At 58.2% G+C, this 57,671-nt stretch carries 39 protein-coding genes and 1 pseudogene (2 of these 40 running past the window's edge); 16 read left to right on the top strand and 24 right to left on the bottom strand.

The features are described from left to right. The 4 genes in view from M2497_RS16590 to M2497_RS16575 are tightly spaced (at most 44 nt apart) and all read right to left on the bottom strand, a layout consistent with a single transcriptional unit that may run on beyond the window. Nucleotides 1-97, bottom strand: partial view of an ABC transporter permease gene (locus tag M2497_RS16590; RefSeq protein ID WP_248481686.1) — the 5' portion only. It extends 803 nt beyond the left edge of the window; 97 of the gene's 900 nt are visible here — the first part of the coding sequence; its start codon is at nt 95-97; its stop codon lies off the left edge, out of view. Between the two features lie 3 nt (nt 98-100). Next, nucleotides 101-1,051 (bottom strand): ABC transporter permease, encoded by a 951-nt coding sequence (locus M2497_RS16585; RefSeq protein ID WP_248481685.1) that lies wholly within the window; start codon nt 1,049-1,051, stop codon nt 101-103. Further along, entirely contained in the window at nt 1,048-2,658 is a 1,611-nt protein-coding gene (locus M2497_RS16580; protein ID WP_248488218.1) for an ABC transporter substrate-binding protein, read from the bottom strand. Before M2497_RS16580 ends, M2497_RS16585 begins: the two co-directional genes overlap by 4 nt. Before the next feature lie 44 nt (nt 2,659-2,702). Further along, the gene (locus tag M2497_RS16575; protein WP_248481684.1) at nt 2,703-5,123 is read right to left on the bottom strand and encodes a TonB-dependent receptor; all 2,421 of its coding nucleotides are present in this window, start codon (nt 5,121-5,123) and stop codon (nt 2,703-2,705) included. A 210-nt stretch (nt 5,124-5,333) separates the two neighbouring features. Here M2497_RS16575 and M2497_RS16570 point away from each other — a divergent pair. Continuing rightward, nucleotides 5,334-5,423 (top strand): annotated as a pseudogene (locus M2497_RS16570) (hypothetical protein); the annotation flags it as partial. A gap of 112 nt (nt 5,424-5,535) precedes the next feature. Here M2497_RS16570 and M2497_RS16565 read toward each other — a convergent pair. After that, the gene (locus M2497_RS16565; protein ID WP_248481683.1) at nt 5,536-5,952 is read right to left on the bottom strand and encodes a VOC family protein; all 417 of its coding nucleotides are present in this window, start codon (nt 5,950-5,952) and stop codon (nt 5,536-5,538) included. Nucleotides 5,953-6,084: 132 nt separating this feature from the next. Between M2497_RS16565 and M2497_RS16560 the strand changes: the two genes are divergently transcribed. Then, nucleotides 6,085-6,570: a hypothetical protein gene (locus tag M2497_RS16560; protein WP_248481682.1), complete on the top strand. Its 486-nt coding sequence runs from the start codon at nt 6,085-6,087 to the stop codon at nt 6,568-6,570. A 183-nt stretch (nt 6,571-6,753) separates the two neighbouring features. Continuing rightward, nucleotides 6,754-7,614, top strand: a complete 861-nt coding sequence (locus tag M2497_RS16555; RefSeq protein ID WP_248481681.1) for a LysR family transcriptional regulator — start codon at nt 6,754-6,756, stop codon at nt 7,612-7,614. 1 nt (nt 7,615) lies between these two features. Here M2497_RS16555 and M2497_RS16550 read toward each other — a convergent pair whose 3' ends face one another. Beyond that, the gene (locus M2497_RS16550; protein ID WP_248481680.1) at nt 7,616-9,127 is read right to left on the bottom strand and encodes an MFS transporter; all 1,512 of its coding nucleotides are present in this window, start codon (nt 9,125-9,127) and stop codon (nt 7,616-7,618) included. Nucleotides 9,128-9,295: 168 nt separating this feature from the next. Here M2497_RS16550 and M2497_RS16545 point away from each other — a divergent pair, with 168 nt between their 5' ends. Then, entirely contained in the window at nt 9,296-10,054 is a 759-nt protein-coding gene (locus tag M2497_RS16545; RefSeq protein ID WP_248481679.1) for an SDR family oxidoreductase, read from the top strand. Nucleotides 10,055-10,189: 135 nt separating this feature from the next. On the opposite strand, the gene M2497_RS16540 is transcribed toward M2497_RS16545, so the two are convergent. The 7 genes from M2497_RS16540 to gcvA form a co-directional block, all read right to left on the bottom strand. Beyond that, nucleotides 10,190-11,173 carry an MDR family oxidoreductase gene (locus tag M2497_RS16540; protein WP_248481678.1) on the bottom strand — a complete coding sequence of 328 codons (984 nt, stop codon included), beginning with the start codon at nt 11,171-11,173 and terminating at the stop codon, nt 10,190-10,192. A 46-nt stretch (nt 11,174-11,219) separates the two neighbouring features. Then, the gene (locus tag M2497_RS16535; RefSeq protein WP_248481677.1) at nt 11,220-11,852 is read right to left on the bottom strand and encodes a TetR/AcrR family transcriptional regulator; all 633 of its coding nucleotides are present in this window, start codon (nt 11,850-11,852) and stop codon (nt 11,220-11,222) included. 174 nt (nt 11,853-12,026) lie between these two features. After that, the gene (locus tag M2497_RS16530; protein WP_248481676.1) at nt 12,027-12,875 is read right to left on the bottom strand and encodes an ABC transporter permease; all 849 of its coding nucleotides are present in this window, start codon (nt 12,873-12,875) and stop codon (nt 12,027-12,029) included. 5 nt (nt 12,876-12,880) lie between these two features. Further along, entirely contained in the window at nt 12,881-14,155 is a 1,275-nt protein-coding gene (locus M2497_RS16525; protein ID WP_248481673.1) for an ABC transporter permease, read from the bottom strand. A 39-nt stretch (nt 14,156-14,194) separates the two neighbouring features. Further along, nucleotides 14,195-15,277, bottom strand: a complete 1,083-nt coding sequence (locus tag M2497_RS16520; RefSeq protein WP_248481670.1) for an ABC transporter ATP-binding protein — start codon at nt 15,275-15,277, stop codon at nt 14,195-14,197. Between the two features lie 113 nt (nt 15,278-15,390). Continuing rightward, nucleotides 15,391-16,446, bottom strand: coding sequence for an ABC transporter substrate-binding protein (locus tag M2497_RS16515; protein WP_248481668.1), 1,056 nt, complete (start codon nt 16,444-16,446; stop codon nt 15,391-15,393). Nucleotides 16,447-16,677: 231 nt separating this feature from the next. Further along, a complete protein-coding gene (gcvA, locus tag M2497_RS16510; protein WP_248481666.1) occupies nt 16,678-17,577 on the bottom strand; it encodes a transcriptional regulator GcvA in 900 nt (299 codons plus the stop codon). Nucleotides 17,578-17,858: 281 nt separating this feature from the next. Between gcvA and M2497_RS16505 the strand changes: the two genes are divergently transcribed. From M2497_RS16505 to M2497_RS16480, 6 genes are all read left to right on the top strand, one after another. Then, nucleotides 17,859-20,357 carry a CoA transferase gene (locus tag M2497_RS16505; RefSeq protein ID WP_248481663.1) on the top strand — a complete coding sequence of 833 codons (2,499 nt, stop codon included), beginning with the start codon at nt 17,859-17,861 and terminating at the stop codon, nt 20,355-20,357. 132 nt (nt 20,358-20,489) lie between these two features. Further along, nucleotides 20,490-21,647, top strand: coding sequence for an iron-containing alcohol dehydrogenase (locus tag M2497_RS16500; RefSeq protein ID WP_041983780.1), 1,158 nt, complete (start codon nt 20,490-20,492; stop codon nt 21,645-21,647). 71 nt (nt 21,648-21,718) lie between these two features. Beyond that, nucleotides 21,719-23,215 carry a CoA-acylating methylmalonate-semialdehyde dehydrogenase gene (locus M2497_RS16495; RefSeq protein ID WP_248481661.1) on the top strand — a complete coding sequence of 499 codons (1,497 nt, stop codon included), beginning with the start codon at nt 21,719-21,721 and terminating at the stop codon, nt 23,213-23,215. A 631-nt stretch (nt 23,216-23,846) separates the two neighbouring features. Beyond that, nucleotides 23,847-25,568: a ShlB/FhaC/HecB family hemolysin secretion/activation protein gene (locus M2497_RS16490; protein ID WP_282578166.1), complete on the top strand. Its 1,722-nt coding sequence runs from the start codon at nt 23,847-23,849 to the stop codon at nt 25,566-25,568. Nucleotides 25,569-25,601: 33 nt separating this feature from the next. After that, nucleotides 25,602-37,919 (top strand): filamentous hemagglutinin N-terminal domain-containing protein, encoded by a 12,318-nt coding sequence (locus M2497_RS16485; RefSeq protein ID WP_248481657.1) that lies wholly within the window; start codon nt 25,602-25,604, stop codon nt 37,917-37,919. Further along, nucleotides 37,916-38,389: a hypothetical protein gene (locus M2497_RS16480; protein WP_248481654.1), complete on the top strand. Its 474-nt coding sequence runs from the start codon at nt 37,916-37,918 to the stop codon at nt 38,387-38,389. The genes M2497_RS16485 and M2497_RS16480 overlap by 4 nt, the downstream gene beginning before the upstream one ends. Before the next feature lie 270 nt (nt 38,390-38,659). On the opposite strand, the gene M2497_RS16475 is transcribed toward M2497_RS16480, so the two are convergent. The 3 genes from M2497_RS16475 to M2497_RS16465 all read right to left on the bottom strand — a co-directional run bounded on the left by M2497_RS16475 (nt 38,660) and on the right by M2497_RS16465 (nt 40,571). Further along, nucleotides 38,660-39,073 (bottom strand): hypothetical protein, encoded by a 414-nt coding sequence (locus tag M2497_RS16475; RefSeq protein WP_248481652.1) that lies wholly within the window; start codon nt 39,071-39,073, stop codon nt 38,660-38,662. An 848-nt stretch (nt 39,074-39,921) separates the two neighbouring features. Further along, the gene (locus M2497_RS16470) at nt 39,922-40,278 is read right to left on the bottom strand and encodes a type II toxin-antitoxin system RelE/ParE family toxin (protein ID WP_248481650.1); all 357 of its coding nucleotides are present in this window, start codon (nt 40,276-40,278) and stop codon (nt 39,922-39,924) included. Nucleotides 40,279-40,280: 2 nt separating this feature from the next. Next, nucleotides 40,281-40,571, bottom strand: coding sequence for a type II toxin-antitoxin system ParD family antitoxin (locus M2497_RS16465; protein ID WP_248481648.1), 291 nt, complete (start codon nt 40,569-40,571; stop codon nt 40,281-40,283). Nucleotides 40,572-40,851: 280 nt separating this feature from the next. Here M2497_RS16465 and M2497_RS16460 point away from each other — a divergent pair, with 280 nt between their 5' ends. Beyond that, on the top strand, nt 40,852-41,835 hold the full coding sequence (locus M2497_RS16460) for a 5'-nucleotidase (RefSeq protein ID WP_248488217.1): 984 nt from the start codon (nt 40,852-40,854) through the stop codon (nt 41,833-41,835). 74 nt (nt 41,836-41,909) lie between these two features. Here M2497_RS16460 and M2497_RS16455 read toward each other — a convergent pair whose 3' ends face one another. From M2497_RS16455 to M2497_RS16430, 6 genes are all read right to left on the bottom strand, one after another. After that, nucleotides 41,910-42,587: a DUF5710 domain-containing protein gene (locus M2497_RS16455; RefSeq protein ID WP_248481645.1), complete on the bottom strand. Its 678-nt coding sequence runs from the start codon at nt 42,585-42,587 to the stop codon at nt 41,910-41,912. A 53-nt stretch (nt 42,588-42,640) separates the two neighbouring features. Beyond that, complete coding sequence (gene hxsA / locus M2497_RS16450) at nt 42,641-43,249, bottom strand: His-Xaa-Ser repeat protein HxsA (RefSeq protein ID WP_069023878.1); 609 nt, start codon at nt 43,247-43,249, stop codon at nt 42,641-42,643. Then, nucleotides 43,246-44,481 carry a His-Xaa-Ser system radical SAM maturase HxsC gene (gene hxsC, locus M2497_RS16445; protein ID WP_248481643.1) on the bottom strand — a complete coding sequence of 412 codons (1,236 nt, stop codon included), beginning with the start codon at nt 44,479-44,481 and terminating at the stop codon, nt 43,246-43,248. Before hxsC ends, hxsA begins: the two co-directional genes overlap by 4 nt. Beyond that, the gene (gene hxsB, locus M2497_RS16440) at nt 44,481-45,968 is read right to left on the bottom strand and encodes a His-Xaa-Ser system radical SAM maturase HxsB (RefSeq protein ID WP_248481640.1); all 1,488 of its coding nucleotides are present in this window, start codon (nt 45,966-45,968) and stop codon (nt 44,481-44,483) included. Before hxsB ends, hxsC begins: the two co-directional genes overlap by 1 nt. Then, nucleotides 45,965-46,264 carry a His-Xaa-Ser system protein HxsD gene (gene hxsD, locus M2497_RS16435; RefSeq protein ID WP_212802460.1) on the bottom strand — a complete coding sequence of 100 codons (300 nt, stop codon included), beginning with the start codon at nt 46,262-46,264 and terminating at the stop codon, nt 45,965-45,967. Before hxsD ends, hxsB begins: the two co-directional genes overlap by 4 nt. 346 nt (nt 46,265-46,610) lie before the next feature. Further along, nucleotides 46,611-47,525 (bottom strand): LysR substrate-binding domain-containing protein, encoded by a 915-nt coding sequence (locus tag M2497_RS16430; RefSeq protein ID WP_003230110.1) that lies wholly within the window; start codon nt 47,523-47,525, stop codon nt 46,611-46,613. Between the two features lie 247 nt (nt 47,526-47,772). Here M2497_RS16430 and M2497_RS16425 point away from each other — a divergent pair, with 247 nt between their 5' ends. The 4 genes from M2497_RS16425 (at nt 47,773) to pgm (ending at nt 54,077) form a co-directional block, all read left to right on the top strand. Continuing rightward, nucleotides 47,773-48,795, top strand: a complete 1,023-nt coding sequence (locus M2497_RS16425; protein WP_071495692.1) for a zinc-dependent alcohol dehydrogenase family protein — start codon at nt 47,773-47,775, stop codon at nt 48,793-48,795. A 704-nt stretch (nt 48,796-49,499) separates the two neighbouring features. Then, complete coding sequence (locus M2497_RS16420; RefSeq protein WP_248481638.1) at nt 49,500-50,924, top strand: hypothetical protein; 1,425 nt, start codon at nt 49,500-49,502, stop codon at nt 50,922-50,924. Beyond that, the gene (locus M2497_RS16415; RefSeq protein WP_248481636.1) at nt 50,921-52,327 is read left to right on the top strand and encodes a PLP-dependent aminotransferase family protein; all 1,407 of its coding nucleotides are present in this window, start codon (nt 50,921-50,923) and stop codon (nt 52,325-52,327) included. Before M2497_RS16420 ends, M2497_RS16415 begins: the two co-directional genes overlap by 4 nt. A gap of 106 nt (nt 52,328-52,433) precedes the next feature. Then, nucleotides 52,434-54,077: a phosphoglucomutase (alpha-D-glucose-1,6-bisphosphate-dependent) gene (gene pgm / locus M2497_RS16410; protein ID WP_248481633.1), complete on the top strand. Its 1,644-nt coding sequence runs from the start codon at nt 52,434-52,436 to the stop codon at nt 54,075-54,077. A 114-nt stretch (nt 54,078-54,191) separates the two neighbouring features. Here pgm and M2497_RS16405 read toward each other — a convergent pair whose 3' ends face one another. Further along, nucleotides 54,192-54,887 carry a pirin family protein gene (locus tag M2497_RS16405; protein WP_071495688.1) on the bottom strand — a complete coding sequence of 232 codons (696 nt, stop codon included), beginning with the start codon at nt 54,885-54,887 and terminating at the stop codon, nt 54,192-54,194. Nucleotides 54,888-55,105: 218 nt separating this feature from the next. Between M2497_RS16405 and M2497_RS16400 the strand changes: the two genes are divergently transcribed. After that, entirely contained in the window at nt 55,106-57,553 is a 2,448-nt protein-coding gene (locus M2497_RS16400) for a UvrD-helicase domain-containing protein (RefSeq protein ID WP_248481631.1), read from the top strand. Between the two features lie 12 nt (nt 57,554-57,565). Here M2497_RS16400 and M2497_RS16395 read toward each other — a convergent pair whose 3' ends face one another. Next, nucleotides 57,566-57,671, bottom strand: the 3' portion of a protein-coding gene (locus M2497_RS16395; RefSeq protein WP_058425948.1) for a DUF1652 domain-containing protein. 167 nt of this gene lie beyond the right edge of the window; 106 of the gene's 273 nt are visible here — the last part of the coding sequence; the start codon falls outside the window, past its right edge; it ends in the stop codon at nt 57,566-57,568.

The raw sequence follows: 57,671 nt of genomic DNA, 5'->3' as shown, positions 1-57,671 counted from the left end.
CTGTCGCCGTCACGCGTTGCAGGCGGCTGCGGCGGCGCCACAGCGCAGGGCTGGCCGGGAGGGTATTGCGGCCCAGGTTCTGCTCAAGAACGGTCATGGTCTAGGACACCTTTGGCGTGTGGGAGATGCGCGGGTCGAACCACGGGTACAACAGGTCGACCAGCAGGTTCACCAATACAAATGCCGCCGCCGACACCGAAACGATGGCGAGCACCACTGGAATGTCCTGGCGCAGCACTGCTTCTTGGGCCAGCCGGCCAATGCCGGAGCGGGCAAAGATGGTTTCCACCAACACCGCGCCCGACACCGTATTGCCCACCTGCAAGCCGATCAGGGTGAGGATCGGCAGCGCGGCATTCTTGAAGCCATGGCGTGCCTGCACCTGGCCACGGCTCAGGCCCTTGGCGTACGCAGTGGTGATATAGGACTCTGTCCAGACCCCCTGGAAACTGCGTTGCAGCACCTGGGCGTACACCGCTGCACTCGGAATCGCCAAGGTCACGGCGGGCAACACCAGGCTTTCCAGGCCCCGGCTGCCGGTGGCCGGGAACCAGCCGAGGCCGAAGGCAAACACCTGGATCAGCAGCAGCCCCATCCAGAACACCGGCACCGAAAAGCCCAGCGACGGCAGTCGCGCCAAGGCTTTCTTCAGCGGTTGCCAACGGATGTAGGCGGTCAGGTAGGCCAGGCCGATTCCGCCAAGCAGTGACAACACGATGGCCAGCCCCGCCAGGGACAGGGTCTGCGGCAGGCGTTCGGCAAGCAGTTCGGCCACTGGGCGATTCAGTGAAAGCGACTGCCCGAAATCCCCCCGTAGCGCTCCCAGCAGCAGGTCGAAATACTGCTCGAACAGGCCTTTATCCAGGCCGTAGTAGGCCCGTGCCTTGGCCAGGTCCTCCGCGGACAGCGCGTCGGCCTCCATGCCTGACGCGCTGAGCATGATCGACAAGGTGTCGCCCGGCAGCAGATACAGAATGAAATACGTGATGCTGTACGCCCCCCACAGCACCAGCAGTGCCTGGCCGATACGGCCGATCAGATAACGGCTCATGGCGTGCCGATCTCAATATCACCCAGCAGCGCAAAACCCTCGGCGGTCCAGCGGAAGTTTTTTACCTTGGGCGAGGTCGCCGCCTGCCACACACGCTCATACACCGGGAACGCGGAGCTTTCATCGATAAGTAAATCCTGCAGGCTGCCATAGGCGGCAGCGCGTTGCGGGGCTTGAGTGGCCGTGATGCCGGCATCGAACAAGCCCTTGGCCTGTTCCAGCACCGCCGGTTCATAGGTGTTGGTGGCCAGCGTGGAACTGTTGGCGCTGCGCGGATCGAGGATGGTCTGCAGGATGATCGGGTCGGCGCGGGTCATGTAGTTGATGGTCAGGTCATAGTTGCCCGCCGAGTTGTTGGCGACCCATTCGGCGCGGGTCACTACGCTGAGTTTCAACTCGATGCCGACCTTGCGCAGTTGGTCCTGGATCAGCACATCGCCGGCGGTCTCGGCCGGGGTGATGTTGTAGCTCAGGCTCAGGCGCTTGCCGTTCTTCTGCCGGTAACCGTCCGCACCCTTGGCCCAGCCGGCTTGATCCAACAACCGCTCGGCGTCCGCCGGGTCATAGGCCAGCTTGGCGCCCTGGCTTTTGAAGTACGGCGTGGTCACATCGAAGATGCCGTCCACCACCGGGAACTCGGCGTTGTACACGGTGCTGGCGTAGCTCTTGCGGTCCAGGGCCTTTTGCAGCGCCAGGCGTACTTGCCGATCGGCCAGGATCCGCTCGCCACGGGTGTTGGGGTACAGGTTCAGCGCCGGTCCCGGCAGCGAGCGGCTTTGAATGGTCGCGCCCTTGGACTGGAACAGCTTCAGGTCGACTTCCGAGAACGGGTTGCGCGGCCACAGGATGTCGGCCTTGCCTTGCAGGAACAGGCCGTTGCGCACGCTTTCTTCGGGGATGTAGCTGATGTCCACCGCGTCCAGGTGCGCTTCACCCTGGTTTTTCATATTGGCCGAGGCCCAGGCGTAGCCCTTGCGCTTGGTCAGGTGCGCACCGACTTCCGGCGTGTAGCTGGCCAGTACGAACGGCCCGGTGCCGATGATCTTGCCCAGGGAGCGCTCCTTCACGCTCAGCGCGTAGGAGGCCGGCGCGAGGATCGCCAGGTTGGTGGTGGAGGTGGCTTGCAGGAAGCCCGCGTTGGGCTTGGCCAGTACCAGCTTGACGGTGAAGTCGTCGACCACTTCGGCGTGGTCATAACCCGCCAGGTAGGTGGCGCCGAAGGTGGCCGGCAGTTCGGTGGCCAGTGCCTTGTCGCTGTCAAACGCGGTTTTCACCGCCTTGGCATCGAAGCGTTCGCCGTTGCTGAAGGTCACGTCCTCCCGCAGGTGGAAGGTATAGGTCAGCGCGTCGTCACTGACTTCCCAGCGTTTGGCCAGCCAGGGAATGATCTTGCCGGTGTCCGGGTCCTGGTCGGTCAGGGACTCGGCGACGTTGCGCAGCAGCACGCGGTGCTCCAGCCAATAGACCTGGAACGGGTCGACGCTGACCAGGGTGGTGTTATCGCCGAAAAATGCGATGTTCAGGGTCTTGCCCGCCTGGGGGTCATGCCCGGGCGAGCAGGCGGCGAGGCTCAGCGCCAGGGCGCAGGGGGCCAGCAGACGGCTCATCAAGTTGGCGGTATTCAATGGGGTGCCCTCATGTGGCGTGTGGATCAGAAGTCGTAGGCGAGCTTGGTGTACCAGTAGCCGCCGCCCGGGTAGAACGGCGGGTTGCCGTAGGCGGCCAGGCCGAGGTTGCTGTACACCGCGTGTTTGTCGGGGCGCACGTCGAAGATATTGGTGCCGCCGATGCTGACGGTGAGGCTGTCGACGAAGGTGTAGCTGACGTCCAGGTCGGTGATCCATTTGGCGCCGAAGCTGCGGTCGCCGGAGGGGTTGACGGCCAGGGTCTTGACCGCGCCGTAGCGCGCGGTTTGCAGGTTGACGGCCAGGTCCTCGACCTTCCAGTTGGCGCCCAGGATCCACTTGGTCTTGGGTGACGCGTCGGTCAGGTCGCCTTCGCGGTCGCGGCCGACCAGGGTCACGCCGGAACCGGCCAGTGCCGCCGGTGTGTCGCGTGTGCCTTCAATCGTGGTCTTGTTCCAGTTGAAGCCCAGGCTCCAGCGCACATCGCCCCAGGCCTCCAGCGGTGTGGTGTGGTCGGCGACCACGTCCAGGCCCTTGGTGCGCGTGTCGAAGGCGTTGGTGTAGTAGTTGACCCAGGTGCCGGTCGGTACACCCTGGGCGGCGAGAATGGCGTTGATCGCGCCGTTGCCACGGTCGTAGATATTGCTGGTGAGGGCGATGCGGTCATCGATGTCGATCAGGTAGGCATCCGCGGTGATGCTGGTGCGCGGCGCCGGTTGCCAGGTCAGGCCCAGCCCCAGGTTGCGCGATTTTTCCGGTTTTAGGTCATCGCCGCCCAGCGCCTTGGCCAGGTTGCTGCCGGACGGCGTCAGGCGCGTCACGGCCGGCACCACGTTGCCGTTCACATCGACGGCCACGCGGTTGTCGGCCACGGTGTAGCCGATCTGGGTCAGGGAAGGCGCGCGGAAACCGGTGCCCAGGGTACCGCGCACGGCTACGGTGTCGGTGAGTTCGTAGCGTGAGTTCACTTTCAGGCCGAAGGTGTTGCCCGAATCATCGTCGTAGTGCTCGACCCGCCCGGCGACGTCGAGAAACCAGCGGTCCGTCAGGTCGAAACCCAGGTCCAGGTAGCCGGCGTAGTTATTGCGGATCAGGCTGACTTCATCTTCCGGACGAATCGTCACCGCCGCCTGTGCGCCGGACGCGGCAGGGTAGGTACCGGTGATATAGGCCTCGCGCTCGCCGGCGAACGTACTGAAATGCTCCCAGCGATGTTCCAGGCCTGCGGATACCTGCACCGGCGACGTCAGGTTGAACAGGCTGTCGTAGTGGCGGGTGAAGTCGAGGTTGTTGACCCACTGCTCGAAGCGGAAGGTCGCCAGGTTATCGAACCTGGTCGGCGACGCGGTGCCCAGCGACGGGTTGATATTCAGGTCGCTGGAGTGGTGCACGTTGTTGCGCCCGTAGGTGGTGCTCAGGTCCCAGTTCCAGTCGGCCACCAGGCCCTTGCCGCCGAACAGCAACTGGTAGTCGCGGTCCTTGATGTTGTTGAGTGGGAAGTAACCGTCGGGAAACACCTCGGGCACTGCCGCCGTGCCCGTGGGCAGGCGGAAGTAGTTGGCCGCCTCGGCATCCCGTTCGCCATAGGTGGAGAACGAGTACAGCGTCAGGTCTTCCAGCGGCAGTTCGGCGTTGTAGGCCAGGTTGAAGGCCTTGAGGTCAGGATCGCCGTTCTTGATCGCCACGCGGTCCCAGGCCGCTTCCTTGGCTGGGTCAGCGAACGCTCGCACGCTGCTGTCGGCCTTGTCGTTCCACGACGCGCTGCCACGTTTGCGCGCATCGGCCGAGAAGTGAAAGAAGCCGCCCTGGCCGAGTTCAAAGCCCTGGTCACCCGCGACCTTGATGGTCTCGCCCTGGCCGGAATACAACTGACCGTAGCTGGTCTCCAGGTGGCCGCCGCTTTTCCCGGACTTGAGGATGATGTTGATCACGCCTGCGACTGCATCGGAACCGTACTGTGCAGCCGCGCTGTCTTTGAGCACCTCGATATGGTCCACCGCGCTGACCGGGATCAGGTCGATGTCCACCGCATTCGCACCGCTGTTATCGATGGAACCGCGCTGGCCGGTGGCGCCGTTATGCCGGCGTTTACCGTTGACCAGCACCAGGGTGTAGGCCGGTCCCAGGCTGCGGTTGCTCAGCGGGCGCGTCACCGAGTTGTAGCCGGCGATGTTGGTGCCGAAGTTGAAAGAAGGCAGCAGCTTGGCAATCGCCTCGGACAACTCGGCGCGCCCGGTCTTGAGCAATTGGTCGCTGTTGATCACATCGATCGGCGCCGGGCTGTCGGCCACTGTGCGTTGCTGGCCACGCAGGCCGGTGGAAATCACGGTGACGGTGTCGAGCTTGGCATCGTCGGCGAAGGCGGGCGCAGCGGCCAGGAGCAGGGAGCCGGTCAGCAGCGAAAGAGGCAACTTCTTGAGGGACGTGGGGAGTGCGATGTCTGGCATGGAGATAACCTGGAGGGTGGGGGTGCGTCCTCCGCCAGGTATGGGGTCGGTCTGTGAAGTGAAGATATCTCTATAAAAAACGGTCGTGAAAGTCTTTTTTGGAATAAGCTAATTATCAGTTAATATTATTTATATCCAAAATAAGATTACCTATTTTTATTATGTGAAAAACAGGCGTGCGGCTTATCGCCAATGTCGACTACATTCCAAGGGGTGCTTGGCGGCTATCGCGACTATTGGACTCCAGGCCCATCACTGCCGCCTGGCATACAGAAGAATTTGGCGCGAGGCAAACCTCTACCTCATTTATGAGGTGCTCGAGGGGGCTTTCGATTAGGGCGCCGAAGCCTGACGGTGGGGGCACCGCACCGGCGCACTCGGATGATGACTCAGGCTCGACGCTTTCCAGCCATCAAGCCTGCACCGCAGGGCCTTTCAACTCGATCTGATTATCATCAGGGTCATTGAGATACATCGACAACCCGGTTCCCTCCGCGCCATACCGCATCACGGCCGCTTCAGCGGATACCCCGGCTGCCGCCAAATGCTGGAGTATGGCCTGTTCATCGAACGGCTCGACCCGCAGGCAAACGTGATCGACATTGTGTCTTTGCTCGCCCGCCGGCTGCCCACCCTGACGCCCGATCGGCCCGTTCACATCAACCAGGTCAATCATGGATGTGCCAGCGCTCAGGTGAATCAAGCCGAGGTCGTCACGGCGTTTTTTGACATCACACCCCAGCACGGATGTGTAGAACGCCAGGCTGCGCTCAATGTCCTTGACCCGCAAAACAACGTGATCGATACGTTGAAGGGTAAAACTGCGCATTTCCACCACTCCTGATTCTTGCCGTTGTTGAATGGGACATTGTTCAGGGTAGCCGCAGTTTGAGTGCACTCAAGGCTGGCAGGGTCGAAGGCCGGATATTCAAATGGCCGCAATAGGCTAGAGGCAGATAACATGAAAGAGTGGTCGTCGCTGTGCAAGTCGAAGGTGGGGGGTGTCGTTGATCTACGGGAACAACGCGTGCTCGCCATGGACGACGGCGCGTACAAGATTTCAGATAATCAATATTTTTTAGCTGACGCCTGTTCTGTTGAGGGAGAGGAAAAACTGAGTTTGCTATCCCTCTACTGGGCCAGCAGTGAGGCTGCATTTCGAAGGGCCTACTACAGGGATGTTGAAAATGATGACCTGGCTGTATGCCAACCGCCGGCTGAATTACTTCCAGCTGGGGCGGGTGCGACCTACCGTCAGATAAAAGAGGCGCTTGGCGCTCTTGGTTCTGACAGGTTAATGGAGTACGCCTCTTATCGTGTTATGTCTGACGGTGCATTTGTTCATAAGGGCTTGGAAAGCGCATCGGCTGTTTATTATTTTCGGTCGCATGACATTGCTCATGATGAGATGCCTTACGCGATACTGTGGAAGCTTTTCAGTGTTTGATTAATGACCGTCAGGGTCCTGCGGTCAGGTTGAAGTGGTCGTACGCGACTCCCGAAAGTCGACATTTGCAGTCCCCGGTTGGTGTTTCAACGAAGGTGTATGCAGAGCAGTATGTCGGCCCTGGGATTGCTACGGCAGTGCCATTGCTGCACTCTCACTGCTCATTTTTGTACGGGGTAACGCATGGACTGGAGTGATGTGCGGGTCTTTCTTGCGATTGCCCGTAGCGGGTCGTTGGGCGCTGCCGCCAAGCAGTTGGGTGTCAGCCATCCGACCGTGGGGCGACGCTTGCAGGTGCTTGAGCAGTCCAGTGGCCAGCCCATTTTCCTGCGTACCACCCAAGGCCTGGTCCTGACCGACAGCGGGGAAAAGCTGCTCAGTCTGGCGCAGGAAATGGAACAAAGTGCCTTGGCAATCGAAAGGCGCCTTGCGGGGGACAGCGCACAGCCAGAAGGTGTGTTGCGCATTTCTTGCGCCGACTGGTTCGCCTGTTATGTGCTGGCCCCGGTCCTGAACGAACTGGGGCGACGTTATCCGCTGATCGTGCCCGAGGTCATCGCAGGGCATCGATTGTTTGACCTGGCTCGTCGCGACGCCGACATTGCCTTTCGGATCGTTCCTTTCACCGAATCCGATATTGTCCACCGCAAACTGACTACCTTGAGCTACGGGTTATACGCGGCCGTCGGATCCGCTGACCCCGAGCCGCAGGGCGACGGGGTGGGTTTGATCACCATGAGTGTTGCCCAGTCTCACTATCCCGATGTGCAATGGCTGCAGCAGCGTTACCCTCTGGCCCGTAAGGTGTTCACCAGTAGCAGCCGCACAGCCCAGGCGCACATGTGCGCGCAAGGGCAGGGTGTCGCCGTATTGCCCCGCGTCCTGGGCGACCAGTTGACAGCGCTGCGGCTGATTGATCCGCATGAACCGCCACCGGGTCGCGACATCTGGATGGGTTACCACCAGGACATGCGGCAGATGGACAGTCTTCGTGCCCTTGCCGACCTTGCCTCGGGCATGATCGGCTCGCAGCAGGGCCGATGATTCACTCTACTGGGCGCAGGGCTGCCGTTTGCAATTGCACAGCCGGTTGGCGCGCCAGGCTTAGGCTGAGTCCCGCGCCCAAGGCCAGGCATGCCGCGATGCAGAGTATGGAAACGGTGAAGGCGTGAGTGATGGCGGCCGCGTCCGTATCCGTGCCCAGAAGGGTGTAGAAAATGCCGCCTATTATCGCCACGCTGAGTGATGTGCTGATTTGCAGGGTAGAACTGGCAATGCCCGCAATCATGCCGGAATACGCGGGCGCCACGCGTCCTGTGATCATTCGTATCAATGTCGGCAGGGCCAGTCCTTGTCCGAAACCGATCAGAAACAGAATGACGGCGAGGGGCTGCGCAGGGGGCGTGACGGCCATCGGTGTGTGCGCCACGAGCCAGGCCAGGAGCACGAACCCCAGCACCTCAAGCCCCATTCCGACGGGGTTTACGTAAGCCCCCAGGAAACGCCTGAATTGAGGGGTGGAAAGCGGGCCCAGCAAAAATCCCGCGCCAAAAGGAAGGAAGATCAGGCCTGCATTGAGTGGGCTCGTATGCAGCGCTCCCTGTAAATATATGGAAAACAGCAGGAAAAACACGCCGATCGCGTAGAAGGTCAGGGCAACGAGCAGTGCCCGGCCCAACCCAGGCGTGCGCAGCGCGGCAGGATCAAGCAACGGTGCGCCTTGCGCCTGGTGCAAACGGGCTTCGTAGCGCCAGAACAGCCAGCCCAGCAGCGGTACTGCCGCAAGCGACAGCCAGGCCCACAAGGGCCAGCCGGCTTCACGCCCTTCGATCAATGGAACGATCAGCGCCCCAAGGGTCGCCATGGACAGGACGGTTCCACCCAGATCCAGCTTGCTTGTCTGTTGCGCGCGGGTTTCCCTGACCACGGCAATGGCGATCAGAATGACCAGCAACGCAATCGGTAGATTAACCAGAAATATCGCCCGCCACCCCAAGCCCATCAAGTCGAGCGATATCAATATCCCGCCAAGTGCCTGGCCGGCTACCGACGCCAGTCCAAAGACCGCGCCATAGAGACTCAGCGCCAAGGGCTTTTCGGACTCGGGAAATATAGCCTGCGCAGAAGCGAGTGCCTGGGGCGCCATGACGGCTGCCGTCACGCCTTGCAGCGAACGTCCGGCGATCAACACCCAAGGTGACTCGGCGACGCCGCAGATCAGTGAGGCAACTGCGAAACCAACCAGCCCAAGGAAAAACATTCTCATGCGACCGTAGATATCACCCAGCCGTCCGCCGGTAATCAGTGTCACGGCATAAAGCGCCGCGTACGAGGAAATGATCAACTGTTCGGCGGAGGAGGCCGTGCCGAGCGATTGCTGGATCGAGGGCAGCGCCACGTTCACGATGAAAAAATCCAGCGGCGGTAAAAACGCACCGACCAATAAGATGGCGAACATCAACCAGCGCCGCGGTTCCGGTAGGACGTTTTTTGTCTGTGGCATAAGGTCTCCTGCCTGGAACCCTTCGGTTCCAGAATATTCACGATGGCGGGTCATGCTCCGAATCAATGGGGCCCAATCTAAACGATCAAACTTGGGCTGACGCCTCACAAAATTGAACGCCCAGCGTTCATTTATGGCAGTGCCGTCGAGTGCCTGATTCCTCTCAAAATGGCCGCACTGTGGTTCCAGTCGGTCCACACAAACGAGACTGAGGAGTCAGATATGTCAGGTAAATTCGCTGGTCAGGTGGCAGTGGTCACCGGCGCATCCACCGGGATCGGGTATGCGATTGCGCAGGGTTTGATTGCAGAGGGCGCCAGGCGTGTTTACATCACTGGGCGTTCTGCAGCCTCGCTGGAGGCTGCGGTGGCCAGGCTTGGCGATAGAGCGATCGCGGTTATTTCCGATGTCGCGCGCCAGGCTGATCTCGATCAGCTCAAGGCGACGATTGAGGCCCGCAACGATCAGTTGGACGCAGTGTTCGCCAACGCGGGTATTTGCGAAAAGAACCCGCTGGGCGAGACCACCGAGGCGGCGTACTTCAACCTCTTCGACATTAACGTGAAGGGCGTGTTTTTTACTGTGCAGACGTTGATGCCTTTGTTGAAAAACGGCGCTTCGATTGTGCTGACGGCTTCTATCTGCTCCAGCAATGGGATGGAAGGACTGAGCCTCTACAACGCATCCAAGGCTGCAGTGCGGTCCTTCGCCAGGACCTGGGCCAACGAACTCAAAGGCCGCAAGATCCGAACGAATGTCCTGAGCCCTGGCTTCACCCGCACCCCTTTGATGGACAACGGCTTGAAGATGAGCGAAAGCGACATTGCCGCGCTGCGCCACCATGTCGAGCAGATCACTCCGCTGGGGTACATGGCCCAACCTGAAGAAATCGCCTCGTCAGCGCTGTTCCTCGCATCCGCCGATGCGAAATATGTCAACGGGGTGGAACTGATGGTCGACGGCGGGCTGTCGCAGATCTGACCTCCCGATCGAACCTGGTGCAACCCTTGCAGAGGGTTGCTTTTGTCGCTTTTGCGAAGCCCCCGCAGGACACCTCAACATGAACAGTGAATCGCCCCGGGTTTCGTAGACACCTTATTGCCTGAAACAATGCTGTCAATTATTGACGTTAACCACAACTCGTCCGCGTACTTCGCCTGCGAGCAGTTGCTTTGCCGTCTGAACAACCGCGTCCAAACCAATCTCTCGCGTTACTTCTTTTAAGATAGAGATATCAAGATCTCTTACCAGACGATCCCAAGCTGCGATCCGATCTCTTCGCGGACGCATCACGCTGTCGATACCAGCCAGTGTCACCCCACGCAAAATGAAGGGGGCAACGCTGGCAGGTAAGTCCATCCCTTGCGCGAGTCCGCATGCCGCAACGGTACCTCCATAACGGGTGCTGGCACAGACGTTGGCCAGCGTATGACTACCAACCGAATCAATCGCGCCTGCCCATCGTTCTTTGGCAAGTGGGCGACCTGGCCCGCTTAATACTGAGCGATCAATGATCTCCGAGGCGCCAAGCCTCTTCAGGTAATTAGATTCTTCAAGACGACCAGTTGAAGCCACCACGGTGTAGCCCAAGCCAGCGAGGAGGGCGATAGCGAAACTGCCAACGCCACCATTGGCTCCTGTCACCAATACTTCGCCCGCATCCGGTGTCACGCCGTTACGCTCCAAAGCGAGCACCGAGAGCATCGCCGTATAACCTGCTGTGCCAATTGCCATGGTTTGTTGCGCGGTGAACCCGCGAGGCAGTGGAATAAGCCAGTCACCATTGACTCTAGCTTTTTGAGCCAGGCCACCCCAGTGCGCTTCACCCACGCCCCATCCATTAAGCAGCACATTGTCACCGACCTTGAAGTCAGGATGGCTACTTTCCTCAACCGTCCCCACAAGGTCGATACCAGGCACCATCGGAAACTTGCGTACCACCGGGCCTTGTCCCGTTATCGCCAGTGCGTCTTTGTAGTTGAGGGTGCTATAAGCAACACGAACCGTCACATTACCGTCAGGCAGTTGTGCTTCGTCCAAGCTGGCTAATTTTACGAGACTGCTGGTGTCATTTTTTTCAATCAGAATGCCATGGAACATAAGGTTTTCCTCAATTAGACCGATCGTCTATAAAAGGCCAAAAAAATTAACGCGGTAATCCGGCCATGAATCCGTTGATGAACGTATTTAAAGGGGCTGTGCTTTTCACCAGCCGTGCTCTGAGCACCGCACCTTCCCAACCAATCCAAAAGTACGCAGCGAGTTCTGCGCAATCAACATGTCTGGCAAGTTCGCCAGCGTCCTGTGCCTCTCTTAGACAGGTGGCCAATTGTTGCTGCCAACCGAATAGGGTGGCATCCAGATGCTCACGGAAACCTGCGGGAAGAATGGTTACTTCCTGGCTAAGGTTACCTACCAGGCAGCCGCGTCTGAACTGGTATTTCTCCATCCCTCCTTTCGCGTCCTCGACGAAGGCTAGAACACGCTGCAGAGGAGTCATTGAGTCATCGAGAAACCAGCGTTTGAGCTTGTTGGCGAAGTAAGCTGCGTAGTTGTCCATCACGGCCCGTCCAAAATCTTCCTTGCTATCGAAGTAGTGGTAGAAGGAGCCTTTTGGAACACCGACCGTTTTCAATACGCCGTCGATGCCGGTGGCCATGAAGCCCTGCTCAGTTAGAATTTCTGTCCCGCAGCGAATTAGTGCGTCACGGGTATCCGGATTCTGTCGGGATACCTTGGGCGGACGGCCACGGCGAGGAGTTTGCGAGGAGTTGATCATGGCTAAGGATATTAGACTGATCGTCTACAAAGTCAATTTCATAACTGCCATGACGGTTGCCTAGGCGGTTGGAGTAGATAAACCGAAACAGAGATTGCCTAACCTCTGCCCGGTTTCTTTTTTGACGCATCTTTATAAAAGTGAGCGTCTCACGGGCCTCAGGAACTACGCTCGTTACTCTTTGATGCCTCGTAGGCGCAACGAGCGTCGACGCATGAGTTCAACAGCGACCAGCAATGCCACCGAGCCGAGAATCAGTAACGTGGCCGCCGCCAGTATGGTTGGGCTGATCTGTTCGCGCATACCTGACCACATCTGGCGCGGTATGGTGCGTTGCTCAACCCCGCCAAGAAATTGCACCAGCACCGCCTCATCGAATGAGGTCACCATCGCAAAGAGCGCGCCGGACATGATCCCAGGACGAATAATGGGGAAGGTCACGCGGAAAAATGTATAGGTGGAAGAAGCTCCGAGGCTAGTCGCTGCTCTGGTCAACGAGTGGTCGAAACCAACCAATGTCGCCGTCACTGTGATGATGACGAATGGCGTACCTAGTACCGCATGGCCCAGAATGATGCCAAGGTGGTTTTGCCCGATGCCCAATGCGCTGTAGAAAAAGTACATGCCGGCAGAAGAGATGATCACCGGTACGATCATCGGCGAAATCAGGGTGCCCATCAGCAGTCCCTTGCACGGCAGATTAGCGCGACACAAGCCGAGTGCTGCCAACGTCCCGAGTGCCGTTGAAATCACCGTTGCGCAGAAGGCGATCAGCAGACTGTTCTTGAACGACAGCACCCACAGTGGATCCTCGAGAAGCGTGTGGTACCAACGCATTGAAAAGGCCGCTGGATCAAGGCTGAGCATGCCGCTGGTAAAGCTGAAGTAGGGCTCGACGTTAAATGACAAAGGCACCACTACCAATATTGGCAAAGTCAGAAACAACAGCACCAATACCGCAAAGCTTCGAACGCTGAAGAACCAGACTCTGCCCATCGGGCTGGTATAGCTTGGAAGACTCATCTTGATTACCCCAGTTTCATATTGTTGATGCCCACGACCCGGTCATAAATCCAGTACAGCACCAGGACAATCATCAGGAGGATGGACGCGATGGCGGCGGCCAGTCCCCAGTTCAGGGAGGTCTGCATGTGGTAGGCAATGAAATTGCTGATGACTTGTCCGGTACGCCCACCCACCAACGCCGGAGTGATGTAGTACCCCGTCGCCAGAATGAACACCAGGATGCCTCCAGCGCTCAATCCAGGCAGAGACAAGGGAAAATAGATCTGCACAAAAGTGCGGAATGAACTGGCGCCCATGGAGTGCGCTGCACGGGTATAGGTTGTGTCGATGCTTTTCATGACGCTGAACATCGGCAGCACCATGAAAGGCAGAAGGATGTGTGTCATAGCAATGACCGTTCCGAACATGTTGTACATGAGTTCGAGTGGCTGGTTGATCAATCCCATGCTGTTCAACGTGCTGTTCAGCACACCGTTGGATTGCAAGATCACCATCCAGGCGCTGGTGCGTACCAGAAGTGATGTCCAGAACGGCAACAGCACCATGACCATCAACAGGTTGCTGGTTTTTGCCGGAAGGGTGGCGAGCATGTAGGCCAGCGGGTAACCCAGGATCATGCACAGCGCCGTGATACCCAGTGCAACCATCAAGGTCTTGATCAGAATGCTGACGTAGATGCGTCGGCTCTCAGGTTGTTGAACAACCTTACCTTGGTCGTCATAACGCAGGTCCAAGGCAGCGAGATAGTTAGTTGCGGAGTAGGCTGGCGCCATTTTCTTCAACTGCATCCAGGTGCCGATCTGCCCCCAGCGCTTGTCGATGCCGGTCATTGTGGTGTTAAACGCACCCGGCACGACGACCTTGCTGGCCAGGCCACGTGCAGTGCGGGCCATCAGGCTCTTGGCGTCACTCATCACCCTATTGAGATCGGAGCCGACACTGTCCAATTGTCGGGTCTCCTGCAGGGCGAGGATTTCATGACCCACGGTGGCGAACAACTGCTCGTCTGGCAAGGCTGTGCCCTCCCAGTTGGCTAATGCGGCTGCGGTCTGTGGCATCGCCGTGGAAAGGGTCGGGTTCTGGATGCTGCGCAGCAACATCGCGCCAATAGGCAGCAAGAAAAATACCGTAATGAATGCCAGCAATGGGACGACCAATAGCAGTGATTTAGTCTTGTTTAGACGTTCTGCCCGGTCAAGGCTGGACTTCAGGTTTCCTTGAGGTAGGGACTCGCTGACGGTCTCTAATATGGGGCTGACGGTATATGAGTTGTTCATCTGGGTGCTCCGGCAAAACAGTAAAGTCGTTGTAGGGCTTCAGGCGTCCAGCGCCCGACAGTCGTCGGCTGACCAACCCACATCGATGCAAGTGCCGGCTTGGGGAGCGGCGTGTCCTGCGGTGTTGACCATCTTGACGATGAACTCGTCGTTGCCTGCCAGTTTCAAGCGCGCTCGCAAATGATCACCGTGGTATATGATCTCCTCAATGCGGGCCGGCATATGGTTGTCGTACTCACCTGGACGTGCGCCAAGCTGCACGCGCTCAGGACGAATCGACAGTGTGGTGGTCGAGCTTACAGGGTGGATATTGACGGCCAGCGCCTTGACGAGATGCTCACCAACACGCACCTGGCAGTAACGTTCCTGGCGCTCGATAATCTGCCCCATCAGCCGGTTGTTCTCGCCGATGAAGCTCGCGACAAATGCGGTCTGCGGTTTTTCGTAAAGGTCGGACGGATTGGCCAGTTGCTGGACAATTCCATCGTTAAAGACTGCAATGCGATCCGACATCGTGAGGGCTTCAGTCTGATCGTGAGTGACGTACACAACTGTGATGCCGAGCTGTTTTGACAGGCGCTTGATTTCATATTGCATCTGTTCACGAAGCTGTTTATCCAACGCTCCAAGCGGTTCATCCATCAGCACCAAACGTGGCTCGAAGATTAATGCACGGGCCAGTGCAACACGCTGTTTCTGACCGCCAGACAGCTGAGCCGGCATTCGCTTTGCGAATTGTCCCAAGGCCACCAGGTCAAGTGATTTACGCACCCGGTCTTCGATGTCTTGCCGGGGCAATTTGCGCACTTTCAGTGGGAACGCGAGGTTTTCTTCAATGGTCATGTGAGGGAAAAGGGCATAGTTCTGAAACACCATGCCGATACCGCGCTTTTGCGGAGCTATATCATTTACCGGTTTTTCATCAATGCAGATTTGCCCATGAGTCACGGTCTCGAACCCTGCCAACATCATCAAACATGTCGTCTTGCCGGAACCTGATGGGCCAAGCATGGTGACGAACTCACCCTGTTCGATTTCGAGGTTGAAGTTTTTGACGACCAGATGTTCGCCGTCATAACTCTTCTGCACATTTCGAAAGCTAACGAATGATTCAGTACGCATGGGAGATATCTCTTGTTATTGGTGCTGTAGAGGAGCCGGGCACGAAAAGTCGCCCGGGCCCGCCAAAGGGGTGTGTCAGGTGTGCTGCGGCAAGGTTGTGGTTGAGTTTTTGGTTACTTGGACAGCCAAGCGTTGAAGCGCTCGTTGAGTTCGTCTGCATGGTCTCCCCACCACTGGGAGTCCACCTGTAGCGCGCTGGCAAAGTTTTCTGGGCTGGTTGGCAAGTTGGGTTTGACCTTCGGGTCTACCAGGGCTTGCGCCGAGAGTCGTGTCGGGCCGTATGCGATATAGTTGCTTTGGTCAGCCAGCACCGAGCTCTGAGTGGCAAACTTCAAAAAATCCATCGCCAGATCTTTTTTCGGGTTGCCGGCAGGCACTACCCAAGCCTCCATGTCGTACATCTGACCATCCCACACGATTTTGAACGGCTGCTGCTCTTTCTGCTGCGCAATCACGATACGCCCGCTATAGGCTGAGATCATGCTGACCTCGCCATCGGCCAGCAGTTGCGGCGCTTGTGCCCCGGCTTCCCACCAGATGGTGTCCTTTTTGATTGTGTCGAGCTTGGCAAAAGCTCGATCCAGGCCATCTTCAGTCCCCAGCATCTCGTACACCTTTTCACGGGGCACGCCGTCGGCCATCAGCGCCCATTCAAGATTGACTTGAGGTGCTTTACGCAGTGCTCGCTTGCCTGGGAAGCGCTTGGTGTCGAAAAAGTCTTTCAGGGTATGGGGCTGTTCGCCCTTGAAGGCTTTGGTGTTGTAGGCCATGACTGTCGACCAGACATAACTCGCCACGCCGCATTCCGTCAGGGCCCCTGGCAGAAAATCCTTTGCAGCAGGTGTTCCATCCGGTGCAGGAGCCAGGGTGGCGGGGTCGATTCGTTCGAGCAGGCCGTTATTACAGGCACGAATGACGTTCGGTATTTCAGCATCGACTACGTCCCAAGTTACCTTTTTGCTGTCTACCTGAGTCTTGATTTGCGCGATGCCCCCGGAATAGTCCTCCGAAATCACCCGGATACCCGTGGCGGCAGTGAAGGGTTTGTGTGCGGCTTGGATCTGGGCATTAGTCAGGTTGCCGCCGTAGGACACAACCGTGAGAGTGTTTTCTGCGTAAACACTGCAGGACACGATGCCGGATAGCAAAAGAAACGTTGCGCTTTTCATGCGTGAGACCCCTCGTTTTTATTTTTGTGGGAAACCGTCACGAGCTCTTTGCACGGGGGTGCGTGAGCAACCGAAGAGACGATCAGGGCTTTACTCTCGGCAAAAAAATCCGAAGGTAAAAGCAATAAAAAAAAGCCCAATGGGGCGATTTTTTTTATGGGCGCACAAAAATTATCTATTGATGGGCAGGGTGAAGGGCTTTCAGGCATTCAGGGATTCAAAATCACTTCCTCATTCTTCGCTACGCGCGGCGGACGCTTCTTCCATCAGCCAACTTGCGAAAGCTGCCGCTTGGGGATTGACGATTTTGTGCGGGGAATACACTAAGTAAAACGCTTCTGAGGTTTTGAATTTTGCAGTCAAAGGGGCGATGAGTTGTCCTGATTCAAGATACTGCTCGACGAGCGATGATCGCGCCAAGGCAACGCCTTGACCCAGCTCCGCCATTTTCAGTGCGGAAATAAGCGTGTCGAACTGCAGTCCTTGAGATGAGTCAACGTCGTCGGCCTTGGCCTTTTTCAACCAATAGCCCCATCCCTCCTCATAACCCAAGACATGCAGAAGTTCGTGGTGACGAAGGTCTCTTGGCGTTTTCAAGGGCTTTTGCGTTGTGGGCAAACCAGGGGCGCACACAGGGAAAAGCAAATCCCAGGTCAGCCGTTCACTCTTCAGGCCAGTCCATTTTCCGCTGCCATAGCGAATTTCCAGATCGGATTCGAGATCGGTTTCGCCCATCCAGATGTTGCTGGTGATGCGCAAATTGACATCTGGATGCTGCTCACGAAATCGCGGCATACGACCCGCCAGCCAGTGAGTAAAGAAAACCAGACTGCTGCGCACTGTGAGTACCTTCCGGTGCCCTTGACCGAATATTTCATCGGTCGCTGCTGCCAGACGTTCCACCGATTCATGGACAACGGGTAGAAAGGCCAAGCCAGGTTCCGTCAGTTCCAGGCCTCTAGGTAGACGCTTAAACAACGCTGCGCCGAGCTGCGATTCCAGCGCTTTGATCTGCTGACTGACGGCTGCCTGAGTGAGGCTTAGTTCTACCGCCGCCTCCGTGAAGCTGAGGTGACGAGCGGCTGACTCGAACGCGCGCAACCAGTTAAGCGGAGGTAGTCGCTTCTTCATGGCTCAAAATTCTCTGAGAAAAAGTGCCTGGCTGCGGGGCGAGCCAGCGTACGTCTTGTAGCGCTAACCCATAAATCCTACTCCTATTGCATAAAAAAAATGAACCCATAGGGTTTTTTTTTATTGCTTTCGCAGTCCCCAACTTTTCTCGAAAGTAACTCCCAGATCGCCACTCAATGGGCCAAGCCTGAAACGCTTTGAGCCTCTGCAGACGGCTTCTGAAAACCTAAACCCTGCCTGAAAGCTTGAAGAAGCAGGACAATAAAAATAATGGGTGAAACATGACAAACCTCAGTCAGCTACCCCTTTGCGGTGTGAACGTTATCGATTTTGGCCAACACATTGCCGGCCCCGCTGTCGCAATGATCCTGGGTGATCTCGGGGCCACGGTCATCCATATTGATCCACCCGCTGGCCCGCTCTGGGATAGCCCGGCGAATGCCGTCCTCAACCGAAACAAGCAGTGCTTACGCTTGGACTTGAAGTCCCCTGAGGGTTTGCGCCACGCGAGGCAGATGATCGCGAAAGCCGACATCGTGATTGAGAACTTCCGTCCTGGCGTGATGAAAAAACTGGGGCTGGATTTTTCCGAGTTGCGTCGTGAACACCCGCAACTGATCACCTTGTCCATTCCAGGTTTTGCAACGAATGATGAACTCCGAAGCCAATGGCGTGCCACTGAGGCAATTATCGCTTCAGCCTCAGGGGTTTTCACTGATATGGGGCAAAACCGGGTGTTGATGGGCATTAACCCGAGCTTTTCTCCACTGCCACTGGCATCCGCTTACGGCACTATGCTCGCCGTCTCGGCTGTGGTGCTGGCATTACAATCCAGACAACGCACTGGCATGGGGGATGAGATCGAAGTGCCGCTCGCTTCGGCGGTCATGGAGGGACTTTCTTACAACTCAATCAAGATCGACGGCTATCCAGCGCGCTACAAAACCTTGCGTGAAAAGGAGATTGAGCGTCGACGCACCGAGAACCTGCCGATGAACCTCAGTTATGAGGATTTGCAGGAGTACCTCGACCCCTTCTACCGTACCTATGAATGTGCTGACGGACGCAAATTCTACGCAGTTTGCCCCTCCCATCGCTCGCATGCCAAACGCTGCCTACAGGCAATGGGTTTGTACGAGGAAATGCTCGCTGCAGGCCTTCCCAAAGTTGAAGATCCTTACCTTCCATTTGCACAATGGGAAGGTGATGCCTCACTCGGTGTTTATCCACTACCAGCTCATTGGGCCAAGGTTATCTCGGCGCGGATGAAGGAAGTCTTCCTGACCAAGACGGCTGCGCAATGGGAAAAAATCTTCGGTGAAGGGCAGTTTCCTGGCGCTCCTCATCGTTCAACTCAAGAGTGGTTGCACGATGAGCATGCAAACACTGCAGGCCTAGTGGTTGACGTCACTGATCATCAATATGGGCTGATGAAACAGCCTGGTGCTATAGCCTGGCTGGAAGACAGTGCAGAGTTGATGCTGTCTCCGCTCTCACGACGAGAAGTCAGTATCGAGGAGGCATTGGCCACCTTGAGTGAAGGCACTCGCGAGCAATTGCCAGTGGCCAATCAGCCGTGCTCAAAAGGATGGCTGGACGGTATTCGTATTCTCGACCTGACCAACGTGATTGCCGGCCCGCACTCGACCTCATTCCTCGGGCGATTCGGTGCGGATGTCATCAAGCTTGACCCCACCAAGCCTAATTACGATCCATGGAACACCGTGGTGTTCGGTATGTCTTCGGCGCGCGGTAAGCAAAGCGTGTTGGTCGACCTCAATCAAGAGGAGGGGCGTGAGGTATTCGACAGGTTGGTGAAGTCAGTGGATGTCATTGTCATGAATGCGCCTGATCGCCAACTGGCGCCTTTAGGGTTAGATGAAGCCAGCCTGAAGGCGGTGAATCCTGAGGTGATTTTCTGCCAGTTGGACTGCTTCGGTGGCCCGCGCCGCGGCCCTAGAACTGACTACTTGGGTTACGACGATCTCATCCAGGCCACGACCGGCATCATGCTGCGGTTTGGTGGCGGTATGCAGACCCCGGAAGAACATGCTCATGTTGGCACCATTGATGTGATGTGCGGTTTCGCTGCTGCGCTTGGCGTGGCCACAGCGTTGTATCAAAAGTCCAGAACAGGCAAGGTCAGCCGAGCTCGGACGTCACTGGCTGCCTTGGGCAACCTGGTTCAAGTTCCTTTCTGTTACGACTACTCGGGGCGCGCACCTTTTGATGAGCCGGCGGGTCGTGAGGTGTTGGGTTATAGCGATCTGTCGCGTTTCTATCGAACCGCTGACGGTTGGCTATACCTCGATGCAGATCCAGCGGATCTGGGCAGACTGGATGCAGTTCAAGGCTTGAACGGTCTGTTTGCAGCAGATGACCACGCGGCTTTCCTCAGTGCAGCTCTGGCCAAGGCGGCGGGAGAAACCTGGCAACGCCGTTTGCAGGAAGCCGGAATCGCCGCTGCTGTCCCGGATAACATCGACAATCTCCGCAATCGCTACAGCCGACCTGCTGACAACTACCCGGGCACGGACAACGGGAGCTACTCGTTCAGTGTCTATGCCGATCATCCAAGTGGGCGCTGCGTAACTCAGCTCGATCCCTTTGCCATACGCCCGCGCCATGCGGCGATCCGCAGCCTTTCACCAGCAGAAAAATTTGGCGCTTCAACCAGATCTGTCTTGGGTGAACTCGGTTACAGCGAAAGTGAAGTTGACGCTCTCATGACCCTCAGCGTTATCAGCGACAGCTGGAGCCAAGAGTATTTGCCCAGCTGACATTCCCGTCAGAGGTCAAGGGTAAGAAGTTTCACAAATGCCCATCTACCTCGGCGACTTCCATCACAAGAAAAATAGGGGGCAGCACTCTCCTGGAGTCGACGCCCCCACAGGGAAACTTTCGGAGGCAACATGTCGAATCAAATAGTTCTGCCGCGCATCCTGCAGGTGGGCGCCAAGGCCAGCGAGGCCATTCCAGATGTGCTCGCTAGCCTGGGTTGCCATCGACCATTGATCATCACTGACAAAATGATGGTGCAACTCGGTTACGCCGGTCGTATCCAGGATGTACTTGCAAGCAAAGGTTTGAGCGCCGACGTTTTCGCCGACACTGTTCCTGAGCCCACGGTCGATTCGATTCGTGCCGGTGTTGAACATGCTAGATCGGGCGACTATGACAGCATCATTGCATTGGGTGGTGGCAGTCCAATCGACAGTGCCAAAGCCATTGGCATTCTCGCCAAGTTCGGTGGCGAGATGCGTGACTATAAATTTCCACGGCAGGTGAGCGAGCAAGGTTTGCCGATCATCGCAGTACCAACCACAGCGGGTACCGGTTCGGAAGTTACCCGTTTCACCATCATTACTGATGAACAGAACGACGAAAAAATGCTCTGCGTCGGCATCGGGTTTATGCCTGTGGCGGCATTGGTCGACTACACCCTGACGCTCTCCCTGCCAGCTCGTGTCACGGCGGATACCGGTATCGATGCACTAACCCACGCCATTGAGGCCTATGTCAGCCTCAAAGCCAACCTCTACAGTGACAGTCAGGCGCTGGCCGCGATGCGCCTGATAGGCCCGAACTTGCGCCGGGCCTATCACGCTGGCCAGGACATTGCAGCGCGCGAGGCGCTGATGCTGGGATCTACCTTGGCCGGCGTTGCGTTTTCGGCAGCCTCGGTTGCCCTGGTGCATGGTATGAGCCGCCCGATTGGAGCCTTTTTCCATGTGCCACACGGACTTTCCAACGCGATGCTGCTGCCAGGCGTAACAGCTTTCTCCATCCCAGGCGCCCCAAAACGTTACGCCGATTGTGCACGGGCCATTGGTGTTGCGACCGTTGAGGACAGCGACGATAGCGCCAACGCTAAGTTGCTCGTCGAACTGCAAGCCCTCAATGACGAGCTGCAAGTTCCTACACCTGAAGGCTTTGGTATCAGTCGCGCACGCTTCTTCGAGCTGATGCCAATTATGGCTGAGCAAGCCCTCGCATCCGGTTCACCGGGCAACAATCCTCGGGTGCCTTCGGTCGACGAGATGATCGAGCTCTACCGAAACCTCTGGTAGCCAAAACGATCACCACGCCTCTTCATCACTTCAGCGGTAACTGCCGCGTACATAAAATAAGGAACACTCACATGATTACTGTAGGTCATCTGATCAACGGCCAGATTGTCACTGACACTGAGCGCACTCAGGACGTGTTCAATCCTGCAACGGGCGAAGTCACCAAACAGGTTGCGCTGGCCTCGAAACTAACGGTCGAAAAAGCCATTGCTGCCGCTGAAGCGGCTTTTCCTGAGTGGCGCAACACACCACCGATCAAGCGCGCTCGGGTGATGTTTCGTTTCAAAGAACTGCTTGAGCAGAATGCCGAACGTATCTGCCAAATGATTGGTGAAGAGCACGGGAAAATTGTCCACGATGCCATGGGCGAGCTTCAGCGGGGCATCGAAAATGTTGAATATGCGTGTGGTGTGCCCGAGTTGCTCAAGGGGGAGCACAGCAAAAATGTTGGCCCCAATATCGATTCTTGGAGTGAGTTCCAACCGCTGGGGGTAGTTGCTGGAATCACGCCATTCAACTTCCCTGCGATGGTGCCGCTATGGATGTTTCCTATGGCGATTGCCTGCGGCAACTGCTTCATCCTGAAGCCCTCCGAGCGCGATCCAAGTTCGACCCTGTTCATCGCCCAACTGCTGGAGGAAGCTGGTTTGCCGAATGGCGTCATGAGCGTGGTCAATGGTGACAAGGAGGCCGTTGATACCTTGCTCCACGACCATCGTGTTCAGGCGGTGAGTTTTGTAGGCTCGACACCAATCGCTGAGTACATCTACCGGACGGCTGCGGCAAATGGCAAACGTTGCCAAGCATTGGGTGGAGCAAAAAACCACGCGATCGTCATGCCAGATGCGGACATCGATAATGCGGTCAACCAGTTGGTGGGGGCTGCATTTGGATCTTCGGGGGAACGATGCATGGCTCTGTCTGTAGCGGTCACAGTAGGTGATGCAACAGCCGATGCCTTGATCAGCAAAATGCACGAAGCAATGACCCGTCTCAAGGTCGGCGCCTATCAAGACAAGAGCAACGACTTCGGCCCTCTGATCACTCGCCAACATCAGCAAAAGGTGATCGGATACATCGACAGCGCAGAAGAGGAGGGCGCACAGGTCGTAGTGGATGGTCGAAACATTCAGGTACCAGCTTGCGAGAACGGTTTTTTTGTTGGGGGGACATTGATCGATCAAGTCAAACCCGGCATGCGTTGCTACGAGGAAGAGATCTTCGGGCCGGTGCTGTTGATCGTGCGCACGCAGAGCATGCAAGAGGCGATGCAACTGATCGATGCTCATGAATACGGTAACGGCACTTGTATCTTCACTCGCGATGGTGAAGCAGCCCGATACTTCTCTGACAACATCAAGGTCGGCATGGTCGGTGTCAACGTACCGCTCCCAGTACCTGTCGCCTATCATAGCTTTGGTGGCTGGAAGCGCTCGTTGTTTGGCGATTTGCATGCCTACGGCCCGGATGCGGTTCGCTTCTATAGCAAGCGTAAAACGGTCACCCAGCGCTGGCCGTCTTCGGGAATTCGGGAGGGAGTCGAGTTCTCTATGCCGACGATGAAGTGAATCTCCTTATCTGAGGTGACCTAAATGCAAGCTTCGAATCTTTGCTTGCTAGGTGATTTCAATTTGAGTATGAAAGGGGGCTGCAACAGACAGTGTGAAAACCTGGCAATCTGTCCAGCCCCTTAAGAGAATGCTCCGTATCGAAAAATGCGGAGCATTTTCAAACCATCCAAAGCATGCCCTCAAATGTGCCCCCAATTTAGCAATCCACCGGAAGTGAATGGAGCTCCATGGTTGGTGGGAAGGCAAAAATGATCAGCCAAACAGCCTGCCCGGCGACGCCTAAAGACTCTCAGGGTCGCCGAAGAACATTTTGACTTGGCTCTGGAACGGTCTTTTAAGGTCCGAAAAACTTTTCGATGCCCCCATTATGGCCCCCACGGCGAACATCTTTATTGATCAGCGGTGGCTGTTCGCGAGGGCGCTTGGCGGCCTTGAGAATCCGGGTGCGCGAGGTTGACTCGAGCAGGGATAGGGTTGCGCGGTGAATTCGGTCTCTGCCGCGTCTTGCGACTTGATATCAACATTTCAACGCCGAAACAAAATCATACATTTAATTGACGCCATCAAATCGCCACTCTAAGATCGCTGAAAAAAATAGTGGCACAAGGCCACTTAGAGGGATCTAGAAATGTGGCGTTCGGTACGTCGGACCAGGCTTTGCCTGCTGTTCGCATTTTTTTGCCTGAGCACGGCCGGGATGGCCCAAGGCGCAACCCCGCAGAACACGCCAGGCGTCACCGACCTGATCCGTGACCGTCAGGATCGCCTGCTCGAAGAGCAACAGCGCCGCCTCGAAGAGCTCAAGGACCTGCCCGGCAAAGCCGCCGCCCCAGCCAAGCCGACAGCGCCCGCCGACACTCGCTGTTTCGCCATCAACACCATTGAACTCAGCGGCGCCGACGCGCTGTCCGAAGGCGAGCGCGCCAGCCTAACCAAGCCCTACATCGGTCAATGTCTTGGCGTGCCGCAGCTCAATGATCTGCTCAAGGTCATCACCGACCATTACTTGGCCAAAGGTCTGGTCACCAGTCGCGCCTACCTGCCGCAACAAAACCTCGGCAGTGGCAACCTCAAGGTACAAGTGGTGGAAGGCCGCTTGGAGGGCATGAAGGGTGCAGAGGGCAGCGGGATCACTGACCGCCAGCTCGCCATGACTTTTCCAGGCCAAAAGGGTGAATTGCTCAACCTGCGCGAAATCGAGCAGATGGTCGACCAACTGAACCGCCTTCCCTCAAACCAGGCGCAGATGGAATTGGCACCGGGCAAACAAGTCGGCGGCAGCGAGGTGTTGGTCAAGAACACCCCGCAAAAACCCTGGCGTGTTGGTCTATCTCGCCACAACGGCGGCCAACGCAGCACCGGCGAACAACAGTGGGGCGCCAGTCTCGATTGGGATAACCCGCTCGGCCTGGCTGACCAACTCTCCCTGCGTGGCGCACACGACGCCGTCAGCGATCACCAGAAAACCTCACGCAACTCGATGCTCAACTACAACCTGCCGTTTGGCTGGTGGAACCTCAATTACAGCTACAGCGAGACTGAATACCGCTCCCTGGCCCAGGCCAGCGGCTTCAACTTCAAGCAGTCCGGTGACAGCCAGAGCCACCAGTTGCGCTTGGAGCGAGTCGTCCACCGCGACGCTCTGAGCAAGACCTCCCTCAGCACCGGCGTGGCCTACCTGCGCACCAACAACTTCATCGAAGACAGCAAGCTCGCCCTGAGCAGCAACCGCCTCAGCGAAGCCCAGTTTGGCATCAACCACGGCCGGCGCATTGGCGGTTCATTCCTCAACATCGACCTGGGCATGCAGGACGGCATTGGCGCGTTCGACGCCCAGGCCAACCACAACCCACGCCCCGGCCAGGCCGATGCGCGCTACCGCAAATACACCGCGACGGTGAGCTACCTGTACCCCTTCAAGCTGTGGGGCGAGTCATTCAGCTTCAGCAGCCTGATGACCGGCCAACGCAGCGAAGACGTGCTGTTCAGCCCGCAACGCATGAGCCTGGGCGGGCAGTCCTCGATTCGTGGCTACAAGGACCAAAGCCTGGCCGGCGATAGCGGCGGCTACTGGCGCAACGACCTGCGCTGGAGCCGCCCGGTGACCTGGGTGTGGCTGCAGCCGGCGTTCAACGAATACGGCACCAGCCTCGGCTACGACCAAGGCGTGATCCGCCACGGTCGCTACAACGCCGAACAGCATGGGCGCATGACCAGCAATTCCCTGGAACTGTTTGCACGCGGCAAGAACGTCGCGGCCACGGTGACCTTTGCACACTCTTTGGAACGACCGGACCCGATCACGGAACGTGAAGCGCCGATCTACTTCCGCATGGATTTTTTTCTTTAAATTCTTACCGCCCTTTGGGCATCGAGATACGACATGGATGTTCGCCAGTTCGCCTTCCTCGCGCGCCAACCGTCTGCGGCCGTAAAAAGCCGTTCCACCTTCCTGGGCTTGCCCAAGCGCGGGTTGGCGTTGGTGCTGGCTAACGCCATGTTCTGGCAGCCGCTGCTGGCTCAGGCGGAGGGCATTGCCGTGAGCGGGCCGGGTACCACACTCGGGCAAGCGGGCAATGGCGTACCGATCGTCAATATTGCCGCGCCGAATGGCAACGGGCTGTCGCATAACAAATTCCAGGATTACAACGTTGGCCAGCAGGGCGTGATCCTCAACAACGCGACCGGTCGGACCCAGTCGACCCAGTTGGGCGGGATCATCCTCGGCAACCAGAACCTCAACGGTATGGCCGCCAGCGTGATCCTCAATGAGGTCAACGGCGGCAGTCCCAGCCAGTTGCGCGGTTTCACCGAAGTGGCAGGGCAGTCGGCGCATGTCATCGTGGCTAACCCGTATGGGATTACCTGTAACGGCTGCGGGTTTATCAACACCCCGCAAGCCACGTTGACCACCGGTAAAGCGGTAATCGAAAACGGCCAGATCAGTCGCTACCAAGTCGATCAAGGCAGCGTGTCCATCGAAGGCGCAGGCCTGAACGCCAACAACATCGACCAGTTCGAAATCATCACCCGTTCGGCCAAGCTCAATGCCGAGATTCAAGCCAAGAACCTGACGATCATTGCCGGTGCCAACGACGTCGATGCCAAGACCCTCAAGGCCACCGCACGTGTGGCCGACCCAGCAACAGCCCCGCAACTGGCGATCGACTCTTCAGCCCTGGGCGGCATGTACGCCGGGGCGATCAAGCTGGTCAGCAGCGAAGCCGGTGTCGGGGTAAAACTCGATGGCAAGATGGCTGCCAGCGCAGGCGACATCCAGATCGACGCCAACGGCGACCTGACCGTTGCACAAGTCGCCGCCGACGGTGCAGTGAACATAGAGGCCGTCAGCGCCAGCATTCAAGGGCCCGCCTACGCCGGCACCACACTGGAGATGAAAGCCCGAGGCGACCTGACCAGCCAGAACAACCTTGTCGCCAAGGACCGCATAACCCTCACCAGCGGCGGCCAGTTGGTCAACAATGGCATCATCGAAAGCGGAGTCAATCCCGATAACACCCGCAACACCAACGCCGATATCAGCATCAGCGCGCAGAGCCTCAACAACGCCGGCAGGAACATCATTGCCAGCCGTGACCTCGACATCACCACCACCCAGACTCTGAACAACCAGGGCGGCACCCTCAGCGGACAGCGGCAGACCACCGTCACCGCCGGCACCTTCGACAACCAAAACAGGGGGCGGTTGCTCAGCACCGACCGTCTGACCTTGACCGCCGACAAGGCCGTGAACGGCCGGGACGGTCTGATCTCCAGCAACGGCGACCTGGTGGTGAACGTCGGCGCATTGGGCAATCGCGGTGGGGAAATCTCCAGCCTGGCCGATGTCACCCTGAATGTCGCCAGCCTCGACAATACGTCCGGCTTGATCGCGGCTGACAGGGGGCTCAGCCTCACTGCCAGCGGCGCGATCAATAACCGTGACGGCACCTTGTCGGGTTCAACCCTGGCGACCTTGAAGGCCGTCAGCCTGGACAATACCCGCGGGCAGATTACCGGCGATCTGGGCTTGAGCATCGACCTCAGCGGTGCCTTGGATAACCATGCTGGGACCCTGGGTTCCGGCAAGGCCTTGACTCTGGCCGCCGCCAGCCTCGACAACCGCGCGGCGGGCACGGTGCTGGCGGCGGACGGCACGCTGAGTGCCACCGTTCACGGCGCGCTGGATAACCGCGAACAGGGCAAGCTGCGCGCCACGGGCAGCATCGAGCTGACCACCGGCAGCCTGGACAACCGCGGCGGCAGCCTGGCGGGCAAGGACCACCTGACCCTACGCGGAGGGTCGGCGGACAATCGTGGCGGCCTGATCCAGGCCGACAAAGACCTCAAGCTGCTGGTCGATCAACTGGACAACCGCGACAAGGGCAACCTTGTCGCCAAGGCGGCCGTCAGCTTCGAAGGCACCCGCCTGGACAATAGCGGTGGCCTGCTCAGCGCAGTCGGCCCGGTCAGTCTCAAGGCCAAGGAGGTTGCCAACACCCAGGGCCGTATTGCCAGCCAGGGTGACCTCGAAGCCAGTATCGACAGCCTCAGCCAGCAGGGCGGGGCGCTCGTGGCCCAGGGTTCCATACGGCTGACCGGCAAGAGCCTCGACAACCGCAATGGCGGCACGGTCGCCAGCACCCAGGGCCTGACCGTCAATGTCGAGCAGATCGACAACCGTACCGGCGAGCTGTCCAGCACCCACAGCAGCGTCAGTGTCAGCGGGCAGCGTTTGGACAACAGCGATGGCGGCAAGCTGCTGACTGAGACTGATCTTGGCGTCGCAGTGGCGCAAGTGATCAACCAGAACCAGGGCCGGCTGTTCGCCAGGGGCAGCGTCAACCTGAACGGCAAGACCCTGGATAACAGCGGCGGCAACATCTCCGCCCTGCAGGGCCTGGATATCCGCCTCGATGGTGCGCTGCTCAACAACACCGGCTCGCTCAGCAGCGAAGGTGCGCTGGGCCTTACGGTCGGCAGCCTGGACAACACGGCCGGCAAGCTCGGCAGTGCCGCCGACCTGTCGATCGACAGCCTCGGCGCGGTGCTCAACCAGGGCGGGGCGATCCTCACGGACCAGGGCCTGGTGCTTGCCAGCGGCAGTCTCGACAACAGCCAGAAAGGCCTGATCAGCGGCGAGGGTGCGACCCGCGTCACCACCGGCACCCTGGATAACCACCAGGGTGGCCGCCTGACCAGTGGCGACCGCCTTGACTTGACGGCAACCCAGGTCAACAACGGCGCTTCCGGGCGTATTGCCAGTGCCAAGGATCTGACGGCCAACGTCACCGGCCTCGACCAACAGGGCGGCGAACTGTTCAGCAAGACCCAACTGAACCTGGACCTGCACAACGGCCGCCTGGACAACAGTGGCGGCCTGATCAACGGCCCGCTGCTGGTGCTGAAGAACCTCGACGTGGTCGTCAACCAGGGCGGTGAAATCTCCAGTGCCCAAGCCTTTGCCCTGACCGCGAAAAGCCTCGACAACAGCAACGGCAAGCTGCTGAGCAACCAGGGCCTGACCCTGCGTATCGATCAGGCGCTGGGCAACATCAAGGGCCTGGTGGCCGCGGCTTCTCTCGACAGTCGTAGCGCCAGCCTGGACAACAGCCAGGGCCTGATCAGCAGCCGCGGTGCGGTCGACCTCGGCGTAAGCGGGGCGTTCATCAACCAGGGCGGCACCCTGGTGGGCGATGGCGCTATCCTGTTGACGGCCAACAGCCTGGATAACAGCAACGGTGCCGTTTCCGGAAAAGCCGATGTCAAAGCGAACATTGCTGCTCTGGATAACCGCAACGGCAAGCTGATCGCCAGCAGCGCGCTAGCCCTGAGCGGCGCCTCCGTGGATAACCGGCTGAACGGCCTGGTAGGGGCGACAAAAGCGCTGACACTCGATGTCGACGTTATCGACAACCGCGGCGGTGAACTCTCCAGCAGTGCCGATATTCGCCTGACCGGCAAGCGCCTGAACAACAGCGACAGCGGCAAGCTCCTTGCCGATACCACGCTGACCCTTGAAATGGCCGAAGTGTTCAACCGCAACCTGGGACTGCTCAAGGGCAAGACTGGCATCACGCTGGACGGCCAGGCCCTCGACAACACCGGCGGCCAACTATTCAGCGACCAGGACGCACGACTCACCCTCGGCGCTGACCTCGACAACAGCGCTGGCCTGATCAGCAGCGAAGGCCGGCTGGACGTAAGCAGCGTCGGGCTGACCAACACGGCCGGTAGTCTGTCGAGTGGCGGCGCGCTCAACGTCAAGGCCAACGGCACACTGGCCAACCAGGGTGGACGCCTGGTCAGCGACAGCAGCATCAACCTGAACAGTGCCAGTCTCGACAACACCCGGCTGGGAGTGATCAGCGGTAAAGGTGCGGTGACTGTCACTACCGGCGCCTACGACAATCGCACCGGCAGCCTGAGCAGCAGCGACAGCCTCGCCCTGACGGCAGGGCAGGTCAGCAACCAGAGCGGCCGCATCGGCAGCGACAAGGCCCTGGTCGCCAGTGTCACCGGCCTGGACCAGCAGGACGGCAAGCTCTTCAGCAACACGGCACTGATCCTGGACCTGAACAACGGTCAACTGAACAACCAGAACGGCCTGATCAACGCACCGTCATTGCGGCTCAACAACCTCAAGGGCGTGAACAACCAGGGCGGTGAAATCTCCAGTGCCCAGGCCTTCGTGCTGGCCGCCGACAGCCTGGACAACAGCAGCGGCAAACTGCTGAGCAGCCAGGCCGTGACTCTGCGGATCAACCAGGCACTGAGCAACCTCAAGGGCCAGATCGCCGCCGCCGCGCTCGATATCCGCAGCGCCAGCCTCGACAACAGCGGCGGTACCGTCACCAGCCGGGGCGACCTCGACCTGACCACCGGCGGTCAACTGAACAACCGCGACCAGGGCCTGATAAACGCCGCCCAAGCCCTGAACGTCAGCGCCGCCGACCTCGACAACAGGGGCGGTACCCTACTGGGTGCCAGCACCGTGACCCTCAACGCCATAGCCCTGAACAACAGCGCCAAGGGCCTGATCAACAGCCAGGCCGGCCTGACGATCAACGCCAGCCGCCTGGACTCAGGCAATGGCGGCGAAGTCTCGGCCAAGGGCGATATCGACCTGATCCTCGGCGCCCTGGCCCAGAACGGCGGCCGCCTGCTCGGCGACCAAGCCATCCGCCTCGACCTGGCGGGGGGTGATCTCGACAACCGCAACGGCCTGTTTAACGCCAAGGGCCCCCTGACCATCAATCGTCTGCATGACCTGAACAACCAGGGCGGCGAGCTCTCCAGCAGCCAAAGCTTCAATCTCACCGGACGGACGCTGGACAATAGCGGCGGCAAGCTGATAAGCAGCAACCAGTTGGGCATGACCGGCAACAGCCTGATCAACCAGGGCGGCCTGGTTTCCGGCTGGCAGGGGCTGACCGTCAGCGGCGCGAGCCTGGACAACCGCAACAGCGGCACCTTGTCCAGTCGCAGCGGCAACCTTGATGTCAACGTGAGCGGCGCATTGCTCAACAGCAATGCTGGTGCGCTGGTCAGTCAGCAGACCCTGACCGTCAACGCGGCTAGCCTCGACAACAGCGCCGGTATTCTTTCCAGTGGCGCGGACCAGCGCCTGACGGTCAGCGGTTTGTTGAACAACGCCCAGGGCGGCTCCATCGACAGCACCGCCACCCTGACACTGCAAGCTATGAGCCTAAACAACAGCGGTAGCATCAGCGCGCAACAGGCCCTGGATTTCACCGGCAACATCCTGGACAACCGTAACGGTTCCCTGAGCGGCAAGGCCGCGGTCAGCCTCGACCTGCTCGGCGCCCTGACCAACAGCAATGGCCAGCTCGCCAGCGGAGGACCGCTGGTGATCAGGCGCAGCAGCCAGATCGACAATCAGGGCGGCCAACTGGTCAGCCAAGGGGGCCTCAGTCTGCTCACCGGCAGCCTGGATAACCGCAATCGCGGCACCGTCGCAGCGAATGACAACTTGGTGATCAGCAGCAGCGGTGCCGTACAGAACAACAGTGACGGCCTGATCTACAGCCAGAACGGTGGCGTCCGCGTCGACGCCGCGAGCCTCGCAAACGCCAAGGGTTCCCTGCAAGGGCAAGGCACACTGGACCTGACGGTCAGCGGCGATATCGACAATCAGAGCGGTAAGCTGATTAGCCAGAATGGCGACCTCAGTGTCAGCACGGCCAGCCTCGACAACCGTGGCGGCACCCTGGCCAGCCTCAAGGGCGCCTTCGAAGCCCACGTCGTCGGCGTGCTGAAAAACGGCTATGACCTGAGCAACAATCGCCAGGGCGGCATCATTCAGGCCCAGCGTCTCAACCTCAGCGCCCTGGGCGGGATCGACAACTACGGCGGGCGTATCGCGGCGCAAAGCGGCGATGCCCTGATCACCACCGCCGACTTCGACAACCGCAACGGCGGCCTGTACGCCCAGGGCCTGGTACAGGTCAGCGGCAACAACTTCGACAACAGCGGCGACAACGACGGACAGATCGCAGGCCAGCGCATCGACCTCAGCCTCAACGGCGCGCTTAACAACCGCCTGGGCGTTATTGAAAGCGACAGCAGTTTGAGCGTGCGTGCGGCCAGCCTCGATAACCAGACCGGCCAGATCCGTGCACTGGGCTCCGGCGGCAAGACCGACTTCCAGATCGGCGGCCTGTTCGATAACCGCAACGGCAAGCTGGAAACCGCCAACAGCGACCTGACCCTCAATGCCAGCAGCTTCCAGAATATGGGCGGCAGTCTGCTGCATGTGGGTAACGGCACCTTTGATATCAGCACCGCCAATATCACCAACGCCGGCGGCAGCCTGTTAACCCGTGGCGGCCTGACCTTGACGGCGGACAACTGGACCAACAGCAGCGTGATCCAGGCCGGGCGCCTGACGGTGAACGTCAACACCCTCAACCAGACGGCGGGCGGACAACTGCTGGCCTCGGACAGCCTGACCGGCAACGGTGGCAATTGGAACAACGATGGGCTGATCGCCAGTGACGGCACGGCCAACCTGACCCTGGCCGGCACCTATGGTGGTAACGGGCGCTACAGCAGCGTCGGCACCCTGGGCTTGAGCGCGGCCCAGGTAACCCTGGGCACTGGCACGAGCATTGCCGGTGGCGGGGATACCACGATCAATGCCGGTGGCCTGAGCAACGCCGGGCGCCTGACGTCCGGCGGTTCCATGACGGTCACCGCCAATAGTATCGGCAACACCGGCACGCTGGGAGCGACCCAGGACCTGACGCTGAAGACTCCCTCCCTGGTGAACGATCACGGCCTGATCTTCAGCGGCCGAAACATGGACTTGCTGGTCAATGACTTCACCAACGACAACGGGGATGTCTACAGCATCGGCAACCTGAACATCTCGGGACTCAATGGCGGTCGCGCCAATAGCGTGACCAACCTGGCGTCCTCGATCAATGTCGAGGGGGATTTCTCGCTGTCGGCGAACAGCTTCAACAACAAGACCGAAGGGGTTATCGGCAAAGAGCGGCTGGTGTCGGGCGATATCACGTTTAACGGCAGCACGTTCTATATCGCCGAAAACTACACCTCGGAGTCGACCATCAGCGGCACGCGAGCGAGCCTGGCGGTGGCCGGAAACATTGATGGCGATGTCGGCCGCTTTTCCAACACCGCTTCGACGATTTCTGCTGGCAAGAATATTCGCTTGAACGTGGATACCTTCGAGAACCTGGGGTTGGAGGCCGGCAACTTCGCCCGTAACCGGGTCTATACCGGCGTGCGCAATATCTTCACTAACAAAACTTACGCGAACGAAGCGCTGGACGCCTACGCGCGAAGATATTCCCAGTACGTCTACCGATACACCAAGACCGTGCATGAGCCCGACAAAGGCGGGACTCACACCGAGCTCAACGATTACGGCAAACAAAAAACCACAACCGTGAACACCAAATTCGGTCAGGGACCGGATGTGGCCATTCCCGCCGGCATCCTGGCCGGCACCCTGAGCAGCGACAACAAAGTGTTTACCGCCGGGGGTGGCAGTGTCGCCTCGGTGGTCCAGGCCGGGCAGGCGATACAGATCAACGCCAAGAACACCATCGACAACAGCAACCTGCACGCCAATACCCAGTTCTCCGGGACGACGAAGACCGGGACCGGGACCCAGGTCGGCAGCGCGGCCAAGCCGACGGTCGTCTACCTGAATCCGCAACTGCCGCCGAACCTGTCCCAGCAGCGGGTGGACCCCGTGGCGTCGCGGGGTTTCAGCCTGCCGGACGGACAAAACGGTCTGTTCCGCCTGAGCGGCCAGGGCGGTTCTGCGGCCCAGGCAAGCCAAACCAGTGCCGGGCCACAGAGCTGGAGCATGGGCAGCGCGACAGTCAGCAGTGCCCAGCGCGAACAGGGCGCGGATGACGTCCAGGCGCGCAACCTGCAGTTCAGCGATGCGGCGCGGATCGCCGTGAGCACTCTTCAACTCGGACAAAGTACCCGCCAGGCCACGGGCGCTGGGGTTTCCGGCAGCGTGATCAGTGTCAGTGCGCCCGGCGATTCCGACAGTGTCCAGTTGCCGGGGCAGGCGGGCGTGGTTTCCACGGTAGGCAGCCAGGTCATCAATCGCGTGCAGGGCCTGCCGGACACTTCGGGCAGGTCCAACCCGCAGAAGTACCTGATCGAAACCAACCCGGTGCTGACCGACCTCAAGCAGTTCATGAGTTCGGACTACCTGCTGGCGAACCTCGGTTACAACCCCGATCAAAGCGCCAAACGCCTGGGCGACGGTTTCTATGAGCAGAAGCTGATCCAGCAGGCGATGGTCGAGCGTACCGGGCAGCGTTTCATCGACGGCCAGACCTCCGACGAAGCGCTTTACAAGTACCTGATGGACAACGCCATCAAGAGCAAGCAGCAGCTCGACCTGTCGGTTGGGGTCAGCCTGACCTCCCAGCAGGTCGCGGCGCTGACCCACGATATCGTCTGGCTCGAAGAGCATGAAGTGAATGGTGAGAAAGTCCTGGTGCCGGTGCTCTACCTGGCCCAGGCGACCAATCGCCTGGCGCCAAACGGGGCGCTGATCCAGGGCGGGGATGTGACGCTGATTGCCGGCAAAGACCTGAATAACGCTGGTACGTTGCGGGCCAGCAACAACCTTTCCGCGACCGCGGGTAATGATCTGGTCAACAGCGGTTTGATTGAGGCCGGTAACCGCCTGGATCTGCTGGCGGGTAACGACATTATCAACAAGGCGGGCGGGGTCATCGCGGGGCGTGACGTCAATATGACTGCAATCGCCGGCGATGTGATCAACCAACGCACGGTGGTGGGTAATGACGTCAATTACAAAGGTTACAGCGGGCACAACGAGTATGCCGACAGTGGCGCTCGCATCGAGGCGGCGAATGACCTGACCATCAAGGCCTCGCGGGATTTCGTCAGCACTGGCAGTACGTTGCAAAGCGGCGGTGACACAACGATCACCGCAGGCCGGGATGCCTTCATTGCTGCCGCTGAGCAGCACAACAGCGTGGCGGCCGGCGCCAAGAGCAGCAGCGTTACCCAGTACGGCTCGGATCTGACGGTGGGGCGTGACCTTTCTGTCCAGGCGGGGCGTGATCTGGCAGTGGTCGCCAGCCAGATAGAGGCCAAGCGGGACATCGACTTTGGAGCGGGCGATAACCTTACGGTGGCTTCGGCTGCCGATGAAAGCCACTCGTATTCCAAGTCGAAGAAAGTTACGAAACAGGAAGATCACGTCAAACAGATTTCCAGCGTCGTGAGTGCCGGACAAGACGTTACTTTCAGTGCCGGCAAAGATATGGCGCTGATCTCGAGTCGGATCAATGCCGGCAACGAGGCTTACCTGGCAGCGGTTGGACAACTGGATGTACTGGCGGCCCAGGACACCGACTACTCGCTGTATGACAAGAAGAAGAAGGGCAGCTGGGGACGCAAGCAGACCAAACACGATGAGGTGACAAAAACCATCAACGTTGGCACCCAGATCACCACGGGGAGTGATCTGACGCTGGTCAGTGGTGGTGACCAGCGTTATCAGGTCGCGAAGCTTGAAAGTGGCGCGGATCTGACACTGAGAAGTGGCGGAGCCATCACCTTCGAGGGCGTCAAGGATCTGAGCCAGGAAAGCCACGAGAAGACCAACAATAGCCTCGCGTGGAATTCATCGAAGGGTAAGGGCCATACCGACGAAACCTTGCGCCAGAGCGAATTGATCAGCAAGGGCGACCTGGCGATCACTGCCGCCAAGGGTCTGCACATCGACATCAAGCAGATTGACCAGAAGACGGTTAGCCAGACCATCGATGCGATGGTTCAGGCGGATCCCCAACTGGCCTGGCTCAAAGAAGCCGAGCAGCGTGGCGATGTCGATTGGCAGCGCGTGAAAGAGGTCCACGACTCCTTCAAATACAGCAACTCCGGCATGGGCATGGGCGCAATGCTGGCGGTGGTCATTATCGTAACGGTAGTGACGGCGGGTTCGGGAACGGCCGCTACCGTTGGCGCCAGCGCAAGCGGCGCCGCGACAGCCGCGGGGCTCAGTGCGACCACTGCCGCCGCGATTGGTGCGGCTGCATCGGCAGCCTATACCGCTGCCGTGGTCCAGACTGTGGTCAGTACGATAAACAACAAAGGCAACCTGAGCGCGGTCCTTAAGGATGTCACCTCGACGGAAAGCCTCAAGGGGTATTTGGTCAGTGGGCTGGTTGCGGGCTTTGCATCGGGTGTACTGGACAAGGCGTTCGGTGTTTCCGCCGAAAATGCCAGTAAAGCGACCCACGGCTTTGACCTGGCCAGCACCAATGAACTGACCAAGTTTGTTGGCTACACCCTGGCTGAAAAGGGCTTTGGTGCAGTTGCCAATACCGCGATCAATGGTGGCAGCCTCAAGAACAATCTGGCCCAGGCCAGTATCAGTGCGGCTGCGGATGTCCTCTCGGCCTCCATCTATAACCGGTTGGGTACCCAGTTGGAATTCACCGGGATTCCGGCCAAGGTCGGGGCACACGCGATTGTCGGTGGCCTGATCGCAGAGGCGGCGGGAGGCAGCTTTCGTACCGGTGCCCTTGCCGCCGGTGCCAACGAAGCTTTTGTCGCTTCGGTCGGCGACAAGATATTTGTGGGCGACATGCATGATCAACTGCTGGCGATGACCTCGCAGTTGATCGGCGTAACGGTCGCTGGAGCCGCAGGGGGCTCTGATAAAGAACTGGAAGTGGCGGGCTGGGTCACCCAGCAGGCCACCAAGTTCAACAGCCTCGATCACCCAACTGCCGAGCGATTGCTTAACGAGCTGAAGGCCTGTAGGTCCGGTGGAAATTGCACCGAAGCGAAACAGCGCGATCTGATAGGCAAGTATGAAAAGATCTCGGCCGAACGTTCGCAGTTGATCGACCTATGTGAAACCCGGGCCTGTGTCGAAGGCCTGAAAGCCAATACCATCGCTATGGACGACCCGGTTGCGCAGGAGTTGGTCAGCTTCTACCGGAACAAGGTTTCCTATGACATGACCGGGATGCTGGTGGGCAATCCAGGGCTCATCGCGCAACCGGCGCAAGGGTATGACCCTTGGGGCAATATCTATGTGACCGATGACCAGATCATCACGGCCAAATACATCAAGGAAGGCTGGTTGACGCCCGCCGAGAGCGCCAATCTCAAGGAGTGGGAGAACAAGACCTCCTGGCTGGACGATGCGGCGGGTCGGAAACTCAGTGTGGTCGAAAGAGCCGCCATGATCAGCAACATGGGCAATACGTTGCTGACCGAGGGCTGGGGGACCAAGGTTGTTGCGGGTGTCGGTAAAGGTGGGAAACCCGGCAATGGTGTGTCGACGGATGCCGATGGGGTCGGAAATAGCGCCGTTGTTACGAAACCGGTCAAGCCATGCTGTTTCGCCGCAGGAACTATGGTTGCCACCCCCCAGGGCCCCCGGGCCATTGACACCCTCAGCGTGGGAGATATTGTCTGGAGTAAGCGAGAAACAGGAGGGGAGCCGTTCGCTGCCGCTATTTCGGCTACACACGTTCGTACTGATCAGCCGATTTACCAGCTCAAGTTGAAAAACATCCGAGCAGATGGAGTTTCAGAGAAAGAAACGCTTCTGGTTACACCGGGCCATCCATTTTACGTTCCCGCACGACATGACTTTGTGCCGGTTATCCAGCTTAAATCAGGCGATTTACTTCAGTCGTTAGGGGACGGTCCTACTGAAGGTGTCTCGACCAGGGTTGAGTCTCTGGAGTTGTTTCTTCCACAAGGAAAAACCTATAACCTGACCGTGGACGTTGGTCATACGTTTTATGTGGGTAAGTTGAAGACCTGGGTGCACAACGTTGGTCTGTGCGATATTAATGGCAAGCCTGTAGTGCCGAGGAATGCCAAGAATCTGGAAGGCGGACCTCTGGAGAAAGCCGATAAGTTCAGTGGGCATTTTATGCTGGAGGGAGGGCCTGCCAATGGAACTCTTTATCGTGCTGATAATAAAGGAAATATAACGAGTTATGCCGTTTATGATGATAAAGGTATGATTCTCAAACGGGTCGATGTGACGGGCGATTCACATGCAGGGATACCCACGCCTCATGCTATTGACTATGGTCGCAACAAGTTGCCGGATGGATCGGTCAGGGTACAATCTCCATCGAGCAAGAAACCTCCACGGGGCATCAGTGCAGAAGAAATTCCATGAAAATAATCAAGATTACAGACTCAGTCAGTTCTCCAAGATACGAGCATTGGAAAAGCCAATGGGAGGATCAGTCCGAGTTGGATGAGTTTTCTTATATTAGTGATGTTGTGCATCCTGAAGATGCCTTGTTGTTTTGCAAGGTTTTATTTCCAGATTTTGTTATTCATGAATCAGGTGTGTTTCTGGAGCACAGCTTTACTTTTGACGCGTTCTCTACTTGGATGGAAACTTGTAATAATGATGTAGTGGCAGTGGAGAAGGTTTTGAATCATACGCATCTGTATGATGTTTTTGGAGGTTGCAGGGATAGAGTGGATGAGGCTGTTTATGAACAGCTTTGCAGGATTGTTGCTCAGTCATGGAGGATGGTGTTGCTGAGTAAATTTCCAGAAAAGAAATTTTGTGTGCAAGCGATAGTGTCCGATCAGGAATATGGCCCAGTGGTTACTTTTTCTCAGGTCAGAGACTAGTTTTTATGGATGCCTTCTAATCTATAGTTTTTTATGGTGGGAATTTCGGTTTGATCGCTCCCAAGCCCCAGAGTGGTAGCTTTTCACCGGACGCTCTGCATCCGCTCTTTGTGACACAGAGTGTCACGGGCTGCATTCCACGCCGGAGCGTGGGAATGATCGCATTACAGGCTATCGCGGTCTCCGGACTCCAGCGGATATGATGGTCTGCGCCTGATTCGAGAGGAGAGCACTTCTGTAAGCGCTCCATGAACCCCACCTTCAAAGCGCTTAGCTGATCTCGGATGCTGTGCTCTCGATTCTCTCAGGAGCCAGCACACCATGATGCGACCCGATGCCAAAGTCGAAAAAGCCTATCTCTATCCCAAACCCGTGTACTTTCGAAAATCCATTGATGGCCTTGCTGCGCTGCTCGAGCTGGATATCAAAGTCGCGGTATTCGACCCTGTGCTTGCCTAAGCCTTGTGGCTTTTGCGGGCGTATATTCTTTGCAGCCGATTCTTGAAGCTGATTGAGCCGGCGTTTTCCGCGTTCGGCCAGCAGCCACATAATCGTGCCGATACCCGCTATGACACCGATCGCTATCCAGGCATTTTTGGGGATAGCAGCGAGAGCACTGAATGCCAGAGCAAAAATAATAAGTATGCCGGTGCCACCGGAGTTTTTTGCTTTCTTCCTTGCCATGTGTCATTTCAACCTTGAAAGATGGGTGCTGGCGCAATGGCGGTATCCAATATTTCTAACGCTTGAGCCAATGGCTTGGCTGAGCAGATAATCGGAAAGTTGAACGATCTGGGATGGAAATGTCATTTCAGCTCGAAATTTAATGCTTAGCGTATTTCATCTGAACGTCGCGACATTTACGTGAGCCATCCTCAGTAATTTCAAGAAACAGTAGTGAGGCCTATCTGACAACGACCTGAGTCTAACGGAGCCTTCCGCCCCCATTAATAGATACGGACCACATGCCCAGGCGGACATTCCTGCGGGACTTTCAGTGAATCACGCCGCTCGAGCATCCGTGTTTGCCGGCAGTAGCGGACAATTTCCAGCGCTTGAGCGAATGTGCTGGATCCCCCCCTGCATCGGCGCTACGGGGTAGCGTAGGCAGTAGTTCAGCCATTAACTGAGGTCATCGACTAGCGCTCAACGGCGGTTGGGAACAGCGCAGGGGAGACTTTTCGAAAATGGAACTGTTGGGCCTCAGGCTGGGGGCATCCTTTTCAAACCATCCAAAGCATGCCCTCAGATGCGCCCCCCATGTAGCAATCGTCTGGAAGTGAATGGAGCTCCATGGTTGGTGGGAAGGCAAAAATGATCAGCCAAACAGCCTGCCCGGCGACGCCTAAAGACTCTCAGGGTCGCCAAAAAACATTTTGACTGGGCTTTGGGACAATGTTTCAGGTCGATAACACTTTTGTTTGCCCCCACTTTTGCCCCCATTCATACCGAGTGTGCGAGTGATCGGAAATGGCGATCTCCGACGAACTTCGCTATTCCTGGCCTGTTAAGCCGTTGGGCCAGGTCGCTGATCAGTCGTTAGGCAAGTGCAACTGCACTTCCATGGCGTCATGAAGGAGTCTGACGACCTCGATCACGTCGTCGTTTGTCACACGATAGAACACGATATGGCGTGGGCTTTTGACCGTTCCATGGGTTTGTTTGGCCTGCTGGCGTGAATAGATGAGGTGATAGCTGCGAAGGCCCGGTGCAAGTTCATCGCGGTCGTGGCTGCCAATGCGATAAGGCGTGTGGGCAAGCGCTTGCAGCGCCGCGAGGATCAGCGCCTGGTAGCGCTGGCGCGCTTGATTGCCGAACTGCGTCTGGGAGAGCCTAAGGATGTCGACAATGTCGGCACGAGCCGGGTTGGAGATCCGATACTGCGGCATGCTCAGTGTTTCTCTCTCGCAGGGAGGGTTGCCTCCAGGCTCAAGCTCTCGAGGTAGTGCTCCAGATCACCCTCGTTCACCAGAGTAAAGCGCCCGCGCTCAAGATCCATGATGCCGATCGAGGTCGCCTGACGCAGTGCCTCAATTTTGGCGGTGTCTTCGGCGACGCGCTGCTCCAATAAACGTAAACCTTCTCGCATCACTTCGCTGGCATTCTGATAACGGCCGGACTGCACCAAGTCATGGATAACCTGTTCCTGGTGAGGGGTGAGCACAACGTTTCGCGTTGCCATAACTAGCTCCAGTTTCACGTAAACAGATACTTTTGATTGGTGGCATATTATGCCATCTTCTCTCAGGGGAATAGCTTGAGGCCGACGTCCGGCGATCAGGTGATGGGTGGCTCAGAGTCAACCCCCTACATAAAGCAACCTGCTGATTGATTTGAAGATTGATATGCCTGACTGTGCATGCAGGAGGCGCGCGATGTGTGCTTCTCGATCCGCCCTGAAATCTATCGGCATGTTTGATGCCCATCAATATCTGCGTTTAGAGGCATCAAGAGAGGTTCCAATGCCCTACGAGTTAGAAAATCGCCTGGTGATCGGCGTCGCTTCCAGCGCTGTGTTTGATTTGCTGGCATCGGACGCAGTGTTTCAGAGTCAGGGGGAGGAGGAATACCGCAAGTTTCAGCAAAAAAATCTTCACGTCCCGCTTCCTAAGGGGATAGCGTTCCCCTTCATCAAGCGCTTACTGTCAGTGAATGACCTGAGCGTCGATCCAACGGATCCGCTCGTCGAGGTAATACTTCTTTCGCGCAATGATCCCGACACTGGGCTGCGCGTACTGAAGACTATCGAGCACTACGGGCTTGGGATGACAAGGGCGATTTTCATGCAGGGAAAATCCCCTTATGAATACATACCAGCACTGAATATCGCTTTATTTTTGTCGGGTGACAAAAAAGACGTGGAAGCGGCTATCAAGGCCGGGTACCCGGCTGGCCAGGTGCTCGATTCAAAATTCGAAGACGACGAAACTGATAAAACCCTACGCATCGCATTCGACTTTGACGGCGTACTCGCCGGCGATGAGTCCGAAACAATCATGCAGGCCTCTGGATTGTCTGAGTTCCATGCGCACGAAGTGAAGAACGTTATGCAGCCCCATAACCCTGGGCCGCTGAAGGAATTCATGGTGCGGATATCCAAAATCCAGTCGGTCGAGGAGAAGCACAAAAAGCTCAATCCTGAATACGAAAACCGCATACGCGTCTCGATCGTCACAGCCCGCAATGCTCCGTCTCATGAGCGTGCGATGAATACACTCAAGAGTTGGGGTGTCATGGCCAATGACGCATTCTTCCTGGGTGGCATCGAGAAAGGCAAAATTTTAGGCGTATTGAAACCACACATCTTCTTCGATGACCAATCAGGGCACCTTAAATCGACTAGCGCAGTTGCTCCATCCGTGCACATTCCTTTCGGCATCACCAACCATGTCGCGACAGTGGTTGCGCTAGAGCCTGAAGCTGATCAGGTCCAGCAGGTGATGTAATACGGAGGATTGAGCGCGTAATGCTAAAGGAGTCCGTATAGGTTCCTCGGGCAGTCCGAGATCGGATGGGGTAATTAGGATTGCTCGCGAACCTGCATCCAGTCGAAAAAATCTTCGGATGCAAAGCCAACGCTGCAGTTGGCGTCGAACCGCTCGTTGATTCTGATGAGCGTCATCCGCTTAGCTTCTTGTGGAGAGGTCGGGAAGAAAGCTCCACCAGGTTCGCTGTGCATGAAGAAATCGCCGAGCTTTGCTCCGCAGTTTTCGCAGTGATTCATCAGGTAGCGGCTGCCTGCCGTTTTGCTGTAGGCCTGCCTGAACTTGTTGGTGAAGTGATGGATCTGCTTCGTGACCAAGGGAGAGAGGCTGGCGACGTTGGAGACCGTTCCGCGATACCCATTGCACTTCCATTCGCCGAGGTTGCTTGTGAGCGCGAAATCTTCGTCCTCATCCTCGTAGTAATCGAACTCTTCGTGTTGCTCGGGCAGCTTGAACGAGAACACGCGGGTCAAATTAGAGCAGCCCCAGCACTCGGACACGGACTCTATGACGTAGTAATACGGTGCTCTTACACTAAATTCAGGTCCGTGCTCCAAGTCTGCATGCGTTGTTACGGACAGCCATTGAGCCAAGGGGGCGATGTCGACACCTTCCGGGATGTACCAAGTCTTCAGGCTTGGGTCCCATCTGGCACCGAGTGATTTCGCTTCATCTTTTTCTGAGAAGGGGACTTTCAGATCAATCCTTGCCATTTCTGTATCCGTACGTATTGCTCATCAGTAAGCGCAGCTTTAACCTGAAGCGACTATGGAATCTTGATACCTAAAGCATTCAACGATGGCGTATCCATCCGGCCATTCACGGTCAGCCCACTGTCCATCTGAAAGGCCATCAACGCACCACGTGTCGTCTTGCCCATCACTCCATCAATGGCGCCTTGGTAATACTGGCGCACCATCAGCGCGGTCTGCACACGGGTGACCAGGTTGCTTTTCTGCTCATTGGTCGCGCGGCTCTTAGAAGTGCTCGAACTTGTCCCGCTGGTAGTGCCAGACGACTGATAAAGGCTGTTGCTGCTTGGGGTGCTGCTCGAAGCACTCGGCGCGCTGTAGCTTCGGGTGCTGGTAGCGGGTGGGCTGTAGTAGCGAGGTGCGCTATAGCCACCCGAGCCGCTGTAGTGAGAACTGTGCGAGCTGTGGGAGCTATGTGAACTGTGCGAGCGATGTGCCGCATAGATGTTCACGGCGTCTGGAACATTCAGCGTATCGGCAAATACCGGTGGTTGCAGCTTGTCGGCAGGCTGCCAGTTCGCATCGGCGAGCGACATATTGCCCGCCTGTGCCAGGGTGGTACCTGCCATCGGCAGCAGGGTGATCCCACTGATCAGGACTTTCCAGCGGTCAAGCAATTTCACTGTGCACTCCTTGCGTAGGCGCTAAAGGCCTCGGTCGATAGGTGTCGTACGCCGCGGCTCTGCCAGCGGTCGGTGTGGGATTTGAAGAAGCCGGAGCAATGTTTGACGGCTGCGCATTGCTGGCAGCTATCGATGAACAGGTTCTTCCAGTCCGAGATGCTCTGCCGGGCGAAACGCGAGAGGTGGGCCGGGATCAGGCACAGGGGCAGGTTGTAGATCGAAACCGGCACTCCTCGGTTGAACAGGAAATACACGGCTTGGCTCAACGACTCCTGATAGTCCAGCGGGTCAATCCACAGATCTTCGTAGTTTTTCCTGGCCAGGCCGGTGCTTTCGATACCCATCAGCGCAACATGCCGCACGAAGGACAGGTTCCTGAAAACGTAGTGGGCGAGCTCTGGCAAGCGTGGCGCGGTCAGGCGATTGAGCACCACGCGTATCTCGATGATCTGGTTGGCGCGCGCCAGGTTGTAAAGACCTTGCAGGGTTTCGCTGAACGCGCCTGGAGCCTGCACCACATGGTCATGGTCCTCGGCATTGTCGGCATACAAGGGTATGCCCCAGCTCAACTGATGGTGGCCGATTGCAGAGAGCGCTGCGATCCAGCTCGGGTCTTGGAACAGACGCCCGTTGCTGAGTACATGAATGGATTTCTGTGGCAAAACGGCTTTGCACTTGGCCAGGATTTCCAGCAGGCCGTCGCGATAAAGCGTTGGTTCTCCACCGCTGATTCCCAGATTTTCTTCGCCCGGGTCCATCAGGTCGATCAGCCGGAGGTTCTCCTCGATGTGCCAGCGGTCATCGATATCTTTGGGCGGCTGCGAGCACATCAGGCAGAGGCTGTTGCAACGGTCGGTCATGAACAGCAGGTTGCTGTCTGAGCCTCGTCGATAGAGCACTCGCACCAACGCGTTGCCTGGTGTGATGGCAATGACATCGCCGGGCTGCACGACATCCGCATCTTTGGGGGTGTGCAGGTGTGGCCGCGCGCTATCGAAGTTGCCGATCAATGGCTCAGGGATCAGGAATCCACCCACTGGTAATGAGAGCAGATGCGGGCTCCGTAGCCGTTCTTCGTTCGGCAGCCAAAGCAACAGGTCACCGAGCTCAGCGCTTCCGGCACAAACAGCCAAGCCTTTTTCGATGAACTCATCCAGAGTGATGACCTTGAGCAGTTTCTGCTCATTAAGATGATGGATTTCGAAGTGGGTATCTTTGCGTAGCATCGCCATCAGCCCCTGTAACCCGGAAATCGAACATCGTTGTAAGAGCGCCTGTTCAACCACGACAGCAGCACCCTTTGGACGTTGTCGTCGCCATCGCAAAGCAGGCCGAAAAGATGCTTCAGCAGCCCCATGTTCTTTTTGCAGAAGCTGCTGAACACTCGGTGTCCGATCGGGTCAGCTTGGCGGGCATAGTGTTCGATAGGGTCGGCACCACAGTACGGGACAAGTGCGCAGTCGGAGCAGCCCGGCAGCGCCTCTGCTACACCACTGGCGAGCAACGCATTCATAACGGGCGATGCGAGTAATTCAGACAAGGGTTGGTGTACGGTGCCGAGCCTAAAGCCTTCTTCACCCATCTCCAGCAACATTCGGGCTTCGTCCGACGGATAGACGTAACCGTCATAGTTGTAAACCAGCGCCGCAGTGCCTGCGCCAGCAGGGGAGCGGAGGTCTACATAGCCGGAGGAGAAGGGTGTCAGGATATTCTTCAGCAACAGGCTCGTATAACTCTCTGAGAGGTATACGCCCTGTTGGTTGATATGCAGCAAATAGGCCAGTGCCTTCTTGTAGAAGGCCAGGTATCGCTCAATAGGGTAATCAAGTCGATGGGCACTCTTGGTGGCAAACCCATAAGGGCTCAGAGGCCGAAGCGAGATGCTGGAGAAGCGCTGGCTTACATACTCATCGATGATCGCTTCAGGCTGTTCGAGGCTTCTTGAAGTCAGCGTGGTCAACGCGGAAACTGCATCATGGCCAAGGCGCTCACGGACCCACTGGATGCCTTTTACAGTGCGCTCGTAGGAGTCTCGTGACGGGGTAGGGCGGTTGGCATTGTGCAAGGGCGCCGGCCCATCGAGCGAGGTCGAAAACTGGATGCGATATTCTTCTGCGAAGTCGAGTATTTCCTCCGTCAGATGGTGCAGTGTGGTGGTGATGACGAACTGGATATCCCGTTGTTCGACCACGTTCCGTTCGACGACCCATTCGACAATCTGGCGAACGCGCTCGAAGGCCAGAAGCGGCTCGCCACCCTGAAACTCCACAGTCAAGGCGGGAGCGTTCGATTCGAACAGACGATTGACCGCCGCCTGTGCATCCGCTTCCGACAGATCGTGGCCGGATCCTCCCAGAGGGGCCCGCGACACCTGGCAGTACTGGCAGGTGTGGTTGCAGCGCAATGTAACCACGAACAAGTGCAGAGCAGGGCCCTGGAAGAGGAAGTCCTTGCGGCTGCGATACTGCGCAGCCATTTCCGGGAACGGGTCGTGGCGGCCTGGTTCGTAGATGAAGTGGCGGGCCAGCAGGTCTTTGTAAAAAGGCGTACTTGCTTGAACGTCGAAGTAACTGAGGGCTCGTAATTGCGCGTCGTTCACGTGCATGTACTCACCGGTATCGGAGGTGAGCAGGATGTCACGGTCATGTCCCGTGTTCATGCGCATGAATCGAAAAGGCAGCAAGCGGTAGTGCTTGGCGTCTGTCGCAATCAGTGTCACTGCGAAACCCCACATCCAGCGAGAGCGGCTCGGGCCAGGACCTCGCGCAATCCTACTGTTTCGCGGTTGATATGGTCGCGTAGGGCGAAGTCGTTCAGATGCTGAAGGATCAGCGAGTGAGCCTGCTCCGGGGAAAGCGTAAGCCTTGCTTCAGCGGGGTGGGCCGTTAGGCTTATCTGATTGGTTTCAATACCGACCTGGATCGCGACAGTGTCTGACAGGGAATAAGCGGCGCGTTGCACCACGCTGAGCGGGTAGGCTGCGTTGTCGAGTTTCAGCATGACTGGCCATGTCATCGGAACCGCTCCTTCAAATCCGCTGGAAACGTGTGGATTTTGCAGGTTGCCGAGGCATTATGCCATCATAATTTTTTACATTTGCACGCGTTTGTCCAGCTTAGTGGGTGGTGCGCTCACTACGGCTTGGCCATTGATACGAGGTAGGGCCGAGGGTTCATATCCCCCTCAGTCCACCCATCGTCATCTATAACCTGCTTGGCCTCTGGCTGGGGGCATCCTTTTCAAACCATCCAAAGCATGCCCTCAGATGTGCCCCCAATGTGGCAATCCACTGGAAGTGAATGGAGCTCCATGGTTGGTGGAAAGGCAGAAATGATCAGCCGAACAGCCTGCCAGACGACTCCTAAAGACTCTCAGGGTCCCCAAAAAACATCTGAATCCGCGACCGCAACCACCGCTCCCCCGGATCATTATCCTGCGACCCACGCCACGCCATGTGCAGTTCAAACGAGCGCACCGGCAAGGGCGGATCCTCCGCCCGCAGCCCACCCGCAGATGTCAATGCCTCTGCCGCATAATCCGGCACGGTCGCCAGGATGTCAGTACCCGCCAACAACGTCCCCAGCCCGTTGAACTGCGGCACCGCCAACACCACGTGACGTTTGCGGTCGAGCTTCTCCAGTTCTTCGTCAATAAACCCACTCAGGTCGCCGGCAAACGACACCAGTGCGTGTGGCCGCGAACAGAAGTCGTCGAGGCTCAGGGAGCCTGGCACGCTGTCAGCGCGCAGCAGTTTGGGCAGGCTGCGGCGCAGTACTTTGCGTTTGGCGTTGGCCGGGAGGTCGGCGGTGTAGCTGACGCCGATGGAGATTTCGCCGGAGGCCAGCAAGCCGGGCATCAGGATGTAATTGACGCGACGCACCACCAGCACGATGCCGGGGGCTTCGGCGCGCAGGCGTTTGAGCAGTTGGGGCAGCAGGGCGAATTCGACGTCGTCGGACAGGCCGATGCGGAACACCGCTGTGCTGGTGGCCGGGTCGAACTCGGCGGCGCGGCTGACGGCGGTGGAGATCGAGTCCAGGGCCGGGGAGAGCAGGGCGAAGATTTCCACCGCCCGGGCCGACGGCTCCATGCTGCGACCGGTGCGCACGAACAGCGGGTCATCAAACAGCCCACGCAAGCGCGACAACGCCGCGCTGATGGCCGGCTGGCCGAGGAACAGTTTCTCGGCGGCGCGGGTCACGCTGCGCTCATGCATCAAGGTTTCGAATACGATCAAGAGGTTAAGGTCGACACGACGCAGGTCGTTACGGTTCATCTTGTGTCCTGGAAGAGTCAGCAAACTTGACGAGAGCAGCCATATAAGAAGAATGACCGGCATGAATCTTACGGGTAAAGGCTGTTACTCTGCACAGGAAAATTGAGTTTTCTTACAAGCTCTGAGGTCTATTCCTCAGTTGCGGAATCAATGACAGGCATGTCGACTATTAATGGCGACCGGTGGTCTTACCCGGAAAGCCCAGATAGAGTTCATGGCATTAGAGGTTACTTTGACGAGGTTTGCGATGTCCCGCACGATCCGTTTTCACAAGTTTGGTCCGGCCGAGGTGCTCAAATGCGAAGAGCATGCAGCCGCGCAGCCCGCACCGGGCGAAGTGCAGGTGCGTGTCGAAGCGATTGGCATCAGCTGGTATGACATTCTGTGGCGCCAGAACCTGGCGTCTTCCCACGCACGCTTGCCGTCCGGCCTTGGCCATGAGATGGCCGGGGTGGTGGTCGCCGTCGGCGATGGCGTGGACGATTTGGCCGTGGGTGACAAAGTCGCGAGTTTTCCGGCTGAGAGCCCCAATGATTACCCGGTGTATGGCGAGCAGATCGTCCTGCCCCGTTCGGCCTTGACCCGCTACCCGGATGTCTTGAGCCCGATCGAAGCCAGCGTTCACTACACGCCGCTGTTGATTGCGTATTTTGCTTATGTGGATCTGGCCCGGGTCAAGCCTGGGCAGTTTGCCCTGGTGACAGATGCCAGTCACTGTGCCGGCCCGTCCTTTGTGCAACTGGGCAAGGCCCTGGGTGTGCGGGTGATTGCCGCGACCAAAGACAGCGCGGAGCGCGAGTACCTGCTGTCCCTCGGTGCGGAAAAGGTCATCGTCACCGAAGAGCAGGACCTGCTCATGCAAATCAACAAATTCACCGACAACCGTGGTGTCGACGTGGTGTTCGATGGCTTGGGTGGCCCGCAGATGTCGTTGCTCGGCGATGTGCTGGCACCGCGTGGCAGCCTGGTGCTGTATGGCTTGCAAGGCGGTAACCAGACGCCATTCCCGGCGTGTGCGGCGTTCCAGAAGAACATTCAGTTCTTTGTGCACTGCATTGGTAACTTCACCGGCAAACCCGAACTGGGCATCATCCAGGATCAGGTGGCCCTGCAGCGCGCCTTGCGGGATATCAACCAATTGACCGCCGATCGCGTGTTGGTGCCGCTGAAAACCACGGTGTTTCCCTTCAGCCAGTTCGTGGAAGCGCACCGCTACATGGACGAATGCCCGTGCCGCGAACGCGTTGCGTTGCAGGTTGAAGCTGTTTAGGGCGTAGGAAGATTCTTAAACCAGCCTTCCTACCACCCGCCGCATGAGGCAAATGCGCCATTTGACAAGGCTGAACCTGCACAGCCCGCCAGGTACCCAGCTGGCGCTTTAGCCCATGAATCCGGCCTTTCTCTCCGACGCCGCCCTGGAATCCAGCGCGGCGTCTTTGTGTGCGCGTGATTAATGCAGGCGACGGTGGTTTATCTGCACTGGTTTTCGGTCAGGTTCTGTATCTATTAATCATTATTCCAGCACTGATAATTACGCCTTCACTTTCATCTCAAGGACTGAGCAATGATTGAATATCCGACACTGCAATCGCGAGTGCTCGAAGCAGAGACTGCTGCGCTTGTGCGGAATCAGGGAAGTAGATATATCCAGGACAATCCTCAATCCAATAAGTTGGAAAGTTTGTTGTTTTACTTGTCAGGCACGTCTTTGATTGACTGGTTAAAGGCGTGTAGGAAGTTGTCGGAACATTCCTAGGTTTTCAGCTCGGCCGCGCTTTGGCCTAGATAAATCGAGGTGTGAAGGGTTTCAAGGCTGGGCTGATACCCGGGGATGTCCGTGTCGTTTTGTTGCGCGCTGCTACTGTTTATTTAGCGCTTCACAAAGTGATACGGAACTTTCTATGCGTGTAATAGATCGAGCAAACACGCTCAGTAGTTGCTCGAAACTGACATTTCAACTCAGGTAGTAGAACGATGAGCACTATTCACGAACAGGCTATGAATTATGTTTACCAGCAAGTTTTGCAGCGTTTGATCGGGCACTTTAATCGTGCGGAGCGAACAGCGCTTCAGTTGTTGGTCCAGCGGATTGTCGTGGCCGCGGGTGGTATGGAGCAGGTGGGAGACTACAAGGTGTTGATGGCCCATGGTGGAGGCGAAGTCAGCAGCTGTACCTTGGCATTGCTGCGGGCTGCACAGCTGACCATCGCCGGGCGAGCGCCACGAACCTTCAAGTTGCGGGTGGCAACATTGCGCCATTCGGGCATGACCGACAGCAGGCTCGACAGCCTCAATCAGGGTTACGGGCGCTTGTTCCTTCACGATGACCCGAGGGTTGAACTACTGATGGTGGAGAACCAGGAAGTAATGCCCTTCAACCATCAACGCCCGGCCTCTGCCATGGGGCGAGAAACCAGCCAGCGCAACATGCTGATGATCGGCCACCTGAGCTCAGGTGATTGCCGTGCCACTTTGTGCAGCGACACGTATCTGGCACTCGGGGATTTCTACCAGCGCGTGACCACCTGGAATGGCGGGGTACATGCCCTGGTCAGTGGTGATTCCCCGCGCAAGCAAGGGCAGTTTCTGGCCTGGCTGAAGAAAACCGCCCAGAGCGCTGGCGTTCCGATCCCCAGCACCTGGCCGTTGTCGCTCACCGGGTTGTTTGCGCGCATGGACGAGTGGAGCACCAGCTACTACCGCGAGGTGTACGGTGAACATTATGTCGCCAGTGCCAACCCGAGCAAGGCGGGTCACCGTCACCTGGCTTACATCAGCATCGCCGACCTGCTGGAGGATGTGGATACGCAAATGTCGCCGATATTGACTGAATTCATGGCGTTTGCTCCCGATCCGCTTGGATTTCATTTCAGCCATCCTGGCTACTCCAATCCTCTGATGATGGCTCATCTGCGTGGCTTGCAGGCCCGCTGCCTGCGGGACCTTGACTACGAAGAGGGGGTTCAAGGCTTTATCCGCCAGGCCTCGCAGTTCCTGCGGCGCCAGCACCTGCCCGAGGAGTGGCTGGCGCAGATTGGCATCGGTGAGCACGGTGCGCTAACGAGTACCGCCGCGCAGCAGTTCTTTGGGCTGGATGAAACACAGTTGGTGTGCCTGCTGTTCTCGCCGTTTATCCACCATGGGGAGCGGCTGGAAGGCTATTTACGTCAATGCCACCCTGGCATGCTGGTGGCCTTGCCTGAGTTGCATAAGGTCCTGCAGGGCAAGCAATCGGCCGATATGTTGCAGCAGTGGGTCAGCGACACCAGTGGCCTGCCGATGCCCTTGTTGCAGCACCTCTATCGCAAGCGTCCGGTGCCCAGCGCGGTTGGTAAATCGCGCAGTGCAGGCGCCATGGCCCACGGCAACGCACCCGCTTGCCAATTGTCCGGGCGATGACACTGCGCGGCGAGCGACAAGCCGACTTCGCGTATCAGGCGGTCTACCGCTACATGATCAACCTGATCAACGAAGTCAGCACCGATACCCGTGTAAAGCTGCCATCGCTGCGGCAATTGGCGAGGCGCCTGAACGTATCGATCTCGACGATTCAATACGCCTACTCGCTGCTGGAGAAGGAGGGCAGGGTCTACTCGGTGGCCAAGTCGGGTTATTACGCCTGGCCGCTTTCAGCAAGTACGGTGGCAGGCGGTAGCGGCGATTTGCTTGACCGTCTTTACGCGGCGGCACGCAGCCCGTGCATGGCGGTGTTCAGCGGCGATGAGCCGGCGCTGCTGGCGTCGCTGGATGGGGCGCTGTTGCGCCTCGAACGGGAGCTGGTGCGCCAGTACCCGCGTCATCTGCAACCCTGGTCACAGCCGTGTGGCGTATGGGAGCTGCGTGCGGCACTGGCCGCGCGGTACACCTCGTCGCCCACGCGTTGCTGGCACGCCGACGACATCTACATCGGGGCCGACCTGCGCGGGGTGCTGGATATCCTGATTGAGGTGCTGGGCCTGCGGGGGACCACGGTGATCGTTGAATCCCCCTGCGACTGGCTGATTTTGCGCCTGTTCCAGGATTGCGCGGTGCGCATCATCGAGTTGCCCTGGACCCCGGAAGGGCGCCTGGACCTGACGACTCTTGACCAACTGTTGCGCGATGAGCCGGTGCACCTGGTATTGCTGTCGTCGAAGGTCAGCCTGCCATCAGGCAATGCCCTGCCTGCCCACGACCGCCTCAGCCTGGCACAGATGCTGGACCGGTACGGTTGCTGGCTGCTGGAAAACGACACTTTTGGCGAGCTGGGTTTCAAGGAGCCCCAGGCGGCGCTGCGTGAATGGGTGAACCCGGAGCGCCTGATGGTGTTTTCCTCGTTCGAGAAAATACTGGGGGCGGAAGCGCCCTACGGCTATCTGTTGTCACGGCGCATGAGCAGTGAACTGCAGCGCCAGTTTTTGCTGCGCTCGTTCCGCTTATCATCGATCCGCCAGCGCGCCATCGCCCGCCTTTATCAGAGCGGGCGAATAGACCCGCACTTGCGGGCGTTACGCCAACTACTGCAGGCGCAAGCGGCTGAAATGAGCGGGCGCCTCGAGCAGCATCTGGGGCAGCAGGTGAGTTATCGGATGCCGGCTGCCGGGGCGGCGTTCTGGCTGGGCTCCACCCAGGCCGTCGACATGCGCCAGGTCTTCAAGCGCCTGCTTGCCCAGCAGGTCGTGATTGCACCGGGCGAGCTGTTCAGTGTCAGCGGCCTGCATCATCAGCACTTGCGCGTGAGCCATACCTTTCATGGGCAGCCCAACCTGGAGATCGCCTTGGCGGCCATAAGCGAGGCCTTGCGTCAGGCTCAAACGGGATGACCGCGTGAAGTTTCTCTTACTGTTGTAGGATCGATACCGTCGCGCAGCAGTCCAACTCTCAGTAAACTGCCATTTTTTTCCGAATCCTTCTTTCCGAGGTTTATGCATGACAATCAGTCCTTTTGCGGGCAAGCCGGCGCCAGCCCAGTTGCTGGTGGATATCCCGCGACTGGTTACGGCCTATTACACTGGCCAGCCTGATGCAGCAATCTCCACTCAGCGCGTGGCGTTCGGGACGTCCGGGCACCGTGGCAGCTCGTTCGAACTGAGCTTCAACGAGTGGCATGTGCTCGCCATTAGCCAGGCGATCTGCCTGTATCGCGAAGCCCAGGGCATCAACGGCCCGCTGTTTGTCGGCCTGGACACCCATGCGTTGTCGACACCTGCCGGTGCCAGCGCCCTGGAAGTGCTGGCTGCCAACGGCGTGCACGTGATGCTCGCCGAAGGCGATGAATACACGCCGACCCCGTCCATCTCCCACGCCATCATCTGCTACAACCGTGGTCGCACCAGCGGCCTGGCTGACGGCATCGTCATCACGCCATCGCACAACCCGCCGCAGAGTGGCGGCTACAAGTACAACCCGCCCAATGGCGGCCCGGCCGACACCCACGTGACCAAGTGGATCGAAGCCAAGGCCAACGAGCTGCTCGCCAACAAACTGGCCGGGGTCAAGCGCATCACTCACGCGCAGGCGCTCAAGGCCGACACTACCCATCGCCACGATTACCTCAACAGCTACGTGGCCGACCTGGTCAACGTGATCGACATGGACGCTATCCGCAGCGCCGACCTGCGCCTGGGCGTTGACCCGCTGGGCGGAGCAGGGGTGCGCTACTGGTCGGCGATTGCCGAGCACTACCGCTTGAACCTGGACGTAGTGAACACCGAAGTCGACGCGACTTTCCGCTTCATGAGCGTCGACTGGGACGGCCAGATCCGCATGGACCCGTCCTCCAGCTACGCCATGCAAGGCCTGATCGGCCTCAAGGAACGGTTCGACGTGGCCTTCGCCTGCGACCCGGACCATGACCGTCACGGTATCGTGACGCCGTCCGGCGGCCTGCTGGCGCCGAACAACTACCTGGCCGTGTCCATCGACTACCTGTTCCAGAACCGTCCGGACTGGCGCGCAGACGCGGCGGTGGGCAAGACCGTGGTCAGCAGCGGCTTGATCGACCGCGTGGCGGCCCGCATCGGCCGTCGCCTGTACGAAGTGCCGGTCGGCTTCAAGTGGTTTGCCGATGGCCTGTTCGAAGGCTCGCTGGGTTTTGGCGGCGAAGAAAGCGCCGGTGCCTCGTTCCTGCGCAAGGACGGCACGGTCTGGAGTACTGACAAGGACGGCCTGATCCCGGCGTTGCTGGCAGCGGAAATGACCTCGCGCAAAGGCCAGGACCCGAGCCAGATCTACCGTGGCCTGACCGACGCCCTGGGTGAGCCGTTTGCGATTCGCGTGGACGCCAAGGCCACGCCGGCGCAGAAAGCCTTGCTGGGCAAGCTGTCGCCCGATCAGGTGACCTCGACCGAGCTGGCCGGCGAACGCATCCAGCAGATCCTCAGCCACGCGCCGGGCAATAACCAGGCGATCGGCGGCTTGAAAGTGATGACCGAAAACGGCTGGTTTGCCGCGCGGCCATCGGGCACCGAGGATATCTACAAGATCTACGCCGAGAGCTTTATCGGTGACGATCACCTCAAGCAGTTGGTGGAAGAGGCGCAGGTGTTGGTGGACGGCGCCATCTCCGACTAACGCTGCAATATCAATGTGGGAGGGGGCTTGCCCCCGATAGCGGTGTGTCAGTTTGCATCTCTTTTTCTGAAACACAGCCATCGGGGGCAAGCCCCCTCCCACAGTTGATTGAGGTCAGGCCAGGTCTACCAGGACGATTTCGCTGTCCTCGATCGCGGTTACCCGCAAAACCTGTTCATTCTCTACCGCAACACCGTCTCGCGCTTGTGCACGCAAGCCATTGACTTCAATCACGCCCGTCGCCGGCACTAGATACGCACGACGCCCACCGTCCAGCCGGTACTCGACAGTTTCCCCGGCTTTCAGGTTCGCTGCCACCAGTCGCGCATCCGCACGAATACGCAGGCTTTCATTGTCCCCGGCCTTGCCACTGGCCAGTGTCACAAACCCCTCGCGGTCGCCTTTCGGGAACGGCTTGGCGCCCCACGAAGGCGGCAAACCGGCTTCATTCGGAATAATCCAGATCTGGAAAATCTTCGTCGGCGCATCTTCCAGGTTGTACTCGCTGTGAGCGATCCCGGTGCCCGCGCTCATCACTTGCACATCACCGGCCTCGGTGCGGCCCTTGTTGCCAAGGTTGTCGGCATGGCTGATCGCACCTTCACGCACATAAGTGATGATCTCCATGTCGCGGTGTGGGTGCTGCGGGAAGCCAGTGCCGGGCGCGATGATGTCGTCGTTCCACACCCGCAGGTTGCCCCAGTGCATACGCTTGGGGTCGTGGTACTCGGCGAATGAAAAGTGGTGATGGGCGTCAAGCCAGCCATGGTGGGCGCCGCCCAGGGAATTGAATGGTCGAAGTTCAAGCATGATCGTCTCCTGTGGATGGGCCTATGATCCTGCAGCCCATGATCGATAAAAAGCGTAAAAAATGCCTGATTCCTATCGATTTAATGGATTGGTTAGTGGCGTTTTGACTTTCAGTTCATCGCCTAACTGCATGACTGCAAAGCAATTGGCTGGAACTGAACGTCGATTCCGGCGACCATGGCGCACTTGTCACAACCCAGCTCAACGCAGGAGTCCGCGTGTCGCAACAAAAGCCTGATCTTCCTCCCGAACTGCGCCCCTTGGCTGAAATGCCGCTATTGAAACGCTTGGCCGCGCGCCTGTTTGGCCATGGCCTGACCCGCTTGCGCGCCCAGCATCGGTTTTCCTGGTTGCACGGGCAGGCCGACGGTTTTCGCAGTGGGCACGAGGCCGGCGTGGAATACGGTTATCGCGAAGGCAAGGCCGATGGCATCGAGGAAGGCCGGCAGGTCCTGCTGATTCGTGACTTCCGCCCCGATGAGCACCGAGCGCCGGGTGTGGACGACAGCCTGTTCGATGATTGGCGCCTGCCGCTCACTGCCGAGTTGAAGAAGCGCATCAAGGCGGATGTCGCGCGATTGCTACCGGCCCATGCCCAGCCCAGCGCGGCACAGTGGAAGATGATTTTCAGCGACACGCCTTCAACCTCGGTGATTGCCGGGGCTGGCGCGGGTAAATCCACCTCGCTGGTGCTGCGTATCCTGTTGCTGACCCATTACCTGGGCTTTGAGCTGAGCTCCATGACCGTGGTGACCTTTACCCGAGAGTCGCGCAAAGACTTCATCAACAAGCTCATGGAAATTCTCAACCTGTGGGGCCAACCCCTTGGTATGAAAGAAGCGCAGGCCGTGGTGCGTACCTTTCATTCGCGCATTCTGCCGATGGTGCGCAGCCTGCCGGGCTTTGAACGCCTGCAAGCGTTCGAAAACCTCAACTCGGGCTTCGAAGACGCCGACAGCAACCCCTTTGACCTGCGCATCAACGATGCCCAGCGCCAGCAAATGAATGCCTGTTATCACCACCTGCATGGGCGGCACCCACGCTTTCGCGAGTTGATTGCGCCGCTGGCACGCCATGGCCTGCAGCTCAAGGAACTGGAGCGTGATCATCCTGACGTGCAAAAGCGCGTAGCGGTGACCGAACTGGCAGCCAAGCGTGATGAAGAGCTGTGTGATGTAATCGAGGACCTGTGGTTTCGCGCCGGTGCCTGGCCGATCAAGGGCATCGAGCCCAATCGCCAGACCGTGGAGATCAATGGCGCGCAATTTCACTGCCATGGCTATATCCCCGAACTGGACGCCTGGGTCGTACTGGGCTTCGACTCGCGGGAAAATGCCCAGCTCAGCCGGCCCAACGCGAAACTGCCAGTGCGCGCAGAATGGGCGGTAAAACGCACTTTGTTTCAAGCTTTCTGTCGTAAGCCATTGATATGGATAGATAGTTATGAATCCTCAAGGCGTCTGTTGAGTAGCTTGGCAGGGGATGCCACTGCTGGGCCAGGCTTCGATTACAAGGTCAAAGGCGAGCTGGCTTCGGCGCCGTTGCTGGACAGTTTCGTGATGGCGGCCGGGTTTATCGAGAACCTTGGGCTGGATGTACCCACCGCGGTTGGGCAGATGAGCTTTGCCAAGGATGACCCGGACCGCTTCTTCTTCGAAGCCCTGAGCATTTTCTGGAAGGCCCTGGAAGATCACCTGCTGGACCAGTCGCCGCCGATCATGACCTACAACCGCATGTTCTCGCTGTTCGGCGAGAACACCCCGGAAAACCTCAAGCTGCTCAGCGACCCGCTGTTACGGCCGCTGTCGCACCTGATGATCGACGAGTTCCAGGACGTTTCGCCACAGATCGTCTCGTGGATCCGTGCCAGCCTGCGCGAGATCCGCAGCCGTGGCCCGGCCATGCACGTCGGGCGCGGCGCCCAGCATTCATCACTGTTGTGTGTGGGGGATGACTGGCAGTCGATCTACGGCTGGCGTGGGAGTTCGTCCAAGTACTTCATGGAATTCAACACGGAGTTCCCATCGCCTGCCACCACCCGAGTGATGCTGGGCGAGAACTATCGCAGTCACCAGTACATCATCGACGCGGCCGAGCATATCGTGCGCGCCGCACCCGCCATCCCCGGCAAGAAGGCCAAGGCCAGCGGGGCGCCCAAGGCTTTGGTGCCGGTCATGGTGCTGGAACGGGACGATGCGGCATTGGGACGGCAATTGCTGGAGCATTACCAGCGCGGCGAATCCGTGCTAATGCTCTATCGAAAAAGTAGCGATAAATTACTGATTCAAGAGCATATTCAGTCAATAGTTAATGTGGATTCTAGCTTGCCGCCTCCGGCGCGCAGGCTGAAACAATTGACCTACCACAGCGCCAAGGGGCTGCAGGCCGATGCGGTATTCCTGCTTGGGGATTGCCAGCATGTCACCCGTTCGCCGTATAAAAACCAGGTGTACCGCATGGCGGGCCTGGGTAAGGACGGGGACAGCGAGCCGTACGACAACGCGCAGAAGGACGAGATCTTGCGCCTGGCGTATGTGGGCATCACCCGGGCGGTGAGTCATTGCTACTGGTACGTGGAAAAGCCCGAAGGCCAGGCAGTGAATGTGCCCAAGGCGTCGGAGCGGGTAGATGGCAGGAAAGCGTTTTTTGATGATCAGCGCTTTTAGGCGCTGATCACTTCAGGCCCGCAGGGACTGCGGCGGCACAAACGACTCCAACTCGTCCTCCACCGCCTCGATGATCCGCTCCACATCGGCGGCATTCATCACCGTGGCACAGGGGATG

This window comes from Pseudomonas sp. CYM-20-01, from assembly GCF_023169845.1.
GTDB lineage: Bacteria > Pseudomonadota > Gammaproteobacteria > Pseudomonadales > Pseudomonadaceae > Aquipseudomonas > Aquipseudomonas azotoformans.
This window is presented reverse-complemented; position numbering and strand designations above follow the sequence as displayed.

Coding starts and splice junctions, on each gene's coding strand:
- M2497_RS16585 (WP_248481685.1), bottom strand. CDS start 1,051: ATGAGCCGTTATCTGATCGGCCGTATCGGCCAGGCACTGCTGGTGCTG.
- M2497_RS16580 (WP_248488218.1), bottom strand. CDS start 2,658: ATGAGCCGTCTGCTGGCCCCCTGCGCCCTGGCGCTGAGCCTCGCCGCC.
- M2497_RS16575 (WP_248481684.1), bottom strand. CDS start 5,123: ATGCCAGACATCGCACTCCCCACGTCCCTCAAGAAGTTGCCTCTTTCG.
- M2497_RS16565 (WP_248481683.1), bottom strand. CDS start 5,952: ATGCGCAGTTTTACCCTTCAACGTATCGATCACGTTGTTTTGCGGGTC.
- M2497_RS16560 (WP_248481682.1), top strand. CDS start 6,085: ATGAAAGAGTGGTCGTCGCTGTGCAAGTCGAAGGTGGGGGGTGTCGTT.
- M2497_RS16555 (WP_248481681.1), top strand. CDS start 6,754: ATGGACTGGAGTGATGTGCGGGTCTTTCTTGCGATTGCCCGTAGCGGG.
- M2497_RS16550 (WP_248481680.1), bottom strand. CDS start 9,127: ATGACCCGCCATCGTGAATATTCTGGAACCGAAGGGTTCCAGGCAGGA.
- M2497_RS16545 (WP_248481679.1), top strand. CDS start 9,296: ATGTCAGGTAAATTCGCTGGTCAGGTGGCAGTGGTCACCGGCGCATCC.
- M2497_RS16540 (WP_248481678.1), bottom strand. CDS start 11,173: ATGTTCCATGGCATTCTGATTGAAAAAAATGACACCAGCAGTCTCGTA.
- M2497_RS16535 (WP_248481677.1), bottom strand. CDS start 11,852: ATGATCAACTCCTCGCAAACTCCTCGCCGTGGCCGTCCGCCCAAGGTA.
- M2497_RS16530 (WP_248481676.1), bottom strand. CDS start 12,875: ATGAGTCTTCCAAGCTATACCAGCCCGATGGGCAGAGTCTGGTTCTTC.
- M2497_RS16525 (WP_248481673.1), bottom strand. CDS start 14,155: ATGAACAACTCATATACCGTCAGCCCCATATTAGAGACCGTCAGCGAG.
- M2497_RS16520 (WP_248481670.1), bottom strand. CDS start 15,277: ATGCGTACTGAATCATTCGTTAGCTTTCGAAATGTGCAGAAGAGTTAT.
- M2497_RS16515 (WP_248481668.1), bottom strand. CDS start 16,446: ATGAAAAGCGCAACGTTTCTTTTGCTATCCGGCATCGTGTCCTGCAGT.
- gcvA (WP_248481666.1), bottom strand. CDS start 17,577: ATGAAGAAGCGACTACCTCCGCTTAACTGGTTGCGCGCGTTCGAGTCA.
- M2497_RS16505 (WP_248481663.1), top strand. CDS start 17,859: ATGACAAACCTCAGTCAGCTACCCCTTTGCGGTGTGAACGTTATCGAT.
- M2497_RS16500 (WP_041983780.1), top strand. CDS start 20,490: ATGTCGAATCAAATAGTTCTGCCGCGCATCCTGCAGGTGGGCGCCAAG.
- M2497_RS16495 (WP_248481661.1), top strand. CDS start 21,719: ATGATTACTGTAGGTCATCTGATCAACGGCCAGATTGTCACTGACACT.
- M2497_RS16490 (WP_282578166.1), top strand. CDS start 23,847: ATGTGGCGTTCGGTACGTCGGACCAGGCTTTGCCTGCTGTTCGCATTT.
- M2497_RS16485 (WP_248481657.1), top strand. CDS start 25,602: ATGGATGTTCGCCAGTTCGCCTTCCTCGCGCGCCAACCGTCTGCGGCC.
- M2497_RS16480 (WP_248481654.1), top strand. CDS start 37,916: ATGAAAATAATCAAGATTACAGACTCAGTCAGTTCTCCAAGATACGAG.
- M2497_RS16475 (WP_248481652.1), bottom strand. CDS start 39,073: ATGGCAAGGAAGAAAGCAAAAAACTCCGGTGGCACCGGCATACTTATT.
- M2497_RS16470 (WP_248481650.1), bottom strand. CDS start 40,278: ATGCCGCAGTATCGGATCTCCAACCCGGCTCGTGCCGACATTGTCGAC.
- M2497_RS16465 (WP_248481648.1), bottom strand. CDS start 40,571: ATGGCAACGCGAAACGTTGTGCTCACCCCTCACCAGGAACAGGTTATC.
- M2497_RS16460 (WP_248488217.1), top strand. CDS start 40,852: ATGCCCTACGAGTTAGAAAATCGCCTGGTGATCGGCGTCGCTTCCAGC.
- M2497_RS16455 (WP_248481645.1), bottom strand. CDS start 42,587: ATGGCAAGGATTGATCTGAAAGTCCCCTTCTCAGAAAAAGATGAAGCG.
- hxsC (WP_248481643.1), bottom strand. CDS start 44,481: ATGGCGATGCTACGCAAAGATACCCACTTCGAAATCCATCATCTTAAT.
- hxsD (WP_212802460.1), bottom strand. CDS start 46,264: ATGACATGGCCAGTCATGCTGAAACTCGACAACGCAGCCTACCCGCTC.
- M2497_RS16430 (WP_003230110.1), bottom strand. CDS start 47,525: ATGAACCGTAACGACCTGCGTCGTGTCGACCTTAACCTCTTGATCGTA.
- M2497_RS16425 (WP_071495692.1), top strand. CDS start 47,773: ATGTCCCGCACGATCCGTTTTCACAAGTTTGGTCCGGCCGAGGTGCTC.
- M2497_RS16420 (WP_248481638.1), top strand. CDS start 49,500: ATGAGCACTATTCACGAACAGGCTATGAATTATGTTTACCAGCAAGTT.
- M2497_RS16415 (WP_248481636.1), top strand. CDS start 50,921: ATGACACTGCGCGGCGAGCGACAAGCCGACTTCGCGTATCAGGCGGTC.
- pgm (WP_248481633.1), top strand. CDS start 52,434: ATGACAATCAGTCCTTTTGCGGGCAAGCCGGCGCCAGCCCAGTTGCTG.
- M2497_RS16405 (WP_071495688.1), bottom strand. CDS start 54,887: ATGCTTGAACTTCGACCATTCAATTCCCTGGGCGGCGCCCACCATGGC.